A 56,842-nucleotide genomic window follows, 5' to 3' on the forward strand; every position below is an offset into this window, starting at 1 on the left:
GTGGGCGTGGTGCACGGACAGCGCGGCCAGCTGTTCCTCGTACTGCCCGCCGTCCGGGAAGCCCCGGACCCCGGCGCCCGCGCAACATCGCGGGCCGCCGCCGGTCGCTGTGGTCAGGGCCCGTCCCGCGGACGCGGCGCGAGCACCAGCATCGTGACGTCGTCCTGGACGTCCGGGCAGTGTCGGACGAGGTCGGTCCACACCCGCTCTGCCAGCGCGACGGGGTCCTCGGCGGCCAAGTCCGGCAGTCGCTCGGCCAGGGGGTAGAAGGCCCCGCCGGAGTCCCTGGCCTCGGTCACGCCGTCGGAGGCGAGGAAGAGCCGGTCACCGGTCCTCAGCGGCACCGAGACGACCCGGGGCGGGGCGGCGTCGGCGAGGCCGAGACCGAGCGGCGTGCACGGCTCGACGTCCAGCTCGACGGCCCGGCCGTCACGCAGCAGCAGCGGTCCGGCCTGCCCGCACGCCACGATCCGCACGACCCGGGCGTCGGCGGAGAAGTCGAGCAGCACCGCCGTCGCGAACAGCTCGGCGTGCGGGTCGCCCGCCGAGTCCACCGCCAGCCTCCGGTCGAGCCGGGCCGCCACCGCCTCCGGGTCCGGCTGGTCCAGCACCGCCTCCCGGAACGCCCCCAGCAGCGACGCGACCGTGGCGACGGCCGACAGTCCGTGTCCCTGCACATCGCCCATCACGGCCCGTACGCCGTAGGGGCCCGCCCGTACGTCGAAGAAGTCACCGCCGACCAGCGTCCCGCGCTGCGCGGCCCGGTACAGCCCCGCGCACCGCACCGGCCCGACCCGCTCCGGCAGCGGCGGAACGACGGCCCGCTGCGTGACCTCGGCGACGGTCCGCTCGGTGATCAGCTGTGCGTCCCGCCTGGAGCGGACGTACGACAGCAGCACGCTCAGCACCGAGACGAAGCACACGGTCAGAAGGTCGGTACTGCCGGGATCGTTGAGGCTGAAGACCGGCACGGTCAGCACGACCACCACCAGCCCGCCGAGCACCGCCGTGACCACCGGTCCGTGCGCCAGCACGGCCAGCGGCGGGATGGCGCCCAGCAGGAAGCCGATGTCGAGCGGCTCCGGGCTGATCAGCTCGGCCGCGCACACGCCCACCAGCAGGGCCGACGGCAGCACCCGGGCCCAGCCGGGCGGCGGTGCGCCGCGCAGCCAGCCCCGCCGGTCCGGGTCCCTGCGTGCCAGCCGGCCGCGCACACTGCTCACACCACCACGCTGCTACGCCCGACCGGCCCCCGCACGCCGGGCCCACCGCCGCGGGCAACAGTGCGCCCGGTCAGAAGGACGTCAGCGTCAGCCGGATGCCCGTGGGCCGTGTCCGTGACGACCTCGAACTCGAGCTTCGCACCCAGCGCCGCATAGATCCGGCCCGCCATGCACGGAAGGGCAAGCGGGGTCTCGCCGCTGCCACTCACGCAGAAATCCCTTGGCGGCGACCCCACTTGGGGCGCCAGGCGTCGCTCAACCACCTCCTAAGGGGCCCTTGACCCGCGCCGGGAAACCGATGGACGGCCCGCCGAAGATCCCGTAGCGTGTGGCGCGCCACGCCCCGAGACAGCGGAAGGAGGGCAGAGCCGTGCAGTTCACACCGTTCCCGCGCTCCCTCCCCCTTGTCCCGGCGTGCCTCGACTGACCGACCGGGAGCGCTCTGAGCAGCATCGTCCCGGAGGACACCCCATGACCGATGTGGTCATCCGCGCGCTCGACACGAGCGACGCCGAGCTTTTCGACACCCTGCCCGACCCGCTGGGCGCCCGCGAGGGCCACCGGCAGACCCGGCACCGCCCGGACTGGAAGCGGGTGGCCCTGCGCGACGGCCGTGTCGTCGCCCGCGGCGCCTGGTGGGGCGGCCCCGACGACACCGAGCCCGTCAACGTCAACTGGTTCGACGTGGCCGAAGGCGAGGAGGAAGCGGGCGCCGCGCTCCTGCGTTCGGCCCCCTGGCAGGTCGAACTGGAGCTGAACCTGCCCACCGGATGGCGCGACGACCCGGCCCTGCGCGCCGCCGCCGAGACCCGCTTCACCGCCGCCCGGAAGGCCGGCTACGACCTCCTGGTCGAACGCCTCCTGTACCGCTGGACCCCCGACCGCGGCCTGCCCGAGCGACCCGGGCGCCTCGAGTTCCGCGCCGAACCGGACGACGCCGTGTTCTTCGACGCGCTGCGCCGCATCCATTCCGTCACCCTGGACGCCCATGCGCTCAAGGCCATCGAGCAGGGTGGACTCGACCGGGCCGCCCAGGAGGAACTCGACTTCTTCCACTGGTGCCCGTCGCCGCGTGAGTGGTGGCAGGTGGCCTGCACGCCGGAGGGCGACATGGTCGGCATCCACATCCCGGCCCACAATCCGTCGGGCCCCTGCATCGGCTTCATCGGAGTCCTGCCGGACCAGCGCGGGCGCGGCTACGCCTACGACCTTCTGGCCGAGTGCACGCACTTCCTGGTCGAAGAGGGTGCGGAGTTCGTCGCCGCGGCCACGGACCAGGGCAACTTCCCCATGGCGGCGAACTTCGCCAAGGCCGGCTTCCCGGTGGTGAAGGAGCGGCTCAACTTCGACCCGGCGTAACAACGGGGTACTCCCCGGCCGGGTGGCAGGCTGTCAGGGACAGTGACCGGCGGCGGGAGACGGAGGGGTCGTGGGGTTCGAGGGAGAGGTCTGGCAGGTGCGCGGGGCCGCAGAGCAGGTCGGGGAGATCCTGATCGACGACACCGACTTCCCGTGGCTCTCGGGCCGCTTCACCCCGGGACCGGGATTCGCCGCCGTCCGGGACCTGTTCGCCCGCGAACTCGCCCTGGCCGCACGGGACGACGAGGGCCACTGGGAGGAGTGGGAGCGGGCCTACGGGGAGATCAGGCGCCAGGTCTCCCTCTCCTCCCCGGACGGCCCCGTCCCCGAGTTCCTCCTGCACATCGAGGAAGACCGGGCCTGGTTCCGCTGGAGCGACGAGCCCTTCGACGAGGACGAGGACGAGGACTAAGACGCCGAGGACGAGGACTTGTTGTTCAGCAGGTCCTGGGCCGTCGTGAGAATCTCGGTCACCCGGAGGCCGAACGCCGCGTCGCAGGCGTGCGGGCGGCCGGTCCGGGCGGCGTCGAGCAGCGCGTCCGCGGCCCGCATCAGCGCGGGCACCGCTCCGTCGGAGCTCTCCGGCAGCGCCGCGACCCCGGCCTCCCCACGCAGTTCCACGGCGGCACCGGCCGCGGCGGGCGGTGCCGTCAGACTCAGGGTGAGGGTGCTCGACGCCCCACCGGCGTGATCGAGGACGACATGGGCCGTGTCGCCGGGGCCGTACGCCGCCGCCGTCACGCGCCGCACGTCGCCGAGGACCGGCAGCAGCACGGACAGGGCGTGCGGGCCGACGTCCCACAGGGCGCCCTTCTCCCGCCGCCACGGCGTCGCGAAGGGGCTCTCGCCGGTGAACACCGCCCCGAGCCACTCGGCCCGCGCCGTGAACCAGCCCGGCACCGCGGCCTGCTGGGCGATCCACGCCGCCGGCTCGGGCTGGAAGCGGGTCGTGAAGAACACGACAGAGGCGACACCGGCCTCCTCGGCGGCCTCGACCACGGCCCGCCCCTGCTCCACCGTCGGCGCGAGCGGCTTGTCGAGCAGCAGATGGCACCCGGCCCGCGCCGCCCGGGCAGCGAGTGAGGCCTGCACCTCGGGCGGCAGTGCCACGGCGACGGCGTCCACGTCGGCGAACAGCTCGTCGGCGTCGTCGTAGGCGCGGACGCCGTGCCGCTCGGCGAGCTCCTTCGCGGCTTCGGGACGACGGCCCCACACCCCCGCGAAGTCCAGCTCCTCATGCCCGCTCAACGCGGGTGCGTGAGCCATCTGCGCCCAGGGTCCGGTGCCGAGCAGTCCTATGCGCATGCCGTCGCCTCTCCACGCTGTCAGGACGAAGAGCGTGCCACACGGAAACAGCCGGCGGACAACAAGAAAGGCAAGGAGTGCTCTCCTTGCCTGTCTCAAGTTATAGCTCACGGGGGGCCTTGCGGCAAGGCCCCCCGGCTCCCGCAGAATATCCGGCCTACGCCCACGACCTGCGGAAACGGGAGCATGACGTGACCCCTGCGACCACGAGCGCGTTCGACCTTCCCGACCGCCTCGCGCACAAGGCCGCACCGGCGTTGATCGCCGGGGACGAACAGCACTTCGCCGCCATCGCCGACTGCCTCGAGCAGTCCATCACCGAACTGTCCGACCGTCTGGAGGCCGAGCGCAGGGCACCCGCCGGCAAGGGCCGTCAGGCCATGGACCGGGACGCCGAGATCCACCGGCTGACCGCCCGCCTGCGCGCCCTGCGCCGCTTCGGACTGGACCTGTGCCTCGGGCACATGGTCGCCGCGGACGGCTCCGAGCCCGTCTACGTGGGGCGGCTCGGCCTCACGGACAGCGAGGGGCGCCGGCTGCTGGTCGACTGGCGTTCCCCGGCCGCCGAGCCGTTCTTCGGAGCCACCCACGCCGACCCGATGGGCCTGGCCGCCCGCCGCAGGTACCGCTGGAGCGGCGGCCGGGTCGGCGACTACTGGGACGAGGTGTTCACCACCGACGGGTTCGACGGGCATGCCGCGCTCGACGACCAGTCCGCCTTCATCGCCAGCCTCGGCACCGACCGCTCGCCCCGCATGCGGGACGTGCTCGGCACCATCCAGGCCGACCAGGACGCCATCATCCGCGCCGGTTCCCGCGGTGCCCTCGTCGTCGACGGCGGCCCGGGCACCGGCAAGACCGTCGTCGCCCTGCACCGCTCCGCGTACCTGCTCTACTCCGACCCGCGCCTCGGGCAGCACCGCCGGGGCGGCGTGCTCTTCGTCGGCCCGCACCGGCCCTACCTGTCCTACGTCTCCGACGTCCTGCCCAGCCTCGGCGAGGAGGGCGTGCAGACCTGCATCCTGCGCGACCTCGTCGACGAAGGCGCCACCGCGGAGGCCGAGACCGACCCGGAGGCGGCCCGTCTGAAGTCGTCCGCGGACATGGTGCGGGCCATCGAGAAGGCCGTCCGGTTCTACGAGGAGCCGCCCACCGAGCCGATGACGGTCACGACCCACTGGTCCGACATCCGCCTCAGCGCCCGCGACTGGACCGCGGCGTTCGAGGCGGCGGAACCCGGCACACCGCACAACGAGGCACGCGACCAGGTCTGGGAGGAACTCCTCACGATCCTCGTGGACAAGCACGAGGGCGACGTCCCGGAGGACCTGCTCCGCAAGGCGCTGGCGCGGGACAGGGAGTTGCTCACGGTCTTCAACCGCGCCTGGCCGCTGCTGGAAGCGACCGACCTCGTCGGGGACCTCTGGTCCGTGCCCGCCTACCTGCGGATGTGCGCGCCCTGGCTCGACCGCGACGAGGTGCGCACCCTGCAACGCGCGGAACCCCGGGCCTGGACCGTGTCCGACCTGCCGCTGCTGGACGCGGCACGCCAGCGGCTCGGCGACCCGGAAACCTCACGGCGCAAGCGCCGGCAGGCGGCCGCCGTGGCCGCACAGCAGGACCGCATGGCCGACGTCATCGACGACCTGCTCGAAGCCCACACCTACGACGACGGCGAAGGCGTGCTGGTCATGCTGCACGGGCAGGACATGCGCAACTCCCTGATCGACGAGAGCGCCCTGCCCACCGCCGACCCGGACCGGCTCGCCGGGCCCTTCGTGCACATCGTCGTGGACGAGGCGCAGGAACTGACCGACGCGGAATGGCAGATGCTGCTGCTGCGCTGCCCGTCGCGGAGCTTCACCATCGTCGGGGACCGTGCCCAGGCCCGGCACGGGTTCACGGAGTCGTGGCAGGAACGGCTGGAGCGGGTCGGTCTGGACCGGGTCGAGATGGCCTCGCTGAGCATCAACTACCGCACGCCCGCCGAGATCATGGCGGAGGCCGAGCCGGTCATCCGGGCCGCGCTGCCGGACGCCAACGTGCCGACATCGATCCGCAGCAGTGGCGTCCCCGTCCGCCGCGGGTCCGCCGCGGAGCTGACGTCGGTCCTCGACACCTGGCTGGCCGATCACACTGACGGGATCGCCTGCGTGATCGGCGATCCCGCGTTCCGGCCGGCCTCGCCCCGCGTCCGGTCGCTGACCCCGGAGCTGTCGAAGGGGCTGGAGTTCGACCTGGTCGTGCTCGTCGACCCGGAGAACTTCGGCGAGGGTGTCGACGGCGTCGAGGGCGCCGTCGACCACTATGTGGCGATGACCCGGGCCACTCAGGAGCTCGTGATCCTCACGAACTCCTGAGTTCCGGCCGGCGGCGTACCTAGGCGGCCAGCTCCTTGCGGATGCGGTCCAGCATGAACGCAGACGACTCCCGGGCCCGCTCCTCCCAGGCGAACACACAGGCCGTCGCGACACCGTCGAAGCCCAGTTCGCGCAGGGTGCCGAAGAAGGCGTCCCAGTCGACCTCGCCCTGGCCGATGTCGAGGTGCTGGTGGATCCGGGCCGGGGTGCCCGGCGGGTTGAGGATGTAGCGCAGGCCGCTGGAACCCTTGTGGTTGAAGGAGTCCGCGATGTGCACGTGCTGGAGCTTGTCCCCGGCGTAGCGCATCATCGCCGCGATGTCCGCCGTCGGATCGGCCCCCGAGAGGTGGAAGGTGTGCGGCGCGCAGTACAGGTAGTTCACCCACGGTTTGTTGATCGCGCGGACGAGATCGACGGCCGGGGTGTTCTCCTCGCAGAAATCGTCCGGGTGGGCCTCCAGGTTGAGGGCGATGCCCTCCCTCTCGAAGACCGGCAGCAGTTCCTCCAGCGAGCGCCAGAACGCGTCCTCGCTCTCGGCGGCGCGCTCGGGGCGGCCGTTGAACTCCGAGTTCATCAACGGGCATTCGAGCTCCGCGGTGATCTCGATCATCCGCTTCCAGTGGCGGACGGCGGCCTGCCGCTCGGTCTCGTCCGGCGAGGACCACTTGTACAGGGGAAGCACCGAGGACAAGCGCACGCCATGGGTACGCAGCGACTGCTTGAGCCCGTGCACCCGCGCGTCGTCCGCACGCGGGTGCAGGAAGAACGGCATGAAGTCCTCGCGCGGCGACAACTCGATGTACTCGTAGCCGAGTTCGGCGACCGTGCGCACCATGTCGTCGATCGGCAGGGAGCGGAGCATGTAGGGGTCGAGGGCGATCTTCACGCGGGGCCTCCGTAGAACGCCGGGCGGGGCTTCATGTCGGTGGTGACGGTCGTGCCGCCGGCCTCCAGGGACCGGACGGCGGCGTCGGTGATGACGGTGGCGGCGTACCCGTCCCAGGAGGACGGGCCGGTGGGCTCGGTGCCGGCCGCCACGGACGCGACCCACTCGCGGAACTCGGTGTCGAAGGCCTCCGCGAACCGGTCCTTCCAGTCCTGCAGCACGCCCGTGCCGTGCCGGGCCGCGGTGCGGATCCCGACAGCCGCCGGGTCGGGCAGCCGGACCAGACCGTCCTCGCCGACGACCTCGCACTGGATGTCGTAGCCGTACTGGCAGTTGACGAAGACCTCCAGGTCGATACGGACACCCGATGCCGTCTCGAAGATCATGATCTGGGGGTCCTTCAGATGCTCGAACCGCTTCCTCGTGGCGCGCGGGGTGACCACCTGGGCAGAGACGATCTCGTCGTCGAGCAGCCAGCGCAGCACGTCGATCTCGTGCACGGCCGTGTCCTGGGCGGCCATGGCGGAGTGGTACGACTCCGGCACGGTCGGGTTGCGGTGCGCGCAGTGCACGATCAGCGGAGCCCCGAGCGAACCGGTCGACAGCACCTCCTTCATCTGCCGGTAGCCGGCGTCGAAGCGGCGCATGAAGCCGACCTGTACCAGCCGGCGGCCGTGCGCCCGCTCTGCCTCGACGATCCGCAGACAGTCCTCGGCTGTGGTGGCCAGCGGCTTCTCGCAGAACACCGGCTTGCCGGCGGCGATCGCGTTGAGGACGTGCTCGGCGTGGGTGGGCCCCCAGGAGGTGACGAGGACGGCGTCCACGTCGGGGGAGGCGACCAGGTCCGCTCCGGTGGGCAGCGCGGTGGCATCGACCCGGGCCGCCACCTCGGCGGCGCGCTCGGCGTCCACGTCGGCCACGGCCGTGACAGCGGCACCGGTGACGACCCCGGTGAGTCGCCGGATGTGGTCCTGGCCGATCATTCCGGCGCCGATGACGCCGACACGTACGGTCATGCTGAACTCCTTGGAAGGTGGTCAGGAAAAGCGCGCCCGGAGCTCCGCCTCGAGGGTTTCGAGCGTGCGGCCCTTGGTCTCGGGGACGTACCGCTGCACGAAGGTGAGGGACAGCACGCCCGCCACCACGAACAGGAAGAAGGTGTTGGAGATCCCGATCCCGGAGACCAGGGACGGGAAGACCAGCCCGATGACGAAGTTGGTCAGCCACAAGACCACGGCCGCCACGCCCATGCCGAAGCCGCGCAGCCGCATCGGGAAGATCTCCGACAGCATCAGCCACGTCACCGGCGAGATCGCGCCCTGCTGGAAGGCGAGGAACGTGACCGTCATCGCGAGCACCGCGAACGCCCGCGGGTCACCGGAGGGCAGCACCAGCGAGACGACCCCGATCAGCAACAGGGCGGTGGTCGTGCCGACCTGACCCGCCATCAGCATCGGGCGGCGCGGGACCCGGCCCAGCAGCCAGATGCCGACGAAGGTGGCCAGCACCGAGATCACACCGTTGGCGATGTTCGCCGTGAGCGCGCTGTCGGCGGCGAAACCGGCGTCGGTCAGGATCTGCGTGCCGTAGTACATGATCGTGTTGACGCCGGTGATCTGCTGGACGATCGCGATGCCGAACCCGACGAACATCAGCTTGCGCACCCAGGGTGTGCTCCTGATGTCCTGCCAGCCGCCGAGCTTGGCCTGCTCGTCCTTCACGGCGAGTGCGGAGACCTCCTTCAGCTCGGCCTCGGCCCGGGCGCGCGAGCGCACCTGCCCGAGGACTTCGAGGGCCTCGCCGAAGCGGCTCTTCGAGGCCAGCCAACGCGGGCTCTCCGGCATCACCAGCATGCCGAACCACAGCACCACGGCCGGCAGCGTCGCGATGACCAGCATCCACCGCCACACACCGCCGGACTCGCCGCCCACCTGCGCGATGATCGCGTTGGACGTGAAGGCCAGCAGCTGACCGCTGACGATCATCAGCTCGTTGCGGGTGACGAGGGCCCCGCGCCGCTCGGCGGGCGACACCTCCGCGAGATACACCGGCACGGTCACCGAGGCGCCGCCGACCGCGAGACCGAGCACGAACCGCGCCATGATCATCACCCCGGTCGTCGGCGCGAGCGTGCAGCCGAGCGCGCCGATGAAGAACAGCACGGCCAGCAGCAGGATGGCGCGGCGCCTGCCGCGCGCGTCCGACAGCCGGCCGCCGGTCACCGCGCCCAGCGCGGCACCCAGCAGCAGCGAGCTGGTGACCATGCCCTCGGTGACCGGGGTCAGGCCGAGGTCCTCCGTCATGTAGGGCAGGGCACCGTTGATGACGCCGGTGTCGTAACCGAAGAGCAGACCACCGAAGGTGGCGATGATCGTGATGATCCGCAGCCGCCGGGAGACCTCCGGCGGCGTCTCGTCCGTGGCGCCGGAGGCGGGGGTTGGGGCCGGTGTCGCGTCGTCCCTGACGTCCATGGCCGCTCCTTACCTGTCGAAGTTCGGGCGCCGGGTACCCGACAGACCGCAGCCGGCCAGGTGTTCACGGGTGCCGACCGCGATGGGCAGCGGCACCCCGGGAGCGCACGGGTACAGGTCCTGCTCGACGATCACGAACAACTCGGCGTCCAGCCGGGCGAGTTCGGCGACCACATCGGCCGGCTTCGGCACCCCGGCGGGCGGTGACACGCACACCCCGCGCTTCACGGCCTCACCGAACGACAGGTCCTCGGCGGCGACCTGGGCGAGGATCTCCGGGTCCATCTGCTTGATGTGCACGTACCCGACCCGCTCACCGAACCGGCGGATCAGATCGAGGTTGTCCCCGCCGCCGTACGCCACGTGCCCGGTGTCCAGGCACAGGTTGGTGTAGCGGCCGTCGGACTCGTTCAGCAGCCGCTCGATCTCTGCTTGCGTCTGGATGTGGCTGTCGGCGTGCGGATGGACGACCAGCCGTACGTCGTACTCCTCCAGCAGCAACCTGCCCAGCCGGTCGGCGGCCCGGCCGAACCCGGCCCACTGCTCGGCCGTGAGCTCGGGCGACTCGGTGAACGCGCCCGTCTTCTCGTCCCGGTACATCGGCGGGATGAAGACCAGGTGATGCGCCCCCGCGGCGGCGGTAAGCGCCGCGACCTGCCGGACGTGGGCGAGCATCTCGTCCCATGCCTCGGGCCGGTGCAGCGCGCCGAAGGCGGTACCGCCGGAGACCCTGAGCCCCCGGGCGTCCAACTCGGCCTTCAGCCGCTGTGGGTCGGTGGGCAGGTAGCCGTACGGGCCGAGTTCCAGCCACGCGTAACCGGCCTGCACCAGCTCGTCGAGGAAGCGGGTGTACGACATCTGCTGCTCGTCCTCGGGGAACCAGACGCCCCAGGAGTCGGGGGCGGACCCGAGGCACAGGTTGCCGACGGTGGTACGGAGAGAGGGAGGCGCCGTTGCCATGGTGGTGTCCTTCGCGCTGCGTTTCCGCTCGCTGTCGCGCGCTACTAGCGCGCTCTAGTGCGAGTACGATGACCCCTGTCCAAATGTCATGTCAATAGCTTGTTGCGGGAGATCGCAGGTCTCTCGTCAGAGGTTCCGTACCAGGCACCCCGTAGGGTGTGCGGCGTCGGAAGGTGGGTTCACAGGTGGATACATCGGGCAGGCGGCGGCCCACGATGGCGGACGTCGCAGAGAAGGCGGGTGTCTCCCGCGCACTCGTCTCGATCATCTTCCGCAACCAGGCCGGAGCCGGCCAGGAGACCCGGGAGCGGGTCCTGCGCGTGGCCGACGAGCTCGGCTACCGGCCCGACAGCGCGGCCCGGCTGCTGGCCCGTGGCCGCAGTCGCACGCTCGGCGTCATGTTCACCGTCCAGCAGACCTTCCACACGGACCTCATCACGGGCATCTACCCCGAGGCCGAACGACTCGGCTACGACGTGCTGCTCTCCGGGGCGACCCACGGCCGCAGCGAGGCCAAGGCGGTCGAGGCGCTGCTCAGCCACCGCTGCGAGGCGGTGATCCTGCTCGGCCCGGACGCCGAGCCCGCCTTCCTGGACGAACTCGGGCAGCGCACGGTCGCCGTCTCGGTCAGCCGCCGGGTGCCCCGGGCCCGGGTCGACTTCGTGCACTCGGCCGAGGGCAAGGGTGTCAGGCAGGCCATGGACCACCTGGTGGAACTGGGGCACCGCCGGATCGTGCACATCGACGGCGGACGCGGTCCCGGCTCGGCGGAGCGCCGACGTGCCTACCGGGCCGCGATGCGCCGCCACGGGCTGGAGGCCGAGGCCCGGGTGATTCCCGGTCACCACACCGAGGAGTCCGGCATCGAGTCCGGCCGTCTGCTCCTGGCCGAGCGGGACGGCGGGCGGCCGCTGCCGACGGCCGTCCTCGCCGGCAACGACCGCTGCGCGATGGGTCTGCTGATGGCCCTGACCCGGGCGGGCGTGGAGGTTCCTCGCGACCTGTCCGTCGTCGGCTACGACGACAGTCACCTCTCCCACCTGATGCCGATCGGCCTGACCACCGTCCGCCAGGACGCCCTCCTGATGGCCGAGCACGCCGTCCGCTTCGCCGTCGAGCGGCTGGAAAAGCGCGAACTGGAGCCCAGGGAGGCGGTGCTGGATCCCAAGCTGGTGGTGCGGGGGACGAGCGGGCCGGTCCCGAAGGAGCCGGGGCCGGCCTGACGCGGGTGACCCCGCCGCCCGGTCACGTCAGCGCGTGCCCTTCTCGGCGAACTCCGCGACACTGTCGACGTTGTCCTTCGTGACGAAGGCCGGTCCCGTGAGCACGGGAGCGGTGCCGCCACCGCTGACATTGCCGTTGGTCCTGTACAGCCACAGCGCGTCCACGGCCAGGTAGCCCTGAAGGTAGGGCTGCTGGTCGACGGCGAACTCGATACTGCCGCCCTGGATGGCTCCGACGAGGTCCTTGTTGAGGTCGAACGTGGCGACCTTCGCCTTGCTGCCCGCGTCCTTCACCGACTGCACGGCGGTCAGGGCGATCGGAGCGCCGAGCGTGACCACCTGGTCGATGGAGGAGTCCTTCTGGAGTTTGGCGGTGAGCGTCGACTTCACCGAGGGCATGTCGGTGCCGTTGACGTACAGGTTCTCGGTCGCGCCCTCGAAGCCCTTCTTCAGCCCGGCGCAGCGGGCCTCCAGTGCGACCTGGCCCTGCTCCTGTATGACGCAGACGGCGTGCTTGGCGCCCAGTCGGTTGAGGCGCTCGCCGAACGCCTGCCCCGCGATGTTCTCGTCCTGGCCGAAGTACTCGAGCATGCCGAGCTCCTTCCAGTTGTCCAGGCCGGAGTTGAAGCCCACGACGGGGATGCCGGCCTCCTTGGCCTTCGCCACGACGCCCTTCATCGCGTCGGGCTTGGCGGCGGTGAGGGCGATGCCGTCGACCTTCTGGTCGATGGCGTTCTGCACGAGATTGGCCTGGTTCCCGGCGACGGGGTCGCTGGAGTAGACGAGCTTGATGTTGTCCTTCGCGGCGGCGGCCTGGGCGCCCTTGCGGATCAGGTCCCAGAACGTGTCGCCCGGCGCCGCGTGGGTGACCAGGGCGACGGTCATCCGCGGGGTCGTGGCCTTGCCTGCGGCGGCGTCGGTGCCTCCGTCCTCGGACTTCTTCCCGCCGGAGCCACTGGAGCAACCTGCGGCGAGAAGGGTGCCGACGGCGACGGCGGCGGTCAGGGCGGCGGCTCTGTGATGTCTGCGCATCTCGGGTGCACCTCACTGTGCTGGGACGAGGGGGGCCGCGCCCGGTCCGGGAGGCGGGCGGTGGGTGGGTGCCCGGGGCGGCGGCGGTCATGGGTGATGCGGCGGTCCTGGGTGCGGACCGCTGCGTACTCTGACTGGAGCGCGTCACTAGCGCGCTCTAGTGGCAGGTACTATGCGGTCGGCTCCGGGGGATGTCAACAGCTTTGTCAGGACGTACCAACAAAAGGGGCCGCCCGTACGCACCGGCAGCGAGCGGTGGGTACGGGCGGCCTCGGGTGGACGGTCCGGGACCGTCCTGCTCGCCTCAGTTCTCCGTGCTGATGTTGACCATCCACGGGACGCCGAAGCGGTCCGTGCACATGCCGAACACGTCGCCCCACATCTGCCTCTCCAGCGGCACCGACACCGAACCGCCCTCGGAGAGCTTCTCCCAGTAACCGCGCAGCTCGGCGTCGTCGTCGCCGCTCAGGCTCACGGAGTAGGGGCTGCCCTGCTCGGACTCCATGCCCGGCGGGTCGTCGGCGCCCATCAGGGTGAAGCCACTGGGGGTTTCCAGCATGCCGTGCATGATCTTGTCCGCGTTCGGGGCGTCCGCCTGCCCGAGATCTCCGTAGCTGTTGAGGTCGAGGGTGCCGCCGAAGACGTCCTTGTAGAACTCCATCGCCTGCCGGGCATCGCCGTTGAATCTGAGGTACGGGTTGAGACGCGAGGCCATGAGAACCTCCCAGAAGGGGGCAAAGGGTCATTTCCGCGCAGCGTATCGCCAGGCACTGACAACGGCTCGTCGAACGTGCCGGGCCCAGCGAGGGCCAGCTGCCGCCGAGGTCGGTGCCTTCGCCGACTGCGCTGTTAGCGTTGCCTCTTGAGCGGAGGGGGAGACAGCGGCTCATGGCATCGACGTTCCGCATCGGCGGGGATCTGGACGTAGGCCGGCTCGGGTTCGGAGCCATGCATCTGCCCACCGAGCCCGGCTCCGGCCGGGAGAACGCCCTCGCGGTGGCCCGGCGGGCCGTGGAGCTGGGCGTCACGCTGATCGACACGGCGTACCTGTACGGCGGCGGGGCCAACGAGGAGCTCCTCGCCGAGGCCCTGCACCCCTACCCGGAGGGCCTGCTGATCACCACCAAGGTGGGTGTCGCGCGCACCGGCCCCGACGGGGACTGGAAACTCGACGGACGGCCGGAGATCCTGCGCGACCAGGTCCGGCAGGCCCTGCGGCGGCTGCGGACCGAGCGGATCGAACTGCTCCAGCTGCATCGCATCGACCCCGACACGCCGCTCGCCGACCAGCTCGGCACGCTGCGGGAGCTCCAGACCGAAGGCCTGGTCGGCCGGATCGGGCTGTCGGAGGTCACCGTCGACGAGCTGGAGCGGGCGCGGGAGCTCGTCGACGTCGTGAGCGTGCAGAACCGCTACAACCTGCTCGACCGGGAGCACGAGCCGGTGCTCGACGCCTGTGCGGCGGCCGGCATCGCCTTCCTGCCCTGGCGGCCCGTGGCCTGGGGAAGGACGGGGGCCGAGGGCGAGATCGCTGCCGTGGCGGCCGAGCTCGGGGCCACGCCCACGCAGGTCGCGCTGGCCTGGCTCCTCGACCGTGCGCCGGTCGTCCTGCCGATCCCGGGCACGGCCCGGGTCGGGCATCTGGAGGAGAACCTCGCCGCGGCCGGTCTGAGGCTGACGTCCGCACAGCGCGACCGCCTCGACCGGCTTGCCGAAGGCGCACAGGCCGCGTCAGGCTGAGGAGCCCGGGGCCGGCGTCCGCAGGCTCACGCCTCGTCGGACGCCCCGTTGTTCCAGTCGTACGGGCCGCCGCCCTGCCACTCGATCAGCTCGGTGTCGTCGACGGCCGTGTCCGCGGTGGGCAGGCCCTCGCGGTGCAGCAGGTCCAGCACGTCGAAGAGACTGTAGGCGACGCCCATGCGCTCGCCGCGGATGGTCACCAGCCGTCCGCCGTCCGTCGCGGGCGGCTGCACGACCACAGGGGGTTGACCGTCCATAGCCCCACCATGCTCCCGAAACGGCAGCTTCGCAGCTCGGTGGCGTCCAGAAGCGGTACGACCCGTCCAAGAGGCGGGCGCGCTGTGCGCCGGTGACAAGCCGGGATCCGGAAGCTGAGTTCTCATCAGCACTCCCTGAGAGCGGTCGGGCCTCCGCCCTAGCGTCCGTGGCATGGACATGAATCGTATGAGCAGAGGGAAGTGGCGCGGTGCCGTGCTGGCGGTGCTGCTGACCGCCGGGACACTCACGGCCGCCGCCCCGGGCGCCCGCGCCGAGGGTGCGCGCACCGAGACGCCCGTGAAGTCGACGTCGCCCGTGACCGGAGTGACGGAGTCGATGGTGCGGGTGAAGGTGCCGTTGCCGGAGTCCGCCGGGCCTCGTCCGGCGGCGTGCGACTGGCTGTCGTACCTGCGCTACCGCTCCGCCGACGGGCCGGCCGCGTCGGCCGACGCCGACCGGATCCTCATCGCCCAGCCCGGCATCCTGGAAGGGGCCGGGGCGTTCGACAGCGTCGCCCGCAACACCGTCGAGCGCGCCGCCGAGCAGGGGCTGCACATCGAGTTCTGGGCGCTGGACCGGCGCTCCAACTGCCTGGAGGACCGCACCGGCATCGCCTCCGGCGACCAGCACACCGCGGTCGACTACTACTACCGCGGCAAGCAGGTCGGCGGCCGGACCTTCGGCGGCTACGCCGGCAACGCACAGCTGGGCTGGATGGCGAAGCTCGGGATCGAGCAGACCGTACGCGACCAGTACGACCTGCTCACCGCCGAGTTGCCCTCCCAGGCGCAGCGCAAGCAGAAGGTGCTGTGCGGCGGGCACTCGCTGGGCGGTGTGATCACCGGGTACTTCGCCGCGGCCGACTTCGACGGCAACCGCGCCACCACGGCGGACGCCGGGTACAACCAGTGCGCCGGCTACTTCGCCCTCGACACGACCGTCTCCACCTCACTGGCCGACCTCAGCGGAAGCCTCCCGGACGACACCAACCTGCCGGACATCGGCCTCGGGTACGGCGTCGTGCAGGCCGGGCTGGACACCGGGGTGCTGCCACGCACGCTGTCCGCGCCGGTGCTGCTCAACCCCGAGACCATGACCCTGCTCGGCATCGCCGGTCTCGGTGCCCTCAACGACCTGGAGGGCGAGGCCGACCTGCCCCGCTACCTGCCCTCGGGGCTCAACATCGAGGCAACCAACCGTTTCCTGTTCGCCAAGGACACCGCCGCCTTCCTCACCGGTACGCCCTCGGTGAAGGACTTCCGGCTCACCAACGGGGCCGTGCTCGGGGCGCTGCTGGACGACAACTCCGTGCCGCTGGCCTTCCTGCAGACCAGCGTGGGCTTCTTCGACGGCGGACCGATCGCCGACAAGAGCTTCCCCGCCGCCAACGGCGGTGACGGGCAACCCGGGCTGTACGGCACCGCGTACAAGGCCATCCCGGACCGGCCGCAGGGCCCGCTCTACACCTGGCGCAACTACGACCGCGTCGGCGACCCGGACGACCCCGGCTACCGCTCCGCCGACGGCACCCCGTTCACCGGCGCCGGCGAGGAGGTCACCGATGTGCGACAGCTGGCCCGGAGCCTGGCCGAGCAGCCGTTGGACTTCACCGAGCAGTACTTCCCGACCAAACTGATCACGGACATCCAGCTGGCCACGTCCCCGCAGGTGAAGAAGCTCGTCGTGCACCCCGACGGGCTCAAGGCCAACCCCGTGCTCACCGTGCTCGCCGGTGAGGGACTGCTGGCCGGCCGGGTCCCGGCCGAGCTGCATCCGGTGGTCGCCGACGGCTACCAGCACCTCGACGTCCTGACCGCCGCGGCCGTGCAGAACAACGGCCGGCCGGAGCCCGTCTCCACCAGCCTCGCCGGCTTCGCGCGGTCACCGCGCTAGCCCTTGCCGGTACGCACGCCCGGGGCCCGGGAGGATCTCCTCCCGGGCCCCTTCGTGTGACGTGGGCTCAGAGCCTGCCCGCGGCGAACGTGGCCGCCTCCTCGGCGTCGTCCCGGTAGCCCAGGTGTGCCCCGACGTCGCCCCCGCCGTTCTCGCAGACGGGGTCGCCCTTGGCGCAGAGGTCGAGCGTGCGGCTCTGGTAGGTGCCGGTGACGCTCTTGCCGAGCGCCCGGATCGGGTTGCCGAACAGCAGCACCGCGGCGACCTTCGGCTCCACCGCCGCGGGCAGCGTGGCCACGATGGGGCTGCCGACCACCGCGCCGGCGCTGCTGATGCCGATCGAGTTGTCGACGACGTTCGCGCCCTGCGAATAGCCGACGAGAACGAACTTCTGACTCGGACAGGCGGCGGCCTGGCTCTTCACATGGTTCACCAGATCCAGATTGCCCTGTGCCGCGGACGTGGGGGAGAGGTCGGCGGGGTAGTTCACCTTGTAGCTGGAGAGGTTTTTGCCCGCTGCTTTCTTCTGCAGCGCGGAAAACACCGGGTCGCCGACGATGAAGCCGAGCGTGCCCGGCTCGAAGGTGCCGCGGGCCGCGACGACCTCGACGTCCGAGCAGGCCGCGGCCATGGCCGGGGGAGCCGAGAGGGTGGCAAGTCCGGCCCCGCCGGCCAGCGAGAGCGCCGCGAGACACATACGGATACGCATGGGGGATCCTCCGCGTGGGAGGCGCGTGAAGCGCCTGCGAAAAAGGACGCCCCGAACGTATGGGCTTTCTCTCGGCTGCTGTTATGGACGGGATTATGGAAACCCCGCAGGTTTTTGTCGCGGATTGAGTACGCCGCCTGAATGCAGTCAGTCAGTTCTGTCGCGTGTGCAGTGATTCCGCGCGCAACGCGAGAATGAGGTCGAGGCGGGCCTCCGGGTCGTGCAGGGCATCGCCGAAGAGCTTCTCGAGCTGGCGCAGGCGGTAGCGGACCGTCTGCGGGTGGATGTGCAGCCGTGCGGCGACGTCCGGCACGTTGCTGCCGCTGAGCAGCCAGGCCAGCAGGGTCTCGGCGAGCCGGTCGCGCTGCCCCGCCGAGACCGTCTCGAGGGGCGCGAGGACCCGGGCCCGCAGGCGCTCCAGCAGCGGCTCGTCGCCGTGCAGGAGCAGCGTCGACAGATGCTCGGAGCAGCGCACCACGCCCTGGCGGGGGAGCACCCCACGGCCCATCAGCCCGAGCGCCCGGGTGGCCAGGCGCAGCGACTGCGCGGCCTCGGTGACCGCGACGGTCGGGCCGATCGCGGCGGGCCGGCCGCGCAGCGCGAGCGTGAACGCCCGGCCGCCGGTGCCGCCCGCGCCCTCCGGGTCGGGCACCAGCATGCGCGGCGGGCGGGACCCCATGTCCACCAGCGCCCCCGCCGCCGCCAGCGGCCGGTCCTCCTCCCGCCGGTCCGGCGCCGCCGCGAGCGCCACGACGGCGACCGTCCGGGGCACCGGCCAGCGCGCGCTGTGCGCCAGGTCCTGTACGGCCTCCAGCGCCACCGGCCCGTCCTCCAGGAGCAGGTCGAGCAGGCGCTTGCGGCGCCGCTCCAGCTCGTCGGAGCTGCGCAGCTGGGCCTCGGCGTACCCGGACGCGGCCGCTTGGGCGACCTCGTGCACGGTCCGGAACGCCAGCTCCCCCAGCGCGGCCACGGCCGTGGAGTCGAGCCCGAGTTCCTCCGCCGTACGGCCCATCAGCCGCCAGGCGCGCAGGCCGCCGACCCGGAGCGCGGACTGCAGCGCGTCCAGGCTGCGGCCCTCCAGGGCCTCGCCCCGCCCCAGTTCGTAGTACGTCGCCGCGATCGCGCCCCCGTCGTCGCGCGGGTCGGCGATGTGGTCGACGAACAGGGTCAGCGCCTGCACCACCCCGGACCGCAGGTTCTGGCGGTAGATCCCGTCGGCGGGCCGGGCGTACTCGGGGACCTGGCGGCGGACCTCCTCCTCCACCTCGTCGGCGACGGCGGGCAGATTGGCGCGCAGCAGCTCCGCGAGCTCGGGCGGGACCTGCGGCAGCGGGGTGGGGTGGTCCGGCATGCCGTGTGGGGTGGGCACAGCCATCACGGACCCTCCTTTCGACCGGAAGCGGCTCACCCGCGGGCTGATGCCTGTGGGACGAGTGGGCAGTCCTGCGTAGGACGGACGACCCCTCCGCTCCGTTCCGTGCCCCGACGGCACCTCCGTCACTCGGGCACACCCAGTGCACGGGCGAGGATAGGCCACGAGGCCGTGAACTCCGGCTTCCAATGCGCCCAGTCGTGCCCGCCTCCTCCGTAGAAGTGCGTGGTGGCCGGGATCCCCATGAGGGCCAGCGTGCGGGCGAAACCCTGGGCCGAGGGCCACAGGGCGCTCTCCAGGATCCCGGGCAACGGATCGCCACCGTTGCCCACCCCGCTGCCCTGCGACACGTACAGGGCCGTGCCGCGCAGCCCGGTGGCGCGGGCTCGCGGGTTGAAGTCCCGCCAGGTCAGGAGGTTGAACACCGGATTGCCCCACAGGGACGCGGCGGGCAGGTTCTCGCGGGCCACGATCGCGTCCATGATGGCGGGAACACCGGGGGCCGTGGTGTCGAGGATGCCGCTGTAGGAGGCCGCCGCGGTGAACGCGCCGGGATGACGGGCCGCGTGGGCCATCGCCCCGTAGCCGCCGGTGGACACCCCGGCGACCGCCCGTACTCCGGAGGCCCGGTAGTCCCGGGCGAGCAGTGCCGGAACCTCCTTCATCTGGAACGTCTCGTAGTCGGGGCCGCCGCGCCAGGCGCTCGGGATGCCGGTGGGACCCGCGTCCGGCATCGCCACGATCAGGTCGCGGCCCGCGGTGAACGCCTCGATGTCCGTCTCGCGGGTCCAGGACGTGTAGTCGTCGTGGGCGCCGTGCAGCAGGTACAGGACCGGGTACTTCTTCTCCGGGCGCGCACCGAAGTCCGACGGCAGGATCAGGCGGACCGGCGCGCTGCGGCCGAGCGCCGCGGAGGGCACGGACACGTCCAGCGTGCGCGGACCGAGCCGGGTGGCCGCCCGGGCAGTGGCCGTGCCGGTCGCGGCGCCGAACAGAGCGGCGAGACCGGCGGCGGCCGTCGCTCTGGCGACGGTGCGCCGGGACACTCCGGCGGCGGGCTTCTGCGGCAGGTGGGGCATGACGGCTCCTCGGGTTCCATGTTCAGGGGACCGGCTCGGCGAGCAGGCGGCTCAGGTGGGTGGCGATATCGTCGACGTGCGGCGGATCGAGCAGCGACAGATGGTGACCGGGCACCGGCACCACCTGCAGACGTGGGCACACCTCGTCCCAGCCCAGCGCCGGGTCGTCCCGCTCGTACGCGGGGTCGTGCACGGTGTGCGGCGCGGGTTCGGTGGCCCGGTAGAGGACCACCGGCCCGTCGTAGCCGCCGGGCCGGTGCGACTCGCCGATGCCCATGTCCAGGTAGGAGGACCGCTGGTGCTCCAGCGCCGCGGGCGGCACGTCGGCGGCCTCGCGCAGGGCCCGCAGTACGGCGTCGATACGGGCCGCGTCGTCGTCCATGGCCACGAGCTCGTCGTACGGCAGCTCCAGCCGCACGCCGTAGGCGTCGGCGACATGGCGGGCGAAGCCCTCGAAGTGTGCCCGGATCCGGTCGGTCCGCGTCAGTTCCGGGCGGGGGAGGGGCCGTACGGAGTCGATGAGCACGACCAGCCGTACATCCCGCCCGGCGGCGGTCAGTTGCCGTGCGGTCTCCTGGGCGACGAAGCCGCCGAAGGACCAACCGCCCAGCAGACAGGGCCCGTCGGGGTGGGTGGCGTTGATCGCCTCGGCGTAGCGGCGCGCCTTCTCGGGCACCGTCCCGGCCTCCTCGATCCGCTCCAGCCCGTACACCGGCTGGTCGTCGCCGAGGCGTTCGGTGAGCGTCCGGTAGACGCCGACCGGGCCGCCGGCGGCATGGACGAGGAACAGCGGGGGCCGCGAGCCGGTGGCGCGCAGAGGCCGCACCGGGGAGTCGTCGCGCGGGAGGGCGCGCTCGATGCGGGTGGCGGCGTCCTCGACGGTGACGGCGGCGAACAGGGCGCGCAGAGGCAGTTCGATACCGAACTCGCGCTCCACCGCCGTGCGGACGCGGACGGCCATCAGCGAGTCCAGTCCCAGGTCGGCCCACGCGGTGCCCGGGGTGATGCGGGCGGGGGAGTGGCCGGTGACGGCGGCTATGTGGTGGGTCAGGCGGGCCAGGACCGAAGAGGGTTCCGGCACCTCGGTGCGGGGTCGCTCCGGCTCGGGCTCGGTGCGCGCCCGTCCGTCCGTCCACCAGTGCCGTACGTGCCGCCACCGGGGCAGCGGCAGGTCGATGACCCGCCCCGGCGGCACCGGCAGTCGCTGCCCCGCGGTGTACAGGGCGCCCAGTTGCCCGGCGAACGCCTCCGACCCGTCGGCGTCCCGGCGCAGCGTGGCCAGGGCGAGGGAGCCGGGCACGGTGTCGGCGACGGCCCCCGTCAGTACCGGGTGGGGGGAGATCTCGGCGAAGGCCGTACGGCCGTCTGCCGCGGCGGCTGCGAGCGCCCGGTCCAGCCGCACGGGCCGGCGCAGGTTGGCCGCCCAGTGCGCGGCGTCGAAGAGGCAGTCTCCGCGCGGATCGTCGAGGACCGTGGAGTAGACCGGGACCCGCGGCCGCCGTCCCCGGATGCCGGACAGCGCGTCCACCAGCTCCGGCAACAGCGCGTCCACCTGCGGCGAGTGCCCGGCGCCGACGACCCGCATGGCCCTCGCAGCCCGGCCCTGCCCCTCCAGCCGCCGTACGAGACCGGCCACCGCCGCCTCCTCACCCGTGACGACCTTCTGCCGGGGAGAGGAGTGCACGGCGACATGCACCTCCGGGAAGTCCCGCTCCAGTGAGTCCAGTTCGGCGTCGTCCAGATCCACCACGGCCATCGCGCCGCCCCGCAGGCCGCTCAGCAGCCGGGCCCGTACGGCGATGACACGCGCCCCGTCCGCCACGTCCAGCGCGCCCGCGCACACGGCCGCCGCCACCTCGCCCATCGAGTGGCCGATCACGCCGGCGGGCTCGACACCGTAGGAACGCCACAGCTCGGCGAGCGCCAACTGAAAGCCGAACAACACCGGTTGGGCGACCTCCAGTCGGTCGAGGCCGTCACCCGAGGACAGGTGGTCGTACAGGGACAGGCCGCACTCCGGGGCGAGTTGCGGGTCGAGCTTCTCGACGGCGGCGGCGAACGCGGGTTCCTCGGCCAGCAGTCGACGCCCCATGCCGGGCCACTGGCTGCCGTAGCCGGAGAAGACCCACACCGTGCCGCGGCCCACGCGGTCGCGGTCGGCGGTCGTCACCCGTGCGTCGGGCCGCCCGGCCGCCAACGCGTCCAGGGCGTCGGCCAGTTCGGCCCGATCGTGGGCGACCACAGCCGCGCGCACGGGACCCCGGCCCGTGCGCCCGGCCAGGGTCCGGGCCACGTCGGCGGGGTGCGCGGGGCTGTCGCGCAGGCGGCCGGCGAGCCTGCCCGCCGTGTCGCGCAGACGCTCGGTGTCGAGGTCGGAGAGCAGGTGCAGGCGGGCGGCCGGTTCCTCGGCCGGTCGCACCGGGACCAGGCCGGGCGGTGCTTCCTCCAGCACCACATGGGCGTTGGTGCCGCCGAAGCCGAACCCGGAGACCCCCGCGAGGGCGGTGCCGCCGTAACGGGGCCAGGGCTCGGGCTCGGTCACCACCCGCAGCCGGGGATCGGTGAGAGAACTGCCCCGCTCGCAGTGCAGGGACGGCGGAATGCCGTCGTGGTGCAGGGCCAGCACCGTCTTCACCAGGCCCGCGACGCCCGCTGCGGACTCCAGATGGCCGAGGTTGCCCTTGGCGGACCCCAGCAGCAGCGGCTGGTCGGGGTCCCGGCCCGCGCCCAGCACCGCGCCGAGGGCGCCCGCCTCGATCGGGTCGCCCAACGGGGTGCCGGTGCCGTGCGCCTCCACATAGTCGACGTGCCGCGCGGCGAGCCCGGCCTGCGCGTACGCCCGCTCCAGCAACGCCTGCTGGGCGGCCGGGTTGGGCGCCATGAGGCCGTTCGAGCGGCCGTCGGAGTTGACGGCGGTGGCGCGGATGACGGCCAGCACCCGGTCGCCGTCCCGCTCGGCGTCGGACAGCCGCTTGAGGATCACGGCCGCGCAGCCCTCGCCGCGCCCGATGCCGTCGGCCGCCGAAGAGAACGGCTTGCAGCGTCCGTCCGGGGCGAGGGCGCCCGCCCGTCGGAACGCGACGGTGACGGCCGGTGACAGCAGCAGGTTGACCCCGGCCGCGATCGCCGTGTCGCTCTCGCCCGTGCGCAGGCTGACGCAGGCGTGGTGCACGGCGACCAGCGAGGAGGAGCAGGCCGTGTCGACGGCCAGACTCGGCCCCCGGGTGTCCAGGACGTAGGCGAGCCGGCCGGCGGCGACGCTGAGAGCGCCCCCGGCCGGCGCCCAGGGATCGACGGCGGCCGGTTCGGCGCCTGTGAGCTGCCCGTACTCCGGCGCCGAGATGCCGACGAACACGCCGGTTGCGGTGCCCGCCAGGGACCCGGCCGGCACCGCGGCATGGTCGAGCGCCTCGTGGACGACCTCCAGCAGGATCCGCTGCTGGGGGTCCATCACCGCGGCCTCGCGCGGGGTGATGCGGAAGAAGTCCGCGTCGAAGCCGGCGATGTCGTCGAGATAGCCGCCGTACGGGTGGGCGTCGGCCGGCGGGAACGCGGTGAAGTCGCGCCAGCGGTCCTCCGGGACGCGCCGGATCGCGTCGACACCCTCGCCGAGCAGCCGCCAGTAGCCGTCCGGGCCGTGCACCCCGCCGGGCAGGCGGCAGCCGACCCCGACGACCGCGACCGGCTCGGCCGTCCCGCCCGGCATCGCGGCACGTGGCACCGGTGCCACCTCGGCTCCCGGGCCCCCCGCACCGCACAGCCGCGCCACCAGGGCCTGGCCGGTGGGCGCCTCCCACAGCAGCGTCGTCGGCAGCTCCCGGCCCGTGGCGCGGGACAGCTCACCGGCCAGGGCGACGGCATCGCGCGAGGCCATGCCGAGGTCCGTGAGCGGCCGGTCCATCGGGACGTCCTGCGGGGACGTACCGTTCCAGGCGGCCACCCGCTCCGCGATCAGCCGGCGCAGCGCGGCCTCGTCGACAGGCCTCATCCCGCGGCACCCGCCCGGGCCTGCCCGTCGTAGGCACCCTCCAGATACCGGGCGCGGGTCAGCGCCCGCGACACCTTGCCGCTGGAGGTACGGGGCACCGTGCCGGGCGGCACCACGACGACATCGGCCAGCCGCAGCCCGTGCCGGGCGGAGACGGCGCCGCGCACGGCACGCACCACGGCCGGTACGTCCAGCTCGGCGAGCCGAGCGGTCCTCGCGTGCTCCGCCACGACGACCGCACACTCGCCACCGGCGCCACCCGGCACGGCGAAGGCGGCGAGCCGGTCCCGGCGCACTGCCTCGTGCGCCTCCTGGGCCGTCGCCTCGACGTCCTGCGGGTAGTGGTTGCGCCCGTCGACGATGATCAGGTCCTTCAGCCGTCCCGTGACGACCAGCTGCCCCTCCAGCACCGTCCCCAGATCACCCGTGCGCAGCCAGCGGCCCGGACCGGCCGCGGCGTCCGCGAACTCCGCGCCGAACACCTCCTGCGAGTCCCGGTTCCAGTAGCCGCGGCCCACGTTCGGCCCCTGCACCCAGATCTCCCCGACCTCACCCTCCGACAACAGGGCCCGTGACACCGGGTCGGCGACCCGGACCCGCTGACCCGCCGGCGTGCCACAGCCCGCCAACAGCACCGCCCCGGGATCGTCGGGCCGGGCGGGCAGTGCCTTTCCGGCCGCCAGGGCGTCGCGGTCGAGCGCGAACCGGCTGAGCGGCTCACCCGGCCGGGCCGCGCACACGAACACCGTGGCCTCGGCCAGCCCGTACGACGGGCAGTGCGTCCCGGGCGCCAGGCCCTGACCCGCGAACGCCGCGTGGAAACGGTCGGCCGTGCCCGGGCGGACCGGCTCACTGCCGTTGATCAGCGCGGTCACCTTGTCCAGCCGCAGACCCTCCCTCTGCTCGGCGGTGACGGTCGCGACGCAGTAGTCGTAGGCGAAGTTGGGGGCGGCACTCACGGCGTTCGGATGCGCGGCGAGCAGCCGCAGCCAGCGCACCGGCTCGTGCAGGAACGCCGCCGGGTCCATCAGCACCGACAGCGCCCCGCGTGCCACCGGGGCCGCGACGCTGAGCACCAGCCCCATGTCGTGGTACAGCGGCAGCCAGCCCACACTGGTCATCGGGCGGGTGTCGAGGCCGTAGGCGGCCAGGGCCTGGCGGGCGTTGGCGACGACGTTGCCGTGGCTGATCTCCACACCGGCCGGGGCGCGGGTCGAACCGGACGTGTACTGGAGGTAGGCGGGTGCCTCGGCGTCCAGGGCGACCGGTTGCCATTCCTGGCCCTCGTCGTCGGGCACCCCGTCCGCGACGACGATCCGCGGGCCGCCGGACCCGAGGAAGTCCCGCACCTCCGCCCGGGTCCGGCTCGTGGTCACCACCACCGACGGACGTGCGTCGGCGAGGACGCCCGCGAGCCGGTCGGCGTGCCCGGGCAGGCCCGGCGTGTACAGCGGCACGGCGACCAGCCCGGCGGACAGGGCCGCGAGGAACGCGGCCACGTACTCCGTACCCTGCGGACACAGCAGCGCGACCCGCTCCCCGGGCCCGGCCTCACCGGCGAGGCGTGCGGCGAGCGCCCGCACCCGCACGTCCAGGCGGCGCCAGGTCAGGGTGCGGTGCACGCCGCGCGAGTGCTGTGCCGGGTGCTCGACAAAGGTGAAGACCCGGCGGTCGGGGGTGGTCTCGGCCCAGTGCCGTACGTACTCCGGCAGTGTGGGGCACGCGGGCGCGAGCGGGGGGCGGCGGCTGTCCATCAGGCGGGGCTCCTCACGGCGCGGATCGGCCTATGGGTCGTGAAAGGGGGGAGGGAAGGGGGTGGCTAGAGGGGGATGTTGCCGTGCCGGCGTTCCGGCATCGGGGCGCGTTTGCCACGCAGCGCGCGCAGGGCGCGGCAGATCTGCTCCCGGGTCTCGCGCGGCGCGATCACGGCGTCGACATAGCCGCGCTCGGCGGCGAGGTACGGGGTGCCGTGAGTGCGTTCGTACGCGGAGAGGAGGCGGGCGCGCAGCGCCTCCGGGTCGTCGGACGCGGCGAGTTCGCGCCGGTGCAGGACGCCCACGGCCCCCTCGGCGCCCATGACGGCGATCCGTGCGGTGGGCCAGGCGAGGTTGACGTCGGCGCCCAGGTGCTTGGAGCCCATCACCGCGTAGCCGCCGCCGTACGCCTTGCGCACCACGACCGTGACCTTGGGGACGGTGGCCTCGGCGTAGGCGTACAGCAGTTTCGCGCCGCGCCGGATGATCCCGGCCTGCTCCTGCCGCACCCCGGACAGATACCCGGGCACATCGGCGAAGGTCAGCAGCGGGATGCCGAACGCGTCGCAGAACCGCACGAACCTGGCGGCCTTCTCGGACGCGTCGATGTCGAGGACCCCGGCGGCGTGCAGTGGCTGGTTGGCGACGACGCCCACCGAGCGGCCCTCGACGCGGGCCAGGGCACAGATGATGTTCGGCGCGAACAGCTCCTGCACCGACAGCAGTTCACCGTCGTCGACGACCGCGTGCAGGATGTCCCGCATGTCGTAGGCCTCGCCGAGCCGGTCCGGGACGACCTCGTCGAGCCCGGCCCCGGACGGGGCGTGCCCGGGGGCGTACTCCGGAGGCCGTTCCAGGTTGTTGGCCGGCAGGTACGACAGCAGGTCCCGCACCGTGTCGAGGGCGTCCTCCTCGTCGGCGGCCAGGAAGTGGGCATTGCCGTTGACGGTGTTGCTGGTGCGGGCGCCGCCCAGCTCCTCGGCGGTGGTGCGCTCGCCCGTGACCGTCTCGATGACGTCGGGACCCGTGACGAACATGTGCGAGGCGCCGTCCACCATCACCGTGAAGTCGGTGATCGCCGGCGAGTACGCGGCGCCGCCCGCGCACGGGCCCAGGACGACGGAGATCTGCGGGATCACCCCGGACGCCTTGACGTTGCGCCGGACCAGTTCGGCGTAGAGGGCGAGGGCGGCGACACCCTCCTGGATCCGGGCCCCGCCGGAGTCGTTCAGGCCGATCACCGGGCAGCCCGTCTTCAGGGCGAGCTCCATCAGGGCGACGGTCTTCTCACCGAAGGCCTCGCCCATGCTGCCGCCGAAGACCGTGGAGTCCTGCGCGAACACGCACACCGGGCGGCCGTCGACCGTGCCGTACCCGGTGACCACGCCGTCGCCGTAGGGGCGGCGGGCGTCGTGCTCCGCGGGCCGGGCCCGGACGAACAGACCGGTCTCGGTGAAGGAGTCCTTGTCCACGAGCCGCTCGATCCGCTCCCGGGCCGAGAACTCCCCGCGTCTGCGTGGCCCGCCCGGGGCCACCGCCCGCTCCCGGCGGTGCTCCAGGCCGGCGACGCGCTCCGCGGTGCTCCCGGGCGTCTGCGTGGCCGTCTCCCTCGGACCGGATGCTGTCACCTCTGTGCTCACTACCACCTCCGAAGTGGTCCTCGAATATGGCAGCGGGGCGGGGGAGTGCCGTACGGATCGCCGGTCTGTGTGGGGGAATTGAGTCCTCCGGCGCGGGGTTTCATCCGGGTGTGACAAGGGGCCTTCGAGAGCCCGGGCACGATTCAGTGGCCCGAGTGCTGAATGCGTTCTCCTTCTTCTATTGGACCCCCGGGCGCGCGGCGGCCAGGCTGGAGTGCACCATCGCCCGACAGCCGGAAGAGGTCACGAACCCATGCACACCCGCCGCATCGGTGACGTCGAGGTCAGCGCGATCGGCCTGGGCGCGATGCCCATGTCCATCGAGGGACGACCGGACGAGGAGCGCTCCCTCGCCACCATCCACGCCGCCCTCGACGCCGGTGTGACCCTGATCGACACCGCGGACGCCTACCACCGCGACGCCGACGAGGTCGGCCACAACGAGACCCTGATCGCCAAGGCCCTCGCCTCCCACGACCGCGGCGGCGACATCCTGGTCGCCACCAAGGGCGGCCACCTCCGCCCCGGCGACGGCAGCTGGACGCTCGACGGCAGCCCGCGCCACCTCAAGGCGGCCTGCGAGGAGTCCCTGCGCCGGCTCGGCGTCGAGGCCATCGGCCTCTACCAGTTCCACCGCCCCGACCCGCGCGTCCCCTACGCGGAGTCCGTCGGCGCGATCCGCGACCTGCTGGACGCGGGCAAGATCCGCATGGCCGGCATCTCGAACGCGAACCCCGAGCAGATCCGGCAGGCCGACGAGATCCTCGGCGGGCGCCTGGTCTCCGTGCAGAACCAGTTCTCCCCGGCCTTCCGCTCCAGCGAGCCGGAACTGCGCCTGTGCGACGAACTCGGTATCGCGTTCCTGCCCTGGAGCCCCCTCGGCGGGATCTCGAAGGCCGGTGAACTCGGCTCCGGGCACGCCGCCTTCGCCCGCATCGCCGAGGCACACGGCGTGAGCCCGCAGCGCGTGTGCCTGGCCTGGATGCTCGCCAAGTCGCGCGTGGTCGTCCCGATCCCGGGCGCGAGCCGGCCCGAGACCATCCGCGACTCGCTGGCCGCCACCGACCTCGCCCTGACGGCCGAGGAACTGGCGGAGCTGGACGCCGCCTGAGAGGACCACGAGACCCGGGGACGGCCGCACGCCGCCCCGGGTCTCCTGCTGCCGACGAGCAGGCGCTCGCCCTGCGCACCGGCAACCGGGTCGAGGAGATCGGCTCCGGCCTAAGACCGGTCGCTTCCGATCAGTTCTCGTCAAATCCACCCCAGGTGAGAAAAACGTGTGAATGTTTCCGCGTGGTTCGGGCATACGCAGCGAAAACAGAGAGAGGGGCGCTACGTGCTTGTACCGGACCGGAAGATCGTCAGGGAGTTGCTGACGCGGTACGCGTCGCTGAGGATCGCTCAGTCGGAGAGGCACGTGCCGACGGCGGCACGCCAGCTGGAGGACGTCAGCTACACGCTGTGCGTGATGATGGGGACGTCCGACATCAGCGACGCCATTGCCAAGGCGGACGTCCTGCTGCTCACCGAGGGACGTCCCGATGCCGCCGACGCGGACGGGGAGAACGGCCTGACGCTGGTCGGCTGACAGTTCTGTGAGGCCCGGCACGACCGGGCACGGCGCCTCGGCGGCCCCTAGGAAGGGGCCGCCGAGGCGTTCGTCCGCCCGTGGAACGCCATGCGGTAGGCGTACGGCGTGGTGCCCACCACTTTGCGGAACCGCTCCCGGAACGCGGTCGGCGAGCCGAACCCCGCCTGACGCGCGATCCGTTCGACGGAGTGGTCGGAGTTCTCCAGCAGGTACTGGGCGCGCCGCACCCGCACCCGCAGCAGCCACTGCAGCGGCGTGGTGCCGGTCTGTTCGCGGAAGCGGCGGCTGAAGGTCCGCTCGCTCATTCCCGCCCGCGCCGCCAGCGCGCCCAGCGTCACCTCGTGCGCGAGGTTGTCCTCGATCCACTCCAGCAGGGGTTCCAGCGCCGAGCCGCGCGGCACGGGCGGATGCTCGTGCACGATGAACTGGGCCTGCCCGCCCTCCCGTTCAAGAGGCATGACCGACATCCGGGCGATGTTCGCGGCGACGGCCGACCCCAGGTCCCGCCGGATCATGTGCAGGCACAGATCCAGTGCGGCGGCCGCCCCGGCCGAGGTGAGGATCTGCCCGTTGTCGACGTACAGCACGTCCGGCTCCACCTCGACCCGCGGGAAGCGGCGGGCCAGTTCACCGGCGGCCACCCAGTGCGTGGTGGCGCGCAACCCGTCCAGCAGTCCCGCCTCCGCCAGCACGAAGGCGCCGACGCACACCGACGCGATCCGGGTCCCGGCCTCGGCCGCCTCCCGCAGGGCCGCCAGCACACGGGCGGACGGCGGCGCGGCCTCGGGGGAGCAGCCCGGCACGATGATGGTGTCCGCCTCCGCCAGCGCTTCGAGCCCCCGCTCGACCCGCAGGGTGAAACCGCCGTCCGCGCGCACCTCGGGCGTCTCGGCGCACAACCGGACCCGGTAGGCGGGCCGTCCGTCCGGCATATGGGTCCAGGCGAACGTCTGCTGGGGCGCCGCCATGTCGAACGGCACCACTCGATCGAGGACCAGGATCGCCACGGAGTGCATGACCGCCACCCTAGGCGCCTTCCCGCCAGCCCTGTGAGGTGGGGATCGCGGCTGGTGCGGAAGGGGGAGCGCAGGTCGGACCAGGTGGCGAGAACCCGTTGGAAGCTGTCGTTCCAGCCCATGGGCGCACGTGCCGGGGCGTCCTAGCGTGGGCGCCGTTGATCGCATTCACGGAAAGAGCCCCGGTGACCAAGATTCTGCTGTCCCTTCATGTCCTGGCCGCCATCGTCGCCATCGGTCCCGTGACCGTCGCGGCCAGCATGTTCCCGCCCGCCGCGCGCCGCGCGACCCCCACCGGCGTCGGCACGGTAGCCCTCCTGCACCGCATCTGCCGCGTCTACGCCGGTGTCGGACTCACCGTCCCGGTCCTCGGGTTCGCGACCGCGGCCGCGATGGGCGTCCTCGGCAGCGGATGGCTCGTCACCTCCATCGCCCTGACCGCCGCGGCCGCGGGCGTCCTGGCCGCTTTCGTCCTGCCCCGCCAGGAGGAGCTCCTCGGCCAACTGAGGGACGAGCAGGCCCCCGACCACCGAAACACCGTGCAACTCGCCATGTTCACCGGCATCTTCAACCTGCTGTGGGCCACGGTCACGGTGCTGATGATCGTCCGGCCGGGTTCGACGACGGGAGCCTGAGGAAGCCCCGCGTTCACCTGTCACGGATGTCCGGTCTGCGTCAAGTCATCCCAAGGAATTCACACTCCGGGACACCGCGCCGCCTACACTCGCAGTCTCGCCCCCGCACGGGGCCGACGAGCAGAAAGGCACGTTGACGGGTGTTCCAGGATTCCCCCATCTACGACCGACTCATCGCGGAGCGCGGTGACATCCCCGCACAGGTGCGCCGCGAGGCCGAACGTGTGAGCAGGGAACTGGAGCTGGTCATGCGGCCCTCACAGTCCCTCGGCTACGACCGTCCGCACTCCCCGGGCGCGGGCTGGCAGCGTGCGGGCATGCTCCCCGGCCCGCGCCCGCAGTGAACCCGGGCGGCGGGCCAGTGGCCCGGGACCGGACCCGGTCTGCGCCGGGCCCGGTGCTCAACGGACCGTCGTGTTCGAGCCATTGACATGTGACGGCTGGACCGGAACGGGCCGGGCCAGCCATTCGGCGATGGTCCGGGCGATCGGCTGACCCGTCTCCACCTCGACGAACCCGAACTGCCCCGACTGGTTGCACTCCAGGAACCACCAGGTCCCGTCGGAGTCCTCCACGAAGTCGAAAGCCCCGTACGCCAGTTCGGCCTCACGCAGATAGGACAGGACACCCGGCGCGATGCAGGACGGCACCTCGGTGGGAAGCCACGGCGAGCCGGGCGCGGCGAACCGCACATCGACCTCGTCCGGGTCCGCGTCCTCAGCGGTCGCCTTGCGGGCGGCCAGCATCCGCTCGCCCACGACGGTGAGCCGGATGTCGGCCCGCTTGGTGATCCGCCGCTGCAGCAGCGTCGGCCCGAACGCGACGGCGGAGAAGTCCGCGTCCGGGGCGACCCGGCTGGTCGGCACGGCACGCGGCGGATCCTGCGGATGCGCGCCCGACACCGGCTTGACCACCAGCTCCGGGTAGCGCTCCGCGAACTCGCGGGCGGCACGGGGGAAGGTCGTGATCAGCGTCGCGGGCACGGGCAGGCCGCATCTCTGGGCGAGACGCAGTTGCCACGGCTTGTGCCGGGCCCGGCGCGCCGCGTCGGGCTGGTTCATCCAGCGCGCGTCCGAACCCCGCAGCATGCCGTAGAGCGCCTGGGCGGCCTCCTCGGTCAGCCATGCGGACGGCTGAGCCGCCCGCGCGGCCGGGACGCCGGGCCGGCGCACCCACACGGACCGGATCCCCCCGATGCTCACCAGCCGCCCCCCGGCGGACAGATGGCCGCGGAACCGGCCGTGCACATACTCCCCCGACAGCGCGACACCACCGGTCAGGTCCGCGGGATCGACCCGGACCACAGGAACCCCCGTCGCGTTCAGGTGCACGACCACCATGTCCGCGGTGACGTCCTCCTCACAGGTGAGGATCAGTACGGTCATCGTCGGCGGCCCGTGGTCAGTCGTCGAAGTGCGTCTTGGAGCCGGCGGTGGACGTCGTGGTGCCGAACTCTCTCAGCAGGGCGAAGTCGGAGGCCGCGACCCGGCCGTCGCGGAGCACGTTCAACTGCTGTCCGGCGTCGTACACGTACGGAATGGCAGCTTCCAACTCCACTGCCGGGCGCGCGTAGTTGAGCGCGAACGGTTGCATCGTCTCTCCCTCGTCGGTACTGCGCCGATCAGGTGGTGGCCCGGGGGCGCGGCCGCCCGGTCCGCCGACCTGTTTCGGCTTCCAGAGACTTATACGAATCGAACGGGTGGTTGGTTTCCTTACTTTCCGTAGTCATCGGGCCGGTTGCTGGTCCGGCCGGTGTGTCGTGCTGCGCTCCCGTTCGCCGAGGGAGCCGCGGACAGTGCGCAGAGCGAGCAGCAGGACGCCGATGTCGTCCAGGTACACCGGGTCGGGCATCAGGTCGACGGGCAGCAGGAAATAGAGCACCGCGCCCCAGAAGACCCAGCGCGGGCCCGTGGGCAGTCCCGCGCGCCGCAGATCGCGCCGGGTCCGGACCAGCCGCACGAGGACGACGACGGCGAAGACGAGGACGACGGCCGCGAGAGACGCGGCCAGGATGATCACCTTTGTGGTCGTATCCACGAGTTGCTCTCCTCCTGGCATGCCGCGACACCGGGTGTCCTTAGCTGGATTCCCGTTTCCGGCGGCTGTATTGCGGCCAGGGCCCGACATGTCGGCGAGTCGACGGATTTTCCCGTGCGGGTGGTCATCCCGGTGGCTCACCCGAGTGGCACGGGGTGACGGGGGCGCTTAGTAATGGTCAGCGTAACGTCGCTCGCCGCACGACGGGGGGCGCAGGAGCGGCCGCACTCTTCCCCATGGAGGCGAGTATGACCACCTGCTCTTCATCACCCCGCCCGAACGAACCTGCCATACCCAGCGAGCCGAACGGGTCCGCCCCGCCGTCCGCCGAGACCACCGTCGCCACCGGAACGCACCCGGTGGAGCAGACGAGCGCGCAGCCCGCCGCCGGTCCGTACGAGACGTACCGGGCGGGGCACTCCGAACCCGCCGTCGCCGGTTCCCACCAGGCCGACCGGGCGGCCGCCGAGCCCATTGCCCTCGGCTCCCACCCGGCGGCCGGGGCGGGAACGCAGCCGGCGGCCCCCGCGCGGCCCGCTGTCCCCGGGGTCGACGAGACGGACACGTCCGCCGCCCACGCCCCGGACCGGGCCGCCGCGCAGCCGGTCCCGCCCGTTCAGGACTGGCTGGATCCCGCCGAGGCGCGGCCTGCCGCTCCCGTCCTCGACGGGCCGGACCCCGCGGACGAGCCCACCCGGCCCGCCCACCCGGACACCGTCGGCACGGACGACGGCACCGAGCCCGCTGCGCACGGCGGGGACGAGGCCGAGCCGCCCGCCGGGCCCGGACCGGGCGACGAAGACCAGCCGGGTGCGCGGCCGTTCGTGATCCGGTCGCTCGACGACAACCCGGTGGAGCTCCGGCCCGGCACCGGCCCGGCCTCCGGCGCACCGTACGGCGACGCCGTCAGCGACCTGGTGCACGCCGCCGTGGCCGACCGGCCGCTGGAGGAGGTCGTCGACCTCATCGTCTCGCTGGAGGAGTCGCCCGACCACACGCAGGCGAGGGTCGACGCGCTCCGCACCGCCGGGGTGAGCCGGTCCGTGGAGGACGTGTCCCGGCTGATCGCCCTGCTGACGAAGCCCCCGCGCGACGCCGAGTGCGCGGACGAGGCGATCCGGGCCGCGGCCGCCCACCGGCCGGTGGAGGAGGTGACCCGGCTGGTCACCCTGCTGCACAAGGAGCCGCAGGAGCCCCACGTCCGTGAGGAGGCACTCCGCGCGGCCGCCACCGGCCGGTCCGTCGGGGAACTGGTCGAGCTGATCGACCGCCTCGGGCTGGAACGGCTGGACCGCAAGGGCCGTCGCCCGAACGGGACTTCGCGCCCCGAGGGCGGAACGGGTGGGCCCGAGGCGCCCGGTCGCCAGGGCAAGCGCCGCGCGGCACGCCCGGGCCCGGCCCGCGAGACCCACCGCACCCTCGACGACGCACCTCCGGAGCGCGAGCGTGCGACGGACCCGTTCGCCCGGTCCGTGTCCTGGTCGGGCTGGCTGGCCGCCCTGGCTCTCGCCGTGTGCGCGGTGGTCCACTTCCCGCTGGAGCGCGGCGACGCGTCCCTGCGCCTGCACGCGTTCGCCCTCGGCCTGTCGGTGCTGTGCACGGTGCTGGCGCTGCTGCTCGCGCTGCGCCCCGTCGCGCTGGTGCTGGCCGGGGCGGTGCTGGTGCCCACGGTGCTGGCCGGGGCCCAGGCGTACGGGAGTTCGTTCCCGTCGGCGTCCCTGTCCCGGGCCGTCGACCTGGCGCTCGCCCCACCGTGGCTCGCTGCCGGGGTCGCCGGGTGCGCGGCCCTGCTGGCCCTCGTCGCGCTGGTCTTCCGGGTGCTGGCACCCATCGCCGCCAGGCAGTGGGAGGCCACGCCGGTGTCCGAGGCACGCGGCACGGCGGAGTGAGGCCCGGAGGGCTCCCTTCGGTCGGACCGGATCGAGGCGCTGTCGCCTGACTGTCGCCTGCCGATCCGATCCACTCGGCAACTCGGCAACTCGGCTCGCGGCGAGTGGTGCCGCCGCGTTTCAGGCCCGGCGGTCGAGCAGCCCGGTCAGTACCCGGTCCGGGGTGAGCGGGAGTTCACGCAGGCGGACGCCCGTGGCGTGATGGACCGCGTTGCCGATCGCCGCGGCCGTCCCGACGATGCCGATCTCCCCGATCCCCTTGCTGCCCATGGGGTTGAGGTGGGAGTCCTCCTCGTCGAGCCAGTGCGCCTCGATCTCGGCGACGTCGGCGTGCACGGGCACGTGGTACGACGCCAGATCCGACTCGGTGAAGTCACCGAACGCGGCGTCCATGGTGCTGCCCTCGGTCAGCGCCATGCCCAGGCCCATCGTCATACCGCCGACGAACTGGGAGCGTGCCGTGCGGGCGTTGAGGATGCGGCCCGCCGCGTACACCCCCAGGAGCCGGCCGACCCGGACCTCCCCGGTGACCGTGTCCACGGCGACCTCGGCGAAGTGCGCCCCGAAGGCGTGTCGCGCGAAGTCGCTCTCGGCGTCCGCCGCGCCCTGCGTGTCGGCGCGGGCGTCGAGGCCCTGCCCGGGCAGTGGCCCGGCGTGCTCGGCCAGCCGCCGGGCCAGTCGGGCACAGGCTTCGTGCACGGCCCAGCCCCAGGAGGCGGTGCCGGACGAACCGCCGGCCAGGGGCGCCGACGGGAGTTCCGTGCTGCCGACCTCGATCCGCACCCGCTCCAGCGGCACCCCGAGGGCGTCGGCACCGACCTGCGCGAGCACGGTCCGGGCACCCGTCCCGATGTCCGTGGCGTTGACCCGCACCAGGAACGTACCGTCGGGCAGTGCGCGAGCCGTCGCCGTGGAGGGCCCCACCAGGACGGGATACGTCGCCGCCGCCACACCCGTCCCCAGCAGCAGGGGCCCTTCCCGTCGGGAGCCCGGGCGGGGATCGCGCCCGGCCCACCCGAAACGCCGGGCGCCTTCGCGCAGACACTCGACCACGTGCCTGCTGCTGAACGGCTTGCCGCTGTCGGGCTCGACGTCGGGCTCGTTGCGGACGCGCAGCTCGATCGGGTCCATGCCGAGTTCGGTGGCGAGCTCGTCCATGGCGGACTCCAGCGCGTACATGCCGGGGGCCTCGCCCGGGGCCCGCATCCAGGACGGCGACGGAACGTCGAGCGCCGCGACCCGGTGCACCGTACGACGGTGGGGCGCGGCGTACATCACCCGGGTGGGCACGGCCGCCTGTTCCACGAACTCCTTGATGCGGGAGGTGTGCGTGGTGACCTCGTGCGCGACGGACGTGAGACGGCCGTCCGCGTCGGCGCCGAGCCGCAGCCGGTGCAGGGTCGGGGCGCGATGCCCGACGACGGCCGGCAGATGGCGGCGTGGCAGGGCCACCGTCACCGGCCGCCCGGTCTGCCGTGCCGCCATGGCGGCGAGCACCACGTCGGGCCGGGGCGTGCCCTTGGAGCCGAAGCCGCCGCCGACGTGCTCGGCGGTGACGACGATCCGCTCCTCCGGCAGGCCGAACAGCGCGGCGAGCGTGTCCCGCACGACGCCGGTGCCCTGGCTGGAGGTGTGCACGGTGAGCCGGCCGTCCTCCCACCGGGCGGTGCTGGTGTGCGGCTCCATGGGGTGGTTGTGCAGCGGCGGCACCCGGTACGAGACGTCCACCCGGGCGGCCGAGGAGCCGAACGCCCCGTCGGCATCGCCCTGTTCACGGACGGCCGGTTGACCGCTGTTGGCCTCCTCGGGCACGTACACACCCGGATGCGAGACGGTGAGCGCCACGTCGTGCTCCTCGGCGTCGTAGGCGACGCGGACGGCGGCCGCTCCGGCGCGAGCCGACTCCAGTGTCTCGGCCACCACCAGGGCCACGAACCAGCCGCGGTGCGGAACCCGGGGATTCTGCAGCACGGCGAGCGTGGGATCCTCCGGTTCCGCGAGACGTGGCGCGTTCTCGTGGGTGAGGACGGTGAGAACCCCGGGCACGGCCAGGGCGGCCGTCGTGTCGACGCCGGTCACCCGGCCCCGGGCCACACTCGCCGGCACGGGCCAGGCCTGGGCCCGGCCGGGGGAGTGGAACTCGGCGGCGTAGCGGGCGGTGCCGCTGACCTTCTCCCGTCCCTCCCGGCGCTCGGCGGGGGCACCCACACTGCCGTTCACGAGACCCTCCCGGTGAGCGCGGTGTCCGTGAGCCGGGACAGCACGTCCACGGCGAGATTGCGGGCGAGCGGCACCTTGTAGGCGTTGTCCCGCAGCGGTTGCGCGGCGGACAGCTCCCGTTCGACGGCGTGCTTGAACGCCGCGCGGGTCGCGGCCGCGCCCAGCAGTGACTCCTCCGCCCGCCGGGCCCGCCAGGGCCGGTGCGCCAGCGCCCCGAAGGCGAGCCCCGCATGGCCGATCACACCGTCGTCCAGGCGCAGCACGACCGCGACGGAGGCGAGTGCGAAGGCGTACGAGGCCCGGTCGCGCGCCTTGCGGTACGCCGACGGCAGCCCGGCCGTGGCGGCCGGCAGCACCACGCCGGTGACCAGCTCGCCGGGGCGGATCTCGGTGTCCTGCTCGGGGCGGTCCCCGGGCAGGCGGTGGAAGTCGGCCGCCGGGACACTCCGGGCTCCCTCGGGCCCGTCCAGCTCGACACGCCCGTCGAGGGCGGCGAGTGCCACCGCCATGTCCGACGGATGGGTGGCGATGCAGTGCGCGGAGTGCCCGAGCACCGCGTGATCACGGTGGACACCGTCCCGCGCGCCGCACCCGCTGCCCGGCTCGCGCTTGTTGCACGGCTTCGACAGGTCCTGGAAGTACGGGCACCGGGTGCGCTGGAGCAGGTTCCCGCCGGTCGTCGCCGCGTTGCGCAACTGCCCGGAGGCACCCGCGAGCACCGCCTGCGACAACGCCGGGTACCGGTCGCGGACGAGGGGGTGGGCGGCGAGGTCGCTGTTGCGGACCATCGCCCCGACGCGCAGCGCACCGTCGGGCAGTTCCTCGATCGTGTCCAGGGGCAGCCGGGTGACGTCGATGAGGGCGGTGGGCGCCTCGACGCCGAGCTTCATCAGGTCGACGAGGTTGGTGCCGCCACCGAGGTAGCGGGCGCCGGCGTGGGAGGCGTACGCGGAGGTCGCCTCCTCGACGCTGCCGGCGCGGACGTAGGCGAACTCCTTCACGGGATCACGTCCTCCACGGCCTCGGCGATCCGCGGATACGCACCGCACCGGCACAGGTTGCCGCTCAGCCGTTCCCGGATCTCCTCGCGGTCCAGCGGCACCGGCTCACCCGAGGGCGCCGCCGGGTCGGTGACGTGCGAGGGGTGACCGGCCGCCGCCTCGGCGAGCGCACCGGCCGCGGAGCAGATCTGGCCCGGGGTGCAGTAGCCGCACTGGAAGGCGTCGCGTTCCAGGAAGGCCCGTTGCAGCGGGTGTGGTTCCTCGCCGTCCCCGGACAGGCCCTCGACGGTGGTGACCTCGCAGCCGTCCAGGGCGACCGCGAACAGCAGACAGCTGTTGACGCGCCGCCCGTCCACCAGGACCGTGCAGGCGCCGCACTGGCCGTGGTCGCAGCCCTTCTTGGCGCCCGTGAGGTCCAGATCCTCCCGCAGGAGGTCCAGCAGGACCCGCCGGTGGTCGACGGTGAGCGTGTGGGGTTTGCCGTTGACGCGGAGTGTGGTCTGCGAGTGGTGCTGATGGTTGCCCATGTCGTGGAGGACCTTCCCGGGCGGGCCGTGATGCCGTACGGACCGCGTATCCAGGAGGGCACGACTGACACGTGCGCCCCACGAGGAGGGTGTTACCGCTCCGATGTGACGCGCTGGGCGGCGGTGCTCTCCTCGTCGTTCTTCTCGTCGCTCTTTCCGTCGCTCTTTCCGTCACCCTTCTGGTCACCGGCCGCGGTCGCGGGGCGCTTGACCTTGAAGCGTTCGAACGTCCGTGTGAGCTGCTGGAGCGGGGACGTGGCCGGTGGACCGGACGGCTGCGGTGCGGCGGGAGCGGCCCCGGCGGACTCCTGATAGGCGGCCAGGGCCTCGTGGGCGCTTTCGGCCGCCTCCCGGTACAGGTCACGGGACTTCGTCATGGCCTCCAGCGCCTCGGCGTACATGGCCACGAGCCCGCGCTGGCGGTCCAGCTCCTCCTGGAGCGTCAGCAGGTGCCAGTCCTCCCGCAGCGCGGTGAGGGCGTCCCCGGCACCGTCGGGCAGGGGTCTCGGGAGTGCGGCGAACCGCGTCACCGCGTCGACGAGGTCGGCCGGCTCGGAGCCGTCGAGGAAGACCGCGCGGACCGAGAAGTCCTGGGCGTCGTAGCCCTCCGGCGCCGGAACGCCCGGCAGCACGACCGCTCCACCGCGCGGCACCTGGACGCCGGAGTCCCGCAGGGCCCAGTTCAGGCCGCGCAGCTGCTGCGGGGCGGCGTGGTGTTCCACCACACGGTGGCGCAGGCCCGGCGGCAACCACCGCGCCACGGGCGTACGTCCCCGGTCGTCGGTGGTCATCGCCTCGTGGACGACCACGTGGATGTGCCATCCGCCGCGCACGGTGTTCCTCAGCAGGCGGCGGGTCTCCTTGTCGTCCTGGGGCAGCGGGTTGATCTCCCCCAGGGTCAGACGCGTGGCGGCATCCTGGTCCCACGCGGTGTCCGGCTCCTGCGGCCAGAACAGGCCGGCGGGGGAGGGCCACGCGTGGTTCCACGGCTGCTCGGCCTCAGCGACCAGCATCCACTCCTGTCCGGGCCCGTCGTCCGCGCCGGGCCGCAGGCTCAGCCGGGCGCGTACGGTCACGTCGTCGCCGGCCCTCCAGCGGGCCTCGAAGACCCGCTCCGCCGGTGCGGTTTCGTCGTCGGGCAACTCCATGAAGTCGTCGATGGCCTGGCTGTCCTTGCGCTGCCGCAGCGAGCGCCGGAGAACGTCTTCCGCGGAACCCGGGGCGTGGCGGCCGCGCGCCAGCCACACCGTGGCAGGTGTCATGGGGCGGACGGTGAGGGAGGTCTGCATGGGTCCATCTGTGAGCGAGGGTACGTGCGCCTGCCAGTATCGTCGCCGCAGGCCGACGGGTGCTACCCGGGGTCGCACCTGGCTCCCCGTGTCGGTGACGTACATACCTACGAGCCTTCACCTCCCCGGCCGGGCCGCGGATCCCACCCCGGGACGATGTCGGTCACGCCCGACTCCACGGGGTGCCCTCCCCGCCGGGACGGGGCGCGCTCCGGCCGCCGGGCCCGGGCGTTCTCTTGTTCGGTCTCGCCATCGGTCATGCGCAGCGCCTACCCGTGCCGGGCTGTGCCATGTGACGCAGAGGCAGCGGCGTATGACGACGGGCGGCGCACTGCGGCACGCGGCAGTGTGAGACGGCACCCGGCAGCGCCCTGGGGTGGGGCCGGGTGCGCGGGATGTGCGCCATGCGCGCGGGGTGTGCGCGCCGCGCGCACATCGACGGATCTCACGCGTGGCCCCGCCCGTCACGCGGTCCCGACAATGGTGCGCACGAGCAGGGCCCGCCCACCATCCGCATCGGGGCGGGTCCTGCTCGCCCGGCAAGACGCGCCGTTCTCACGGTGACGTACCGGCAGTCCCCTCATGCCTGTCGAGGCGGGGACCGGGTACCCGGTCCCCGCACGGGCTCGTGTGCGGACACAGGAGAGGGGACCGGGGGCAGTGGCGGTTAAGGCGATGGGCTGGGCGCACTCGTTCCGTATGTCCGAAGGCGTGCGCGCGGGGAGGGACTGGACACGCAAGCGCGTCGAGTCCCTGGCCTGGGCCGCTGCCGAGCCGGACACGGTGGACACCATCGTGCTGGCGGTGTCCGAGCTGATCACCAACGCGCACATCCACGCCAACAGCGACGCGCACCTGGTCCTCACGTGGGACGGCGACTGCCTTCATGTCAGCGTCCACGACGAGGACCCGACGCTGCCGCGCCAGCGCGAACCGGAGCCGGGTGAGGTCTCCGGCCGCGGAGTGGCGATCGTGCGCAAGCTCGCCGATGAGTGGGGAATGAGGTGCCAGCGGCACGGCAAGACGGTGACGGCATGCTTCCGTCCCGCCGACCCTGACCCCGATGGCGACACCGACCGGCAGGGCGGCAGCAGCAGTTGAGTTCCGCCCACCGATGGGGCCCGCTTCTGAAGGAGAAGTGTCGTGTACCTGGCACGAGGATCGAGTGACGACCCCTATGTCTGGCTCTGGGTCCTGGGCGCTCTCGCGCTGTACGCACTGATCAGCTACGGACTGGCGTACCGCGCCCGCGCCCGGCGTGGTTCCGTACATCCGGCGCATGACGCCCTCCACGACCTCAAGGACCGGGAAGACCCCCAGCCGCCCGAGAACCGCTTCCTCAGCCGCCTGATCATGCTGAGTGGAGCGGGTCTCACCGGTCTCGTCGCCTACCTGACCAGTGGCGCGGTGCGGGTCCTGACGGTCGGGCTCACCGCCGTGGTGGCCGTGGCGATCTGGGCGTACTACGACCACCGCACGGAAACGCGCGCCGCCGCCCAGCGATGACGCAGGCCCGGGCCCCCTCCCGCCCGCGGGAGGGGGCCCGGGCCTGCGTCAGCCGGTCCCGGGGTGCTTGCCGGGTCCGTCGGCGCCGGGCGACAACGGCGTGGGTGACAGGGTGGTGTCCTCCTCACCCGGCTCCAGAAGGGTGTCGGCGGCGCCGACGATGAGGGGGTCGGGTGTGCCGACCGCCTCGCGGTCCTTGCTGGCGTAGTCGATGCGCGACAGCAGACTGCGCATGGTCTCCAGCCGGGCACGCCGCTTGTCGTTGCTCTTGACGACCGTCCAGGGTGCGTGCGCGGTGTCGGTGGCGCGGAACATGTCCACCTTCGCCTCGGTGTAGTCGTCCCAGAGGTCCAGTGAGGCCAGGTCGGTGGGGGAGAGTTTCCACTGGCGCACGGGGTCGACCTGCCGGATCGCGAAGCGCGTGCGCTGCTCGGAGCGCGACACGGAGAACCAGAACTTCATCAGCAGGACCCCGTCGTCCACCAGCATCCGCTCGAAGTCCGGGCACTGGTCGAGGAACAGCTCGTACTCGTCCTTGGAGCAGTAGCCCATCACGCGCTCCACGCCGGCCCGGTTGTACCAGGAGCGGTCGAGGAAGACGATCTCCCCGGCCGTCGGCAGATGCGCGATGTACCGCTGGAAGTACCACTGGCCCACCTCGCGCTCGGTGGGCTTGTCCAGGGCGACCACGCGTGCGCCACGCGGGTTGAGCCGCTCGGTGAACCGCTGGATCGTGCCACCCTTGCCCGCCGCGTCCCGCCCCTCGCACACGACGACCAGGCGGGCACCGGTGTCCTTGACCCACCGCTGGAGCTTGAGCAGTTCGATCTGCAGGATGCGCTTGGTCCGCTCGTACTCCTTGCGGCCCACCTTGCGGTCGTAGGGATAGTTCTCCCGCCACGTCCGGATGGGGCGCCCGTCTCCGTCCAGCACGATCGGCTGCTCCCGGCGACTGGTGTCCACGGTCAACCCGTCCATCAGCTTGTCCGCGTCTTCGGCGCTCATCACTCGACTCCCCGATTCGCAGGTGAACGGACATACGGGTGCCCCGCCCCGTCCCACCCATGTGAGGTGCGAAGACTCCGACCCGGTCAGGCTCCCGGGCCGAGGACAGGTCCACCGCTCAGAGGGCGGTGCCGGTCTCCTCGGCCAGGGCCCGCACGAGACGGTCCTGGAACGCCTCGTCGTGGACGGCGCGATGCGGTGGCAGCCGCCGGCCGTGGTACCAGTAGCCGCCGGTGGTCATTGCCTCGGGGTCCTCGCTCGCGGCCAGCCACTCCTGCGTCTGGTGGCCGAGCTCGAGGTCGTCCGGCGCGCTCGGTCCGCCCATCCTCGTCGGCACCCAGCCGGGATCCACGGCGTTGCTCAGCACTCCGGGGCGCAGCCGGGCCACCACGGCCGCCAGCGCCGTCACGAAGAGCTTGCTGTCGGCGTACGACCCCGCGCTCCCGCCCCGCCAGTCGACCCCGTCCAGCGACGACGGGCGCCCGCCGAGATGGGAGTTGCTGCTCACGTACACCAGCCGGCGCGGCCCGCGCAGCAGGGCGGTCAGCAGATAGGGCGCGACGACGTTGACCGGCATGACCGCCGGGCCGCTCCACACCCCGGCATTGTGGATGACGGCGTCGAGCGGCTGCGACGCGTTCAGCTCGTCGGCGACCCGCCGCACGGCGTCACGCTCGGCGAAGTCGCCCACCACGATGTGCGCCCCACGGTCGGACAACTCTCCGAGAACGGCCACCCGCTCCTGGTTCCGGGCGTGCACCACCACGTCGTGCCCCGCGGCGAGCAACGCCTCCGCCGCGGCCCGCCCCAGCCCGTCCGCGGAACCGGTCACCAGGATCCGGCTCACCGCTCCTCGCATGAGACTGCCCTCCTTCCGCAGGATTCGCGGCCCCGCGAAGAGACGCGTACTAGATCACACAGCCGTCCTTCCCGGGTACCCCGTCGATCCAGTTGGTGTGGTTCTCGACGTAGTAGCTGGACATGATCCCGTACTTGGTCCAGCCCCGCGGCGCGACCATCACCCAGTACGGGTTGCCGCCGACCGACTGGCCCGGGATCTGGCAGTACACCAGCACCTCGTCCCAGGAGTTGATCTGGCCGATCGTGGGGCAGTTCGAGGTGCTCGGTGCGTGGATGCAGTTGCCCTCGTTGATGTCGCGGACGTTGACCCCGTCCGCCCACACGCCGTACCAGCCCTTGCCGTGCCCGTCGGCCGCGGCGCTCTGGGCGGTGGTGATCACAAGGGCGAGCGCTCCAGCGGCGGCGAGTGCCGCGGTCATCTTGCGCATGACGTTCCTCTCGGTGCCGTGGCGGGTCGGCGCATGGGACGGTTCCCGTGCTCGTCGCTCCGCACCATAGGCAAGCCCGAGACGCCGCGGTGCCTGACATCTGTCAGGGACCGGAGCCCTGAAGAAGGCGCGATGCCCGGCCACTCGGCAGCGGCCTGCACGGTCAGGCTGGTCAGCTGCCGCCGGTGAGCTCGCCGCTGAGCGCCCGGTGCAGCCGGGCGCTCGACTCGTTCAGGCCGATGATCTCGACGCTCTTGCCGCGCTGGGCGTACTTGGCCTCGACGGCGTCCAGGGCGGCCACGGACGAGGCGTCCCAGATGTGTGCGGCGGACAGGTCGACGACGACCTTGGCGGGGTCGGTGGCGTACCGGAACCGGCCGACGAGGTCGTTGGACGACGCGAAGAACAGCTCACCGGTGACGCGGTAGACGACCGAGGCGCCGCCGGGGTCCGGGACCGCGGTGACTTCGGCGAGGTGGGCGACCCGCTTGGCGAAGACGACCGTCGCGGTGAGGGAGCCGACGACGACACCGATGGCGAGGTTGTGCGTGGCGACCACACACACCACGGTGACCACCATCACGGTGATCTCCCCGGCCGGCATCCGCTTCAGCGTCTTCGGCGCGACGGAGTGCCAGTCGAAGGTGCCCACCGACACCATCACCATCACCGCGACCAGCGCGGCCATGGGAATGTCGGAGACGACCGGCCCGAAGACGACGCACAGCACCATCAGGAACGCACCGGCCAGGAACGTCGACAGCCGGGTACGCGCACCGGACACCCGTACGTTGATCATCGTCTGGCCGATCATCGCGCAGCCGCCCATGCCGCCGAAGAAGCCCGTGACGATGTTGGCGACGCCTTGCCCGACCGACTCGCGGGTCTTCGAGGAGTGCGTGTCGGTGATGTCGTCCACCAGCTTGGCCGTCATCAGCGACTCCATCAGCCCGACCAGCGCCATGGCGAGCGCGTACGGCGCGACGGTCGTCAACGTGTCCATGGTGAACGGCACGTCCGGCAGCCCGGGCACGGGCAGGGACGACGGCAGCTCGCCCTTGTCACCCACGGTCGGCACGGCGATCCCCGCGGCGACCGTGATCACCGTGAGGATGACGATGGAGACCAACGGCGCCGGCACCACGGACGTCACCTTCGGGAAGAACACCATCAGCGCCAGTCCGGCCGCGATCAGCGGATAGACGGGCCACGGCACGCCCGTCAGCTCCGGGACCTGCGCCATGAAGATGAGGATGGCGAGGGAGTTGACGAACCCGACCATCACGCTGCGCGGCACGAACCGCATCAGCTTCGCGACGCCGAGCGCGCCGAGGACGATCTGGACGACGCCGGCGAGGATGACCGCCGCGACGAGGTGGCCGAAGCCGTGCTCACGGTTGAGCGGGGCGATGACCAGGGCCACGGCACCGGTGGCCGCGGAGATCATCGCCGGCCGGCCCCCGACGGCCGCGATGGTCACGGCCATGGTGAACGAGGCGAACAGACCGATCGCCGGATCGACCCCGGCGATGATCGAGAACGAGATCGCCTCCGGGATCAGCGCCAGGGCGACCACGAGGCCGGCCAGCACCTCGGTGCGCAGCACCTTCGGGTCGGACAGCCAGGTCGGACGTCGGAAGCCACGCAGCCGGGCGGCCGGGGACGGTGCGGAGGAAGACAAGACGAGAGGAACCTGTCGGGGTCGGGCACACACAGCAGCAGAGCGGGCGCGCGGGAAGACGGGGGAGGCGTGGGAGACCGGGGCGGCCGGGAGGTCAGTGGGCAGCGCCGGGGCGACCTGCGCGAGAAGAGGGTGTCACTCGGGCCCGCGTCCGCACCACGGAAACGGGCACGGCAGTCGGCCAGGCCGGCACCACGGCGACTCTACCCTAACGTTAGGGTAGAGATCGGCGCCGGCCGTCCGCAGGCGGCGGCGCGTGACGAGGAAGGCACCGGCGTGAGCAGCGAGCACATGCAGATCGGCGAGGTCGCCGCCCGGACCGAGCTGTCGCTGCGCACGATCCGGCACTACGAGGAGACCGGCCTCGTCATCCCCTCGGCCCGCTCCCAGGGCGGCTTTCGCCTCTACACGGAAGCCGATGTCGCTCGACTGATGGTCATCCGCCGCATGAAGCCCCTCGGCTTCACCCTCGACGAGATGCGCGCCCTCCTGGAGGCCACCGACCGCCTCGACTCGGGCGAGGAGTCGTCCCCCGAGGACCGCGAGGAACTGCTGGAGCAACTCCGCGGCTTCGAGCGGGCCGCGCAACGGCGGGTCGAGGACCTGCGCACCCAGTTGTCGCGTGCGGAGGAGTTCGCGGCCACGCTGGCGGAGCGCCTCACCCGGCCCTCCGCGCCCTGAGTCCTCAAGCGCGCCTCATCCAGCCCTCCGCGCCCTGAGCCCTCAAGCCCCTGCCGCCGCCGGCCTTCGGCCTACGCCAGCGCGTTCACCGCTGCCGCGAAGACCCGTGGCAGGCGCGCCGCGGTGGGCATGATGAGGGGCGCGAGCGCGGGCCGCTGGCGGATCCTCACCAGGAGATCCGTCAGCAGCCGGTGGCGGCGGGTGGCACGGTTCCAGTCGGCCTCGTAGCGGTCCGGCGTCCCGCGGCGCACGTTCGTGACGAGGGACTGGGCGCCGGTGAGGGCGAGGGAGATCCCCTCGCCGGTGAGCGCGTCGATGTATCCGGCGGCGTCACCGACGAGCAGCACCCGGCCGTGGAAGCGGGTGCGCACCCGCTGGCGCAGCGGTCCCGCGCCCCGCACCGCGGTCACGGCCGCTGCCGAGGGGAGACGGGCGGCCAACTCGGGGAAAGCCGCCAGCTGGGTGTCGAAGGAGCCCCGCCGGGACGTCAGGAGTGCGACGCCGACGAGTGAGGGGCTCAGCGGGGTGACGTACGCCTCCCCGTGGGCCCCCCAGTGCACCTCGACGTAGGACGCCCACGGAGGCACCGCGTAGTGCCGGCGCAGCCCGTACCTGGGTTCGCCGCGGGTCTTCACCTCCAGCCCGAGCGAGCGGCGCACCGGTGAGTGCAGCCCGTCCGCGGCCACGAGCCACCGGGCGCGCAGCCCGGTGCCCGGCACGCTCACGCCCGTGTCGTCCTGCCGCACGGCTTCCACACGCAGTGGCAGCACGGGCACCCCGGCGTCGGCGACGGCCTGGTGCAGGGCGTCGTGCAGGCCGGTGCGGCGCGTGCCGAGGCCCGGGCCCCGGCGGAAGTCCGCCTGGACCCGGCGGGATCCCTGGACGTAGCGGATGCCGGTGATCGGCTGTCCCGGGATCTCCAGCCCGAGGGCGGAGAGGGCGCGGACGGCACCGGGCATCAGTCCCTCGCCGCATGCCTTGTCGACGGGGGCGGGACGGGGCTCCGCGACGACGACGTCGAAGCCGGCGCGGGCGGCGTGCAGAGCGGTCGCCAGACCCGCGGGCCCGCCCCCGGCGATCACCATGTCGAGGGTGCCGCTCATGCGGGCACGGCCCCGGCGAGGGCCGCGTTCTCGCAGCGGATGCGGACGGCGAGCAGCCAGGCGTTGGCCGCGGTGAACGCCAGCGCGCTCAGCCAGGCACCGTGCACCAGCGGCAGGGCGGCGATCTCCACCACCACGGCCACGTAGTTGGGATGGCGAAGGAACCGGTAGGGGCCGGTCCCGACGAGACGCGCCCCGGGAACGACGATCACCCGGGTGTTCCAGTACGGCCCGAGCGACATGACACACCACCAGCGCAACGCCTGGGCCAGGACCACCAGGGCGACCATGGGCCAGCCGAGCGCGGGCACGAAAGGCCGGTCGGCCAGGGCGGGTTCGAGGAAGCAGCACACGAGCAGGCCCGTGTGCAGGGTGACCATGGCCGGGTAGTGGCCGCGGCCGTGCTCGACACCGGCGCGGGCCAGGGTCCAGGAAGCGTTGCGCCGGGCCACGGCCAGTTCGGCGAGGCGTTCGGCGGCGATGGCCAGGAGGAGAAGTGCGTACCACGTCATGAGGTCACCAGCGCAGCAGGACGAGTTCGGAGCAGAACCCGGGCCCCATCGCCATGAGCAGGCCCCAGGTGCCGGGCTCGGGGCGGGCGGATTCCTGGATGGTCTGCAGGATGTGCAGGACGGAGACGGAGGACATGTTTCCCACGGCCGCCAGCGAGTTCCACGCGGTGGCCAGGGCGTGGTCCGGCAGATCGAGGGTGTCGGCGACGGCGGAGAGCACCTTGGGCCCTCCGGGATGGCACACCCAGGTGCCGATGTCCTCGACGGTGAGGCCGTGGTCGGTCAGGAAGCCGCGCAGGTGCCGGCCGAAGTGGCCCCGCACGATGCCGGGGATGCCGGCCCCGATCACGACGCGGAACCCCGTGGTGCCGATGTTCCAGCCGAGGAGCTGCTCGGTGTCCGGATACAGATGGCTGCGCGTGGCGACCACCGTGGGGCCGGTGGCGTCCGGCCCGGCGGAATAGCCGGCGCGGGCGACGAGTGCCGCGGCGCCGTCCCCGAACAGTGCGCCGGCCACGAGGTTGGCCTGGGAGTCGTCCCGGCGCTGGAGGGTCAGCGAGCAGAGTTCGACGGTGAGCAGCACGGCCGTCCCGCCGGGGTGCCCGCGAAGGTAGTCGTGCAGCCGGGCCAGACCGGCCGCGCCCGCCACACACCCCAGCCCGAACACCGGAACCCTCTTGACGTCGGATCGCAGGCCGAGGCGTCCGGCCAGCCGGGCATCGAGTGAGGGTGCGGCGATGCCGGTGACGGAGGTGCACACCAGGAGATCGACGTCGGCAGGTTCGAGTCCCGCTTCCCGCAGCGCGCCGGTGAGGGCCTCTTCGCTCAGCTCGAGTCCGGTCGCCATCCAGGCGTCGTTGGCCTGCCCGAAGTCGCGCAGGGCGGCGTACCGTTCGATCGGCAGAGCGAGGTGACGGGCGCGGACTCCGGCGGACGCGTGCAGGCGGCGCAGCAGGGCGCGGTCGGCCCCCGGAGCCAGGCACAGATCGCCGATCGGCTCGGTGAGATCGTCCTGTGCGTAGCGGTGCGCGGGCAGCGCGGTGTGGACGGCCGTGATCGTGGTGCCGCAAGAGGCGGGGCCTTCTCGTGCAGCGTGCCGGGTGGGGCGTGGACGTCCGCGGCCGTCACAGGGACACGCATATCGATAGTGCCTCTCTCGCCCCATTTGTCCATTTATCTTGCCTGTGTGTCTCTACACCCGCCGGAAGTGCTTCCTCCAGCGACACGCCGCGTCCCGGCGCTGTTGCGCTCCTGCCACCTGGAACCGGCGCTCGCCGTGACGGTGTTCGCGACCGTGCTGGCCGTGGCGGCCGGCCGGGGTGCGGCGGGTTCGGCGGCCGTGGCGGCAGCCGTGCTGGCGGGGCAGCTCTCGGTGGGCTGGTGCAACGACGCGGCCGACGCCCGGCGCGACACGATCTGCGGGCGCCGGGACAAGCCGCTGGCCACCGGCGAACTCCCGTCCCGGGCGGTGGCCGTCGCCGCCGGGGCGGCCCTGGGCCTGTGCGTGCCGCTGTCGCTGCTGAGCGGCGTCGCCGCCGGAGCGGCACACCTCGGCATGGTGGCCACCGGGTGGAGCTACAACCTGCTGTTCAAGCGCACGGTGCTGTCCCCGCTGCCCTACGCCGTCGCCTTCGGCTCGCTGCCGGCGTTCGTCACCCTCGGCCTGTCGTCGCCGTCCTGGCCGGCCTGGTGGGCGGTGGCGGCCGGAGCCCTCCTGGGGGTGGGAGCGCACCTGGTCAACGTCCTTCCGGACATCCAGGACGATCTGGCGACCGGCGTGCGCGGATTGCCGCAGCGACTGGGCCGGGGAGCCTGCCGATGGCTGGCTCCGTCCCTGATGCTGGCCGCCGTGTGCGTGCTCGTCATGGGCCCGCCCGGAGGCGTGGGGAGGTCGGGCTGGGCCCTGGCGGGCGCGGCCGTCGCCGTGTCGGTCGCGGGCACGGCCCTGCCCTCCGATGTCCGCAGCCGGTGGCCGTTCCGGGCGGCTGTCATCGTGGCGGGCATGGCCGTGGCCCAGCTCCTCCTGCACGGCTCGGACATGACGTAGCCGTCGAAGACCGGCTCAGGCGCGCCTGCCTCCCGGGCGGGCCGCATCCGGCTCCGGCGTACGCCCGCCCAGACCATGCCGCCCAGACCGTGCCCCGTTGCTCAGTAGCCGACGCGGAAGGTCGCGTCCTGACGTTCGGTCGTCGTGGAGATCGGGTCGATGCGCAGGGTGTAGCCGGCGTGGCGGAGGTAACGGGTCGGGTTGTTGTGAGAGCGGAACGAGGACCAGTTCGCGTCCGCCAGGCCCGCCGTGCGGTGGAAGGTCGCGTCCGCGGCGAACGTCGAGGTGCCGTCGTTGGCGTCGAGGCGGAGCTCGTAGTTGTAGTGCCGCAGGTAGCGGGTCGGATGGCTGACGGACCGGAAGGAGACCCCGGAGCTGTCGGCGAGCCCCGGGACGAGGGTCCACAGGGAGTCCTTGTACGGCTCGATCGGGTACTCGTCGATACGGCCCAGGTAGTCGGAGTGGCGGACGTACCGGGACGGGTAGTTGTACGACTTGAGCCGGTTCCAGGCCGGCGCGCCCCACTTCGCGAGCAGGTTGTCGTACTCGGCCCTGGTGATCGTCGCGATGCCGCAGTGCTTGGAGTTGACCGGCTGGGTGTAGGTCCGCTGGTCGAGGGCCGTCCAGGTGCCGGTGGCGAGGTTGCCGGTCTGCCAGGCGTAGAAGACGCCGTTGGGCGTGTAGGTGTCGCCCCACAGCCACCAGGTGCCGGACGTCAGCGACTTGACCAGGGTCGGGGCCTCGGTGCCGCCGTGTGCCACGCCGGTGCTGAACTCGGTGAAGCTGCCCGGGTTCAGGGTGGTGGATCTGGCACCCACCAGCGTCTGGTTCTTCTTGAAGTAGAGGTAGTTGTAGCCGTTCACGCCGACGGCCATGTCGCCGTCGATGACGTCGTAGCCGGGGTCGAAGAAGACCTGCGGGGCGGAGGCGGTCACGAAGTCGGTCGTGTAGTTGACCATGATCACGTTGTGGCCGCTGGAGTTGACCGAGGAGTAGATCACCGCGTACTGCCGCCGGCCCGCGTCCCAGAACGCCTCGGGGGCCCAGCTGTGGGTGGCCATGTCGTGCAGTTTCAGTCGCCGGTAGCCGGTGAAGGTGCGCAGGTCGGCCGAGTCCCAGACGTGGATGTACTGGCTGTTGTAGTTCCAGTCGGTGCCCTTGAGGTCGGTGGCGAGCACGACGAACGTGCCGTCCTGCTTGCGCATCAGGAACGGGTCGCGCAGGCCCTGCGCGCCCGCGGTGGGGGTGACCAGGGGGTTGTTCTGGTTGAGCGGCGTCCAGTTGAGCCCGTCGGGGCTGACGGCGAGGTGCAGGCCGTAGTCGGTGCCGTCGCCGAGCTTGGTCGACTCGGTGAAGTAGACCATCGCGTATGCCGAGTCGGCGGCGTGCGCGGTGCCGGTGCCGAGGGTCAGGGCGAGCGGCACGGCGGCGGTCATACCGAGGAGGCCGCGGCGGGAGAGGTGGGGGTTTGCGCTCATCGTGTTCTCCAAGGGGGCATGCGGGGGTGCCGAACTGCCGCTGGGTCGGGCGGGGTTCGGAAGAGAGGTCAGGAGGGGCGCTGTCGGCGTGGAAGGGCAGCCGGGAAGGGCATGGGCGGCTCGTCCTTTGCAGCTTCGGGAGGGAGCTGTGCTTTACCGCATTCGATCGATATACCGAACGACGTTCGTGTTGCCGGATGGGAACGTAGGGGCCGCGCAGTACCACCGTCAATACTCGTGCCGGCCCCACCATGAACGCGCGACCCGCCCGCACCGGCCGGCTGAGGCCCGACGCCGCTACTCGCCCGCTGCGGGCACGGGTTCAGCAGCTGACCTGACGGCTGGATACGCAAGGGCCTCGCTGGGGCACGGCTGGTCACCTTGCCGCGCGCCTCCCCGGTACCGCTGTCATGCCCGGGAACGGCCCCGGATCTGCATGCCGGGGCGGCGGCGGTGGACCGTCACGTACGACAGGCCGCTCTCGCCCGCGGTCACGCTGCGGACGCTGCCGTGCGGCAACCAGACGAGGCTGCCGGACTCCACCGGGCACGGCCCGACCGCGGAGCCGAGCGTGCCGTCGCCGGCGACAACGAGCAGAAGGACATCGAGGTCGGGTTCGGCGTGGGCGTCGATGGACCCCCGGGGCGGGACACGGATGAGGTTGGCGTCCAGTTGCCGGCCGGGCTCGGCCAGTCGCCACAGGGCGCCGGTCGACGCCGGATCGGCCGCGGTGATCGACTCGGTGTTGCCCAGGACCCGCGCCACGGGAGCGTCGGCCGCGCCGGGGATCTCCTCCGGGTCAGTCATGGATCGTGCCACCATCCGATACGGGCCTGCCCTGGGCCGGTTCACCTCTCCGGCGGGCGATCCGCACCGCTCGGGGGCGGACGCCCAGAGGAATCTAGCACCGGACGCCGTCCCGGCCGTGGCCGATACCCGGTACCCCCGTGCGTGGGGCGGGGCAACCGCAGGAGAACCGCTGACAGCACGGGCGGGAGAATGGCCGACGGCGGCGCGGCGCCCGGGACCGTCGAGGGCGACGGGCCCGGGCGCCGCGCGTCAGCGGCTCATCGCACCTCGCGCGCGTAGGGCGCGACCGTGATCCGGTCGATCAGCGGCGCGTACCGGGAGCGGAGCAGCACGCCGGGGAAGGTGTCCGAGGCGTAGGTGGTGCCGTCGAAGTTCGGCAGTTCCTCGGAGCGGAAGCCGACCGTGTTCTCCCCCTTCCTCAGCTGAACCGGGACGGTCAGCTCCCAGAAGTTGTTCTGGTGGAAGCTGTGCGGGAAGCCGACGCGCCGCGCCGTGCCGCCGTTGACGCTGATGTCGGCGTGGCGGGCGAGCGGGTCGGGGTTGTAGTGGGTGGCCTCGGACTGCTCCGGGTTGGAGTAGCGGATGCGCAGCGCGTACAGGCCGGCCCGGTCGGCCGTGACGGTGAACGTCGCGGTGTTGCCGTTGCCGGGGGCCCCGCCGATGCCCGTGATCGCCGTGCCGTCGGTGGCGAGGGAGAGCGGGGAGAGGGCGGCCGAGCCCGCGAGCCGGGCGTCCCCCGCCTCGTATGTGCGCACCGGCAGCGTGCCCTCGGTCGGTGTGACCGTGAGGCGGTCGACCAGGGTCGTGGACGCGCCTCCGGTCACGGTCACCTTGTTGACGCCGCCGGAGAGGGTGACGGCCGCGCTGCTCCGGCCCTTGGCCAGGCGCAGGACGTCGTGGCCGTTGACGGAGAGCCGTGCGCCCGTGCCGCCGAGGGTGTCGACCGTGAGGGTGGCCTCGCGGTCGGCCGGCGAGTAGACCCAGAACGTGGCGGTCTGGTCCTTCGCGATGCGGACCGCGCCCGAGCCGGTCGCCGCCGGCTTCGGCAGGTCGTAGACCGGGCGCGCCCCGCCGGACGGCCAGGCCAGTTCACCCTCGTACACCTGGGTGTCCGCCGAGGCGCGGGGGAGGGAGAGGGTGAGGCGGTCGACGATGGCGTCGCCCTTGGTGGCGCGCTTGCCGTCGGCGCTCTTCGCGGCGAGCGTCAGGGTGTGCTTGCCCTTGGTGAGCTTCACCTGGGTGTCGGTGTGGTCCCACACGACCCACTTGTAGCCGAGCGGCAGGTGCAGTTCCTGCTCGCTGCCGGCCTTGCCGTCCACGCGCAGGAAGACGTTGGTGGGGCCCTGCTCCTTGACCCTGTCGTAGGTGTTGAGGGAGTTGGCGAAGACGCTCAGGTCGTAGGTGCCGTCCTCGGGCACGTCCACGGTGAAGTCGAGCGTGACGTCCGAGCCGGTGCGCAGGCCGCCGACGTCGTAGCCGCCGGAGGTGTAGAACTTCGACACGTCGCGCGGCGAGCCCTCCGGGCCGTTCATCGACCAGCCGGAGCCGGTGTGCGCGGCGTCCTCCGCCTCGTACGAGGACTTCCAGCGCACGGGCGGGGCCTGCGTGCCCTTCGCCTCGCCGGCCGGGCTGAGGACGACCTCGTAGGCCGAGGACTCCTTCAGCTTCGGCAGGGCACCGTCGCCGAAGTCGAGGGCGACCGCGCCGTCGTCACCGACCTTCAGGTTCGTCTCCGCGAGGAGTTTCGGGCCGGAGGAGTCGCCGACCTGACCGCTCCACTCGATCTCCCGCACCCAGGCGTGGACGCGCTTGCCGAAGACCTTCTTCGGAACGCCCGCGAAGGTGATGTGGCCCTTGCCGGTGGAGCCGCCGAAGATCAGCCGGGACTGCTTCTTCTTCTCGTCGAGGGTGGCGACGCCCTGCATGGTGTAGTTCTCGCCCGGGAACGGCGGGGTCACCTTCACCGTGTGACCGCTCATCGAGGCGTACGAGTTCAGCAGCCACCACTGGCCGTTGCCCCGGTTGGACTGCACCGCGGAGTCGGACAGGTTGCCGTCGATGTTCCAGTACGCGATGTCGGCGTCGACCTTGGACTCCTCGATCGCGGACACCCACTGGATCATCTGGCCGGGCACCGAGGTGTGGTAGTTGAACGCGTACTCGTTGATGTTGATGGGGAGTTGCGTGCCTGCCTTGCTGGTGCCCTTGAACAGGTCCTTCTCCCAGGCCCGGTACTTGGCGACACTCTGGCGCACCGCCTCCGGGTGGCTGAGCTCGTGCCAGGTGACGACGTCCGGGAGGGTGCCGGCGGCCAAGGTGTGGCTGAGGAAGCCCTTCACCTGGTCGTAGAGGACGCTGGTGTTGGGCCCGGCGATGCGGGCGCTCGGCATCCTGCCCTTGATGAGCTTGTACGCGTCGTCCCAGGCGGCGAGGAAGTCGTCGGGGTCGTTGAGCCAGCTGACCTTGTTGTAGCTCCACTCGCCGGTGCCGAACATGTTGCCCTCGGGCTCGTTGAAGGGCACGAAGACGATGTTGTCCTGGTACTGCTTCGGCAGCTGCAGGACCTGGTCGACCTGCTGGGCGATCTTCTCCTTGTAGAGCTTGAGCTTTTCCTCGGGGGTGTCGCCCGGCCACTGGTACGGGAAGCCGCGGTGGATGTCGGTCATGTAGATGTACACGTCGCCGTCGGTGGAGTCGGCCAGTGGCTTCACCACCTCCAGGGCGTCGGCACCGGGGTGTTGCGGACCGTCCTGCGCCTTGGTGGAGACCGTGCGCAGGCCCATGCCCTCCATGAGGTTGTTGGTCGGGACGTCCGGCCCGTACACGCCGTAGAGGGTGCCGGAGGCGCCGCCGTGGAACGCGCCGGTGTCCGAGCCGAGGTCGACGGTGAGCTGTCCCTCGCGGACCACGGTGACCGTGGCCTTCACCGCGCGCCCGGCCGCGGTTCCGGCGACCGTGAAGGTGCCCGGCACGGCGTACTTGTCGGAGGGAACGGCCTCCCAGGTGACGGGCGTGTCCCGGTCGTAGCCGTCGGAGAAGGAGGCGCGGACGGCGGCGGGCAGGGACGGGGCGGTCCCGGTGGAGGTGCGGACCTCGAAGGAGGTCCGTGAGAGTTCCTGGAGGGTCGGCACGGCACCGACCGTACCGGCCACCTGCTCCGGGCTCAGCGCCGCGTGCCACACGGTGAAGTCGTCGATCGCGCCCTTGAGCAGCGGGTCCGGGTACAGGGACTTGCCTATGTACCCGGCGGCGCCGGCCGAACCGTCCAGCAGGTCACCCGCCTTGATGCCGGTCGCCGCCGACGAGACCGCCACACCGTCGAGGTAGGTGGTGAGCCGGCCGGCGGTGGTGTCGAGGGTGACGGTGACCGTCCGCCACTCGTTCGCGGGCAGGCTCGCGTAGCCGCGGACCTGGGTCTCCGCGCCCCCGCCGCCGGTGGTCACGGAGGTCTGGAACAGCCCGCTGCCGTTGTGGGGAGTGCTGAAGAGGTACTTGGTGGTGTCCGTGCCCAGGTCGAAGATCCGCTGCCAGGGCGACTTGTCACCGCTCCACTTCACCCGGGCGGAGACGGTCAGGTCGGTCGTGCCGGCGAGCACTTGGCGGGGCAGGCGGACGTACGCGCCGTCGGAGGCGGGGGCACCGCCGGGCAGGGAGAGCGCCTTGCCTCCGGCCGTCCCGTCGACCGAGCGGGCGGTGGAGCCGTTCACCAGGGTCGCCGTCAGGCCGTTGCCCGAGCTGTCCGTGATCTTCCCGGAGGCGAGGTCGTCCTGGTCGAAGGAGTAGCGGGCGGCGGGCTGGGGAGCCTCGGCGGCCTGCGCGGGGGCGGCCGGTGCGGCCAGCAGGCCCGCCCCGAGGGTCAGCGCCACGGCGGCCGGAGCCCGGCGCCTCGTGAATCTGTCAGCGGATGGCATGGATGGCGTCCTCAGTCGTCTGTTCGTCGCTTCGTCGAGCAGCGGTCTTGGGGCTGCACGCCCGTCGAACCGGTTCGATCCGTGGTGCGCGCACGGGCAGGAACACGTGCCGGACGGCAGGTAGGGCGGCTACGCGGATGAGGCATGGGGGTCTGCCTCACCGCAGCCGGAAGGGGTCGAGGTGTCGAACCGGTTCGCGAAGCTAGCACCGGGACCTCCGGCCAGCAATCCCTGCGACACGAGGATCTCGGCGAGACGGTCGCGCTGCCAGGGAAGTGCGGTCCAGGTGTTGACAGGAGTCCGGGCAGTTCCTACGTTCCTGCCATGCGAACCGGTTCGACGAGCTAGGAGTTGCCGTGAACATCGGTGAGATCGCCAAGCGTGCCGGTGTCTCGCGGAGCACCGTGTCCTACGCGCTGAGCGGCAAGCGCCCGGTCTCGGAGGACACGCGCCGGAAGATCCAGCAGGTCGTCGACGAACTGGGCTACCAGCCCAGTGCCAGCGCCCGCGCCCTGGCCAACGGGCGGACCAGCACGATCGGCCTCGTCTTCCCGCCGGCCGGTAACCACTACACCGGGATGCAGCTGGACTTCATCGGCAGCGTCGTGGAGGCCGCCGCGGCCTACGACTACGACGTGCTGCTGTCGCCGAGCGGCGTGGACAGCGACCGCTCGTTCCAGCGGCTGCTGGGGGAGCGGCGGGTCGACGGCGCCATCCTGATGGAGATCAGACTGGAGGACGACCGGGCCGATCACCTGGCCGCGCTGGACTTCCCGGCCGTCGCCATCGGCCGCACCGCCCATCCGGAGAGCGGCTGGTGGGTGGGCCTGGACCACACGGCTCTGGCGGCGGCGTGCGTCCACCACCTCGCGGACCTGGGCCACCGCAGGGTCGCCTTCGTCAACCGGCCCGAGCAACTGCTGCGCGCCGGGTACGAGTCGGCGCACCGCGGCCTGGACGGCTTCACCAAGGCCGCGGCCGAGCGCGGGCTGACCGTCCGGACGTACTGCTGCGGGGACGACGCCGCCTCCGGCCAGGCCTGCCTGGAGCGGATCCTGCGCGACGACCCGGCGACCACCGCCCTGGTCACACTGAACGAGGCCGCGCTGGGCGGGCTGTACCGGGGGCTGGCCCAGGCCGGCCGCCATGTGCCGCGCGACTTCTCCGTCACCGGCGTGGTGGCCAGCCGGTGGGCGGAAACGGTGACCCCGCAGCTCACCGCGGCGGACGTACCGGCGGAGGAGATGGGCCGGCGCGCCGTCGAACTGCTGGTGGAGCGGCTCGACCAGCCCGGCGCCCCCGCTCGGCACCACCTGCTGACACCCCCCATCTCGCTACGGGCCAGCACCGGCCCCGCCTTCG

The 56,842-nt window shown here is 72.3% G+C and carries 49 protein-coding genes (1 of these 49 cut by a window edge); 16 read left to right on the top strand and 33 right to left on the bottom strand.

Annotation, left to right across the window (positions count from 1 at the left end):
• Positions 1 to 113 precede the first annotated feature (113 nt).
• Entirely contained in the window at positions 114 to 1,223 is a 1,110-nt protein-coding gene (locus AB0G20_RS19595) for a PP2C family protein-serine/threonine phosphatase (RefSeq protein ID WP_361303886.1), read from the bottom strand.
• A 471-nt stretch (positions 1,224 to 1,694) separates the two neighbouring features.
• Here AB0G20_RS19595 and AB0G20_RS19600 point away from each other — a divergent pair, with 471 nt between their 5' ends.
• Positions 1,695 to 2,582, top strand: coding sequence for a GNAT family N-acetyltransferase (locus AB0G20_RS19600; RefSeq protein ID WP_361303889.1), 888 nt, complete (start codon positions 1,695 to 1,697; stop codon positions 2,580 to 2,582).
• A gap of 70 nt (positions 2,583 to 2,652) precedes the next feature.
• Positions 2,653 to 2,994: a hypothetical protein gene (locus AB0G20_RS19605; protein ID WP_361303892.1), complete on the top strand. Its 342-nt coding sequence runs from the start codon at positions 2,653 to 2,655 to the stop codon at positions 2,992 to 2,994.
• Here the strand turns inward: AB0G20_RS19605 and AB0G20_RS19610 are convergent.
• On the bottom strand, positions 2,991 to 3,887 hold the full coding sequence (locus tag AB0G20_RS19610; RefSeq protein ID WP_361303895.1) for a Gfo/Idh/MocA family oxidoreductase: 897 nt from the start codon (positions 3,885 to 3,887) through the stop codon (positions 2,991 to 2,993). The two genes, AB0G20_RS19605 and AB0G20_RS19610, sit on opposite strands and share 4 nt — an antisense overlap.
• 191 nt (positions 3,888 to 4,078) lie before the next feature.
• Here AB0G20_RS19610 and helR point away from each other — a divergent pair, with 191 nt between their 5' ends.
• Positions 4,079 to 6,247 carry an RNA polymerase recycling motor ATPase HelR gene (helR, locus tag AB0G20_RS19615; protein WP_361303898.1) on the top strand — a complete coding sequence of 723 codons (2,169 nt, stop codon included), beginning with the start codon at positions 4,079 to 4,081 and terminating at the stop codon, positions 6,245 to 6,247.
• A 19-nt stretch (positions 6,248 to 6,266) separates the two neighbouring features.
• Here helR and AB0G20_RS19620 read toward each other — a convergent pair whose 3' ends face one another.
• Genes AB0G20_RS19620 through AB0G20_RS19635 form a run of 4 tightly spaced genes read right to left on the bottom strand, consistent with a single transcriptional unit; the run spans position 6,267 to position 10,564 of the window.
• Positions 6,267 to 7,133, bottom strand: a complete 867-nt coding sequence (locus tag AB0G20_RS19620) for a sugar phosphate isomerase/epimerase (protein ID WP_361303901.1) — start codon at positions 7,131 to 7,133, stop codon at positions 6,267 to 6,269.
• Positions 7,130 to 8,149 carry a Gfo/Idh/MocA family oxidoreductase gene (locus tag AB0G20_RS19625; protein WP_361303904.1) on the bottom strand — a complete coding sequence of 340 codons (1,020 nt, stop codon included), beginning with the start codon at positions 8,147 to 8,149 and terminating at the stop codon, positions 7,130 to 7,132. Before AB0G20_RS19625 ends, AB0G20_RS19620 begins: the two co-directional genes overlap by 4 nt.
• Positions 8,150 to 8,170: 21 nt before the next feature.
• The gene (locus AB0G20_RS19630; protein ID WP_361303907.1) at positions 8,171 to 9,604 is read right to left on the bottom strand and encodes a sugar porter family MFS transporter; all 1,434 of its coding nucleotides are present in this window, start codon (positions 9,602 to 9,604) and stop codon (positions 8,171 to 8,173) included.
• A 9-nt stretch (positions 9,605 to 9,613) separates the two neighbouring features.
• Entirely contained in the window at positions 9,614 to 10,564 is a 951-nt protein-coding gene (locus tag AB0G20_RS19635) for a TIM barrel protein (RefSeq protein WP_361303910.1), read from the bottom strand.
• A gap of 215 nt (positions 10,565 to 10,779) precedes the next feature.
• Between AB0G20_RS19635 and AB0G20_RS19640 the strand changes: the two genes are divergently transcribed.
• Complete coding sequence (locus tag AB0G20_RS19640; RefSeq protein ID WP_361303913.1) at positions 10,780 to 11,787, top strand: LacI family DNA-binding transcriptional regulator; 1,008 nt, start codon at positions 10,780 to 10,782, stop codon at positions 11,785 to 11,787.
• A 27-nt stretch (positions 11,788 to 11,814) separates the two neighbouring features.
• On the opposite strand, the gene AB0G20_RS19645 is transcribed toward AB0G20_RS19640, so the two are convergent.
• Both AB0G20_RS19645 and AB0G20_RS19650 read right to left on the bottom strand, forming a co-directional pair.
• Positions 11,815 to 12,819, bottom strand: coding sequence for a sugar ABC transporter substrate-binding protein (locus AB0G20_RS19645; protein WP_361303916.1), 1,005 nt, complete (start codon positions 12,817 to 12,819; stop codon positions 11,815 to 11,817).
• A 304-nt stretch (positions 12,820 to 13,123) separates the two neighbouring features.
• Entirely contained in the window at positions 13,124 to 13,534 is a 411-nt protein-coding gene (locus AB0G20_RS19650) for a VOC family protein (RefSeq protein WP_361303919.1), read from the bottom strand.
• A 173-nt stretch (positions 13,535 to 13,707) separates the two neighbouring features.
• On the opposite strand from AB0G20_RS19650, the gene AB0G20_RS19655 reads away from it, so the two are divergent.
• Entirely contained in the window at positions 13,708 to 14,559 is an 852-nt protein-coding gene (locus AB0G20_RS19655; protein WP_361303922.1) for an aldo/keto reductase, read from the top strand.
• 26 nt (positions 14,560 to 14,585) lie between these two features.
• Here AB0G20_RS19655 and AB0G20_RS19660 read toward each other — a convergent pair whose 3' ends face one another.
• Positions 14,586 to 14,816 carry a hypothetical protein gene (locus AB0G20_RS19660; protein WP_031110190.1) on the bottom strand — a complete coding sequence of 77 codons (231 nt, stop codon included), beginning with the start codon at positions 14,814 to 14,816 and terminating at the stop codon, positions 14,586 to 14,588.
• 172 nt (positions 14,817 to 14,988) lie between these two features.
• On the opposite strand from AB0G20_RS19660, the gene AB0G20_RS19665 reads away from it, so the two are divergent.
• Entirely contained in the window at positions 14,989 to 16,710 is a 1,722-nt protein-coding gene (locus tag AB0G20_RS19665; protein WP_361303925.1) for a hypothetical protein, read from the top strand.
• A 67-nt stretch (positions 16,711 to 16,777) separates the two neighbouring features.
• On the opposite strand, the gene AB0G20_RS19670 is transcribed toward AB0G20_RS19665, so the two are convergent.
• The 6 genes from AB0G20_RS19670 to AB0G20_RS19695 all read right to left on the bottom strand — a co-directional run bounded on the left by AB0G20_RS19670 (position 16,778) and on the right by AB0G20_RS19695 (position 27,240).
• Complete coding sequence (locus AB0G20_RS19670) at positions 16,778 to 17,419, bottom strand: cutinase family protein (RefSeq protein ID WP_361303928.1); 642 nt, start codon at positions 17,417 to 17,419, stop codon at positions 16,778 to 16,780.
• 151 nt (positions 17,420 to 17,570) lie between these two features.
• Positions 17,571 to 18,794, bottom strand: coding sequence for a helix-turn-helix domain-containing protein (locus AB0G20_RS19675; protein WP_361303931.1), 1,224 nt, complete (start codon positions 18,792 to 18,794; stop codon positions 17,571 to 17,573).
• A 122-nt stretch (positions 18,795 to 18,916) separates the two neighbouring features.
• Entirely contained in the window at positions 18,917 to 19,870 is a 954-nt protein-coding gene (locus tag AB0G20_RS19680; protein WP_306932938.1) for an alpha/beta hydrolase family protein, read from the bottom strand.
• 22 nt (positions 19,871 to 19,892) lie between these two features.
• Positions 19,893 to 23,858 (bottom strand): type I polyketide synthase, encoded by a 3,966-nt coding sequence (locus AB0G20_RS19685; protein ID WP_361303935.1) that lies wholly within the window; start codon positions 23,856 to 23,858, stop codon positions 19,893 to 19,895.
• A complete protein-coding gene (locus AB0G20_RS19690; protein ID WP_361303938.1) occupies positions 23,855 to 25,612 on the bottom strand; it encodes a fatty acyl-AMP ligase in 1,758 nt (585 codons plus the stop codon). Before AB0G20_RS19690 ends, AB0G20_RS19685 begins: the two co-directional genes overlap by 4 nt.
• 65 nt (positions 25,613 to 25,677) lie before the next feature.
• Positions 25,678 to 27,240: an acyl-CoA carboxylase subunit beta gene (locus AB0G20_RS19695; protein WP_361303941.1), complete on the bottom strand. Its 1,563-nt coding sequence runs from the start codon at positions 27,238 to 27,240 to the stop codon at positions 25,678 to 25,680.
• Positions 27,241 to 27,505: 265 nt separating this feature from the next.
• Between AB0G20_RS19695 and AB0G20_RS19700 the strand changes: the two genes are divergently transcribed.
• Together AB0G20_RS19700 and AB0G20_RS19705 are read left to right on the top strand one after the other, a co-directional pair.
• Entirely contained in the window at positions 27,506 to 28,363 is an 858-nt protein-coding gene (locus AB0G20_RS19700) for an aldo/keto reductase (RefSeq protein WP_361303944.1), read from the top strand.
• 225 nt (positions 28,364 to 28,588) lie between these two features.
• On the top strand, positions 28,589 to 28,840 hold the full coding sequence (locus tag AB0G20_RS19705; protein WP_361303947.1) for a DUF5133 domain-containing protein: 252 nt from the start codon (positions 28,589 to 28,591) through the stop codon (positions 28,838 to 28,840).
• A gap of 47 nt (positions 28,841 to 28,887) precedes the next feature.
• Here AB0G20_RS19705 and AB0G20_RS19710 read toward each other — a convergent pair whose 3' ends face one another.
• Positions 28,888 to 29,859, bottom strand: coding sequence for a helix-turn-helix domain-containing protein (locus tag AB0G20_RS19710; RefSeq protein WP_361303950.1), 972 nt, complete (start codon positions 29,857 to 29,859; stop codon positions 28,888 to 28,890).
• A 185-nt stretch (positions 29,860 to 30,044) separates the two neighbouring features.
• Between AB0G20_RS19710 and AB0G20_RS19715 the strand changes: the two genes are divergently transcribed.
• On the top strand, positions 30,045 to 30,494 hold the full coding sequence (locus AB0G20_RS19715; protein ID WP_361303953.1) for a DUF2269 family protein: 450 nt from the start codon (positions 30,045 to 30,047) through the stop codon (positions 30,492 to 30,494).
• 140 nt (positions 30,495 to 30,634) lie between these two features.
• On the top strand, positions 30,635 to 30,838 hold the full coding sequence (locus AB0G20_RS19720) for a hypothetical protein (RefSeq protein WP_361303956.1): 204 nt from the start codon (positions 30,635 to 30,637) through the stop codon (positions 30,836 to 30,838).
• Between the two features lie 57 nt (positions 30,839 to 30,895).
• On the opposite strand, the gene tgmB is transcribed toward AB0G20_RS19720, so the two are convergent.
• The 3 genes from tgmB to AB0G20_RS19735 all read right to left on the bottom strand — a co-directional run bounded on the left by tgmB (position 30,896) and on the right by AB0G20_RS19735 (position 32,531).
• A complete protein-coding gene (gene tgmB, locus AB0G20_RS19725; RefSeq protein ID WP_361303959.1) occupies positions 30,896 to 31,879 on the bottom strand; it encodes an ATP-grasp ribosomal peptide maturase in 984 nt (327 codons plus the stop codon).
• A gap of 16 nt (positions 31,880 to 31,895) precedes the next feature.
• Positions 31,896 to 32,087 carry a putative ATP-grasp-modified RiPP gene (gene tgmA / locus AB0G20_RS19730; protein ID WP_031111424.1) on the bottom strand — a complete coding sequence of 64 codons (192 nt, stop codon included), beginning with the start codon at positions 32,085 to 32,087 and terminating at the stop codon, positions 31,896 to 31,898.
• Between the two features lie 132 nt (positions 32,088 to 32,219).
• Positions 32,220 to 32,531: a YkvA family protein gene (locus tag AB0G20_RS19735; protein WP_361303962.1), complete on the bottom strand. Its 312-nt coding sequence runs from the start codon at positions 32,529 to 32,531 to the stop codon at positions 32,220 to 32,222.
• A gap of 248 nt (positions 32,532 to 32,779) precedes the next feature.
• Here AB0G20_RS19735 and AB0G20_RS19740 point away from each other — a divergent pair, with 248 nt between their 5' ends.
• Positions 32,780 to 34,420 carry a hypothetical protein gene (locus tag AB0G20_RS19740; protein ID WP_361303965.1) on the top strand — a complete coding sequence of 547 codons (1,641 nt, stop codon included), beginning with the start codon at positions 32,780 to 32,782 and terminating at the stop codon, positions 34,418 to 34,420.
• A 120-nt stretch (positions 34,421 to 34,540) separates the two neighbouring features.
• On the opposite strand, the gene AB0G20_RS19745 is transcribed toward AB0G20_RS19740, so the two are convergent.
• From AB0G20_RS19745 to AB0G20_RS19760, 4 genes are all read right to left on the bottom strand, one after another.
• Positions 34,541 to 36,640, bottom strand: coding sequence for a xanthine dehydrogenase family protein molybdopterin-binding subunit (locus tag AB0G20_RS19745; protein WP_361303968.1), 2,100 nt, complete (start codon positions 36,638 to 36,640; stop codon positions 34,541 to 34,543).
• Complete coding sequence (locus AB0G20_RS19750; protein ID WP_361303971.1) at positions 36,637 to 37,641, bottom strand: xanthine dehydrogenase family protein subunit M; 1,005 nt, start codon at positions 37,639 to 37,641, stop codon at positions 36,637 to 36,639. Before AB0G20_RS19750 ends, AB0G20_RS19745 begins: the two co-directional genes overlap by 4 nt.
• Positions 37,638 to 38,168, bottom strand: coding sequence for a 2Fe-2S iron-sulfur cluster-binding protein (locus AB0G20_RS19755; protein WP_361303974.1), 531 nt, complete (start codon positions 38,166 to 38,168; stop codon positions 37,638 to 37,640). Before AB0G20_RS19755 ends, AB0G20_RS19750 begins: the two co-directional genes overlap by 4 nt.
• 92 nt (positions 38,169 to 38,260) lie before the next feature.
• Positions 38,261 to 39,457 (bottom strand): hypothetical protein, encoded by a 1,197-nt coding sequence (locus AB0G20_RS19760; protein ID WP_361303977.1) that lies wholly within the window; start codon positions 39,455 to 39,457, stop codon positions 38,261 to 38,263.
• 660 nt (positions 39,458 to 40,117) lie between these two features.
• On the opposite strand from AB0G20_RS19760, the gene AB0G20_RS19765 reads away from it, so the two are divergent.
• Positions 40,118 to 40,558 (top strand): ATP-binding protein, encoded by a 441-nt coding sequence (locus AB0G20_RS19765; RefSeq protein WP_361303980.1) that lies wholly within the window; start codon positions 40,118 to 40,120, stop codon positions 40,556 to 40,558.
• A gap of 42 nt (positions 40,559 to 40,600) precedes the next feature.
• Positions 40,601 to 40,963: a hypothetical protein gene (locus AB0G20_RS19770; protein WP_361303983.1), complete on the top strand. Its 363-nt coding sequence runs from the start codon at positions 40,601 to 40,603 to the stop codon at positions 40,961 to 40,963.
• Between the two features lie 48 nt (positions 40,964 to 41,011).
• Here AB0G20_RS19770 and ppk2 read toward each other — a convergent pair whose 3' ends face one another.
• The 4 genes from ppk2 to AB0G20_RS19790 form a co-directional block, all read right to left on the bottom strand.
• The gene (gene ppk2 / locus AB0G20_RS19775) at positions 41,012 to 41,968 is read right to left on the bottom strand and encodes a polyphosphate kinase 2 (protein WP_361303986.1); all 957 of its coding nucleotides are present in this window, start codon (positions 41,966 to 41,968) and stop codon (positions 41,012 to 41,014) included.
• Between the two features lie 118 nt (positions 41,969 to 42,086).
• Positions 42,087 to 42,827 carry an SDR family NAD(P)-dependent oxidoreductase gene (locus tag AB0G20_RS19780; RefSeq protein WP_361303989.1) on the bottom strand — a complete coding sequence of 247 codons (741 nt, stop codon included), beginning with the start codon at positions 42,825 to 42,827 and terminating at the stop codon, positions 42,087 to 42,089.
• A gap of 49 nt (positions 42,828 to 42,876) precedes the next feature.
• Complete coding sequence (locus AB0G20_RS19785) at positions 42,877 to 43,257, bottom strand: hypothetical protein (protein ID WP_361303992.1); 381 nt, start codon at positions 43,255 to 43,257, stop codon at positions 42,877 to 42,879.
• Between the two features lie 172 nt (positions 43,258 to 43,429).
• Positions 43,430 to 44,938: a SulP family inorganic anion transporter gene (locus AB0G20_RS19790; RefSeq protein WP_361303995.1), complete on the bottom strand. Its 1,509-nt coding sequence runs from the start codon at positions 44,936 to 44,938 to the stop codon at positions 43,430 to 43,432.
• Positions 44,939 to 45,214: 276 nt separating this feature from the next.
• Here AB0G20_RS19790 and AB0G20_RS19795 point away from each other — a divergent pair, with 276 nt between their 5' ends.
• Positions 45,215 to 45,619 (top strand): MerR family transcriptional regulator, encoded by a 405-nt coding sequence (locus AB0G20_RS19795; protein ID WP_361303998.1) that lies wholly within the window; start codon positions 45,215 to 45,217, stop codon positions 45,617 to 45,619.
• Positions 45,620 to 45,690: 71 nt separating this feature from the next.
• On the opposite strand, the gene AB0G20_RS19800 is transcribed toward AB0G20_RS19795, so the two are convergent.
• From AB0G20_RS19800 to AB0G20_RS19810, 3 genes are read right to left on the bottom strand one after another with little or no spacing between them, the layout of a single operon-like run.
• Entirely contained in the window at positions 45,691 to 46,722 is a 1,032-nt protein-coding gene (locus AB0G20_RS19800; RefSeq protein ID WP_361304001.1) for an NAD(P)/FAD-dependent oxidoreductase, read from the bottom strand.
• On the bottom strand, positions 46,719 to 47,234 hold the full coding sequence (locus tag AB0G20_RS19805; protein ID WP_361304004.1) for an isoprenylcysteine carboxylmethyltransferase family protein: 516 nt from the start codon (positions 47,232 to 47,234) through the stop codon (positions 46,719 to 46,721). Before AB0G20_RS19805 ends, AB0G20_RS19800 begins: the two co-directional genes overlap by 4 nt.
• Before the next feature lie 4 nt (positions 47,235 to 47,238).
• A complete protein-coding gene (locus AB0G20_RS19810; RefSeq protein WP_361304007.1) occupies positions 47,239 to 48,399 on the bottom strand; it encodes a 3-oxoacyl-[acyl-carrier-protein] synthase III C-terminal domain-containing protein in 1,161 nt (386 codons plus the stop codon).
• Positions 48,400 to 48,441: 42 nt separating this feature from the next.
• On the opposite strand from AB0G20_RS19810, the gene AB0G20_RS19815 reads away from it, so the two are divergent.
• A complete protein-coding gene (locus tag AB0G20_RS19815) occupies positions 48,442 to 49,281 on the top strand; it encodes a UbiA family prenyltransferase (protein ID WP_361304010.1) in 840 nt (279 codons plus the stop codon).
• A 101-nt stretch (positions 49,282 to 49,382) separates the two neighbouring features.
• On the opposite strand, the gene AB0G20_RS19820 is transcribed toward AB0G20_RS19815, so the two are convergent.
• The 3 genes from AB0G20_RS19820 to AB0G20_RS19830 all read right to left on the bottom strand — a co-directional run bounded on the left by AB0G20_RS19820 (position 49,383) and on the right by AB0G20_RS19830 (position 55,480).
• Entirely contained in the window at positions 49,383 to 50,759 is a 1,377-nt protein-coding gene (locus AB0G20_RS19820) for a glycoside hydrolase family 43 protein (protein ID WP_361304012.1), read from the bottom strand.
• 408 nt (positions 50,760 to 51,167) lie between these two features.
• Positions 51,168 to 51,566, bottom strand: a complete 399-nt coding sequence (locus tag AB0G20_RS19825; RefSeq protein WP_361304015.1) for a hypothetical protein — start codon at positions 51,564 to 51,566, stop codon at positions 51,168 to 51,170.
• 260 nt (positions 51,567 to 51,826) lie between these two features.
• Positions 51,827 to 55,480, bottom strand: a complete 3,654-nt coding sequence (locus AB0G20_RS19830; protein ID WP_361304018.1) for a LamG-like jellyroll fold domain-containing protein — start codon at positions 55,478 to 55,480, stop codon at positions 51,827 to 51,829.
• A 356-nt stretch (positions 55,481 to 55,836) separates the two neighbouring features.
• Here AB0G20_RS19830 and AB0G20_RS19835 point away from each other — a divergent pair, with 356 nt between their 5' ends.
• Positions 55,837 to 56,842: the 5' portion of a LacI family DNA-binding transcriptional regulator gene (locus AB0G20_RS19835; RefSeq protein ID WP_361304021.1), read on the top strand. 17 nt of this gene lie beyond the right edge of the window; 1,006 of the gene's 1,023 nt are visible here — the first part of the coding sequence; it begins with the start codon at positions 55,837 to 55,839; the stop codon falls past the right edge of the window.

The organism is Streptomyces sp. NPDC024017, assembly GCF_040638895.1.
GTDB lineage: Bacteria > Actinomycetota > Actinomycetes > Streptomycetales > Streptomycetaceae > Streptomyces.

Bases quoted from the DNA above. Each gene is read 5' to 3' on its own strand.
- AB0G20_RS19600 (WP_361303889.1), top strand. From the start codon at position 1,695: ATGACCGATGTGGTCATCCGCGCGCTCGACACGAGCGACGCCGAGCTT.
- AB0G20_RS19610 (WP_361303895.1), bottom strand. From the start codon at position 3,887: ATGCGCATAGGACTGCTCGGCACCGGACCCTGGGCGCAGATGGCTCAC.
- AB0G20_RS19625 (WP_361303904.1), bottom strand. From the start codon at position 8,149: ATGACCGTACGTGTCGGCGTCATCGGCGCCGGAATGATCGGCCAGGAC.
- AB0G20_RS19630 (WP_361303907.1), bottom strand. From the start codon at position 9,604: ATGGACGTCAGGGACGACGCGACACCGGCCCCAACCCCCGCCTCCGGC.
- AB0G20_RS19635 (WP_361303910.1), bottom strand. From the start codon at position 10,564: ATGGCAACGGCGCCTCCCTCTCTCCGTACCACCGTCGGCAACCTGTGC.
- AB0G20_RS19640 (WP_361303913.1), top strand. From the start codon at position 10,780: ATGGCGGACGTCGCAGAGAAGGCGGGTGTCTCCCGCGCACTCGTCTCG.
- AB0G20_RS19645 (WP_361303916.1), bottom strand. From the start codon at position 12,819: ATGCGCAGACATCACAGAGCCGCCGCCCTGACCGCCGCCGTCGCCGTC.
- AB0G20_RS19650 (WP_361303919.1), bottom strand. From the start codon at position 13,534: ATGGCCTCGCGTCTCAACCCGTACCTCAGATTCAACGGCGATGCCCGG.
- AB0G20_RS19655 (WP_361303922.1), top strand. From the start codon at position 13,708: ATGGCATCGACGTTCCGCATCGGCGGGGATCTGGACGTAGGCCGGCTC.
- AB0G20_RS19660 (WP_031110190.1), bottom strand. From the start codon at position 14,816: ATGGACGGTCAACCCCCTGTGGTCGTGCAGCCGCCCGCGACGGACGGC.
- AB0G20_RS19665 (WP_361303925.1), top strand. From the start codon at position 14,989: ATGGACATGAATCGTATGAGCAGAGGGAAGTGGCGCGGTGCCGTGCTG.
- AB0G20_RS19670 (WP_361303928.1), bottom strand. From the start codon at position 17,419: ATGCGTATCCGTATGTGTCTCGCGGCGCTCTCGCTGGCCGGCGGGGCC.
- AB0G20_RS19675 (WP_361303931.1), bottom strand. From the start codon at position 18,794: ATGGCTGTGCCCACCCCACACGGCATGCCGGACCACCCCACCCCGCTG.
- AB0G20_RS19680 (WP_306932938.1), bottom strand. From the start codon at position 19,870: ATGCCCCACCTGCCGCAGAAGCCCGCCGCCGGAGTGTCCCGGCGCACC.
- AB0G20_RS19685 (WP_361303935.1), bottom strand. From the start codon at position 23,858: ATGAGGCCTGTCGACGAGGCCGCGCTGCGCCGGCTGATCGCGGAGCGG.
- AB0G20_RS19690 (WP_361303938.1), bottom strand. From the start codon at position 25,612: ATGGACAGCCGCCGCCCCCCGCTCGCGCCCGCGTGCCCCACACTGCCG.
- AB0G20_RS19700 (WP_361303944.1), top strand. From the start codon at position 27,506: ATGCACACCCGCCGCATCGGTGACGTCGAGGTCAGCGCGATCGGCCTG.
- AB0G20_RS19710 (WP_361303950.1), bottom strand. From the start codon at position 29,859: ATGCACTCCGTGGCGATCCTGGTCCTCGATCGAGTGGTGCCGTTCGAC.
- tgmB (WP_361303959.1), bottom strand. From the start codon at position 31,879: ATGACCGTACTGATCCTCACCTGTGAGGAGGACGTCACCGCGGACATG.
- tgmA (WP_031111424.1), bottom strand. From the start codon at position 32,087: ATGCAACCGTTCGCGCTCAACTACGCGCGCCCGGCAGTGGAGTTGGAA.
- AB0G20_RS19740 (WP_361303965.1), top strand. From the start codon at position 32,780: ATGACCACCTGCTCTTCATCACCCCGCCCGAACGAACCTGCCATACCC.
- AB0G20_RS19755 (WP_361303974.1), bottom strand. From the start codon at position 38,168: ATGGGCAACCATCAGCACCACTCGCAGACCACACTCCGCGTCAACGGC.
- AB0G20_RS19760 (WP_361303977.1), bottom strand. From the start codon at position 39,457: ATGCAGACCTCCCTCACCGTCCGCCCCATGACACCTGCCACGGTGTGG.
- ppk2 (WP_361303986.1), bottom strand. From the start codon at position 41,968: ATGAGCGCCGAAGACGCGGACAAGCTGATGGACGGGTTGACCGTGGAC.
- AB0G20_RS19780 (WP_361303989.1), bottom strand. From the start codon at position 42,827: ATGCGAGGAGCGGTGAGCCGGATCCTGGTGACCGGTTCCGCGGACGGG.
- AB0G20_RS19785 (WP_361303992.1), bottom strand. From the start codon at position 43,257: ATGCGCAAGATGACCGCGGCACTCGCCGCCGCTGGAGCGCTCGCCCTT.
- AB0G20_RS19800 (WP_361304001.1), bottom strand. From the start codon at position 46,722: ATGAGCGGCACCCTCGACATGGTGATCGCCGGGGGCGGGCCCGCGGGT.
- AB0G20_RS19805 (WP_361304004.1), bottom strand. From the start codon at position 47,234: ATGACGTGGTACGCACTTCTCCTCCTGGCCATCGCCGCCGAACGCCTC.
- AB0G20_RS19810 (WP_361304007.1), bottom strand. From the start codon at position 48,399: ATGGGGCGAGAGAGGCACTATCGATATGCGTGTCCCTGTGACGGCCGC.
- AB0G20_RS19820 (WP_361304012.1), bottom strand. From the start codon at position 50,759: ATGAGCGCAAACCCCCACCTCTCCCGCCGCGGCCTCCTCGGTATGACC.
- AB0G20_RS19825 (WP_361304015.1), bottom strand. From the start codon at position 51,566: ATGACTGACCCGGAGGAGATCCCCGGCGCGGCCGACGCTCCCGTGGCG.
- AB0G20_RS19830 (WP_361304018.1), bottom strand. From the start codon at position 55,480: ATGCCATCCGCTGACAGATTCACGAGGCGCCGGGCTCCGGCCGCCGTG.